Origin of the sequence: Fictibacillus phosphorivorans (assembly GCF_007673525.1) — a bacterium.
In the GTDB taxonomy this organism is placed as follows: domain Bacteria; phylum Bacillota; class Bacilli; order Bacillales; family Fictibacillaceae; genus Fictibacillus; species Fictibacillus phosphorivorans_C.
The window spans coordinates 2,487,726-2,544,647 of sequence record NZ_VDZU01000001.1; the positions used below are offsets into that span (position 1 = coordinate 2,487,726).

The following is a 56,922-nucleotide window of genomic DNA, read 5'->3' on the forward strand; positions in this document are numbered from 1 at the left end:
TTCTGCGAAAAGGTACTGCCATTTGTATCCACCTCCTTAAAGGTTCTAGAAAGAATCATTATAACCTATTCTTTCACTTTTTGTCTTCGTCAAAAAATTTAGCCAGACCTTCCAAACGCGGATCAATCCGGTTTTTCATGTCTTCATCCGTAACCCTCTTCCATCCTTTACCTTCTTTAGGAGCGGGACTGTCTGTCACATCAGCAGCCGTAATTTTCAACGGTTTTTCAAGCAAAATATGCTCTTCGATGACAGGGAGAAGGTCAACGTAATGTCCTTCGACTTTGTGAAGGCTCTCTTCATCTTCGTATTCCGTATAGTTCGGATCGAAAATAAAAATTTCCGTCGTTTTTACCGAGAATGGAAATTCCACATCTACCAAAGTGTTGGCACATGGCAACACCATTTTTCCTTTTATGTTTAAGTAAAAAGTGGCTTTTTGCTGAGTTACATCTGCATGTCCTTCTATGTGAACAGGATCTACGCTTCTGATCTCCGGGTCTTTTTCCATCACTCCGCTCGCATCAACATTTTGTTCAAACGTCAACGGTTTACGGTAAAAATTTTTAATTTCTTGTAGTGACCATTTCATGTCTTTATCACCTCAAGGCAACAGTAGTAATTATATCGGTCATCAAATAAAATGTCAATATTTTATCTTTACACTGATACTTTTGATTCTAAACTCTTTTTAGTACAATGTAAACAAGTATAATCGAACGTTTAAAAGGAAGTGGAACAGTTGAAAGCAACTGGTGTTGTTGTAGAATATAATCCGTTTCACAATGGACATTATTATCATTTACAAGAAACGAAAAAAGCTACAGGTGCTGATTGTATTATCGCCGTGATGAGCGGTAATTTCCTGCAACGAGGAGAACCTGCTCTTTTGTCAAAATGGAAAAGGACTAAGATGGCTCTATTAGGTGGAGCCGACCTTGTTATTGAACTTCCATATTCCTTTGCCACTAGCCATGCACCTCGTTTTGCATTTGGAAGCATCTTTTTGCTGCAATCTCTTGGTGCAGAGTCTTTTTGTTTTGGTAGCGAATCTGGGGATGCTGAACTTTTTAATAAGACTCATGACTCTGTGAACGCTCAAAAGGAAATCTACCAGGATCTTGTTCGGTCATTTATGAGCAAAGGTCTATCATATCCCTCAGCTGCTTCACGAGCATACGAATCACTTGATATTCCGTTGACTCTCGATCTCAGTAAACCAAATAATATTTTAGGTTTTGAATATGTAAGAGCTAGCCGTGAGTTAGGTTCTCATATCCGACCTGTTACGATAAAGAGGAAAAATGCTGATTACCATGATGTCATGCTAGGCAAAGGTAATATTGCTAGTGCAACTGCCATTAGAGAAGCTATTTTTAAAGGTGATGAAAAACAAGCTGCAGCCTATATGCCTCATTACACACTTGAGATGTTAGCTGAAGAACAAGTTGAAAAAGGTACTCTTATGAACTGGGAACGCTTCTTTCCTTTTCTTCGTTATCAACTATTATCTACAAGTCCCCATGAAATAAACCGTTATTACGAGGTTGAAGAGGGTTTAGAATATAGAATGATCGAAGCGATGAAGAAATCTGACTCTTTTGAAACTTTTATGAAACACTTAAAGACAAAACGATACACATGGACAAGGCTTCAACGCGCGTGTTTACACGTTCTAAATAAGGCGAAAAAAGAAGAGATGTTGGCCATTCTAGACTCACCTCCTTCATACATTCGCGTATTAGGGATGACTGGTAATGGCAGAGATTATTTAAGTACTGTCAAAAAATCGTTAGACTTGCCTCTTGTTACGACTGTGTCTAAGCATGATTTTGCTGGATTGAGGATGGAAGCAAGAACTTCTTTAGTTTATGCCCAAGGTGCAGCTCGGAATCTTCTTCAAGCTGAAAAAGAAGAATTTAACACGCCTCCAATAATGGTGAATTGATGTAGTTATGCGCTTATATTGGATGGCGCTCGTCGGAGCGTGCTTAACGGCGGCTCCGACGAGCTAAAAAAGGATGCAGAAGCTCCATATGGCTTCTGCATCCTTTTTCTCTACAATTTTTTCAAATAATCCAGTGCATCGTTCAGCGTTTTAACCGGAACGATCTTCATTTTGGAGCCTATATCTTTTTGAGCTTTCACTGCATCACTATAGTTATCTCCATCAACAGGGGCAAAGAAAATCTCTGCACCTGCTTCATCAGCTGCAACGATCTTTTGCTGTATACCGCCGATTGGTCCTACATTCTTTTGAAGGTCCATCGTACCGGTTCCTGCAATCTTCTTTCCATGTGTAAGATCATCTGGTGTTAATTGATCCATAATTTCTAACGTGAACATCAACCCAGCGGAGGGTCCTCCGATTTGTGAGGTATCAATCTTCACTTTCGGATCTGTTACGATGGATACATCTGCTACAGGAGAAGTGATGCCAAGACCCGCTTTCGGTCCTTGATCTTGAATATATTTCTTTGGAAACTCTTCAATATTTAAATTCACATTCATTTTTTTATCGCCGCGTAAAATAGTTAAGTCTACTTCATCTCCTGCTTTCTTAGGAGCGAGCGTATCAAGAAGTTTCTTTGTTTCCATAACTGGATTACGGTCAACAGCAATAATCTTATCTCCAACTTTTAATTTCTTTTCTGCCGGCATCCCCGACATGATTCCCGTAACATAAACACCATGGTATTCAATGTCTACTTTTTTTCCTGCCTCTTGATAAGCTACTATCGTAGCAGCATGCTGTGAATCTTCCATCATCTGAAGTTGTCTTTGGTTGTATTCTTCATCCGTCTCATCTTCTCCTCGGATCTGATCAGCAGGGATTACTTCACGATAATCACTCAGCTTTGCCCATATGTATTGCGGAATGTTTGCTGTACCTACCGAAACGGTTGTCAGCATGAACACTCCCTTATCGTCATCTCCTCCCTCTACGCTAATGATGGGGTCTAATACTCTGGCATCCCCGGGGGAGGTAATGTAGTAAGGAAGTGGATAGAATGCTATAAAAGCAAACACCAGCAAAAAAAGGATGATAAATTTATTTTGCGAGAAAAAGTTTCTTCGTTTTGTTGTTTTTTCAGTGGTCATGCATAGACTCCTTCCAGTTGTTGATCTTCTCTAAAATTTTTGGTATCTGTTTTCTTCCTGCTTCTTCTCCTATAGCGATTATATCATTTACATCCTTAAATGCTGTAGAACTGAACTGCTCAACCATTGGACGGATCATAATATCTGCTGAAATCTCGTGCCAGCGCACCATTTCACGCTGCATGATATCAATGCTTTGGATGATAACATCAAAAATGGATGAAACCTGAAGTTCGGCTTTGAAATGGGAGATATCTACTGCGATCACTAGGTCTGCTCCCATCTCTCTTGCCACAGAAACAGGTACACGGTCGATGACTCCACCGTCCACTAAAAGTTTTCCGTCTATTTTTTCAGGGACTAATATGCCAGGAATCGAGATGCTAGCACGAACTGCATCTGCGATAGGACCTGTTCTAAAAACCACTTTTTCACCTAGCAGTAGATCAGTTGCCACGATCGCTAACGGAATATCCGTTTGTTCAATATGTTTTTGTTTTGTAAGAAGCCTTACGAGTTCTTTGATTTTCTTCCCTGTGATAAACCCCATCTTAGGAACGGTGTAATCCATATAATATTTACGCTTAAAGAGCGTTGCCATACGGTAAAGATTTTCATCGCTATGACCCATACTTACCATCGCACCGACCAAAGCTCCCATGCTGCTTCCAGCTACCATGTCTATAGGAATCCCAGCATCTCTTATTGCTTTAACAACACCAAGATGAGCAAATCCTCTAGCACCACCAGATCCTAGAGCAAGTCCGATTTTCGGTTCTTTCATCCTTTGCTCCTCCTTTAGAAGCACCGTCTTTTTTTAACATATGGTCTAAAGAGTAAGGCTATACGTATAAATAAGGATGAGGACAAGTAAGTATAGTGTAATTTCGCGAGAGGAGCACTCCCCTTATGAACAAAGCCTACTTCAAAACACTTCTATTGTCAGCATCTGCTATTATCATAGCAATATCCATAATCATATACCCAAAAGAAACATATATGGCATCCGTCAACGGTTTGAAGATGTGGTGGGACGTTGTTTTCCCGTCCTTGATGCCCTTTTTTATACTATCAGAGGTATTAATGGGGTTTGGTGTCGTACATCTGATAGGTGTATTATTCGAACCTCTTATGAGACCGCTCTTCCGTGTGCCTGGTGCAGGAGGTTTCGTTTGGGCGATGGGTATTTCTTCAGGATTCCCAGCTGGGGCAAAGCTAACAGCACGATTATGGCACCAAAAGCAGATCACGACCCTAGAAGCTGAACGCCTCGTATCGTTTACAAATTGTTCAAATCCATTGTTCATGTTCAGCGCAATTGCAGTAGGGTTTTTTCATAACGCAGCTCTTGGCATCGTTCTCACAGTAAGTCACTATTTGGGCAATTTTTTCGTTGGGCTGATCATGAGGTTCCACGGTTGGAAAAAAGAACCTGTTGAAAAGGAAGTACGCTATAGAGGAAAAGGACTGACCAACGCGTTTAAACACATGCATGAAGCTAGATTAGCAGACAATCGCCCCATCGGGCAGCTTCTTGGAGATGCCGTGCAGCAATCTACAAAAACACTTCTTATGATCGGCGGGTTCATTATTCTCTTCTCTGTACTAAGTAAGATGATGGATCTTCTTCACGTAGCAGAACTGCTTTCAAGCTTGATTAATTATTTTTTTGTCGCGCTTTCGCTATCTGAACAATTAAGTCTTCCTCTCATTAAAGGAATCTTTGAGATCACGTTAGGCAGCAACTTAACGAGTCTCGCTCAATCGTCCATCCTACAACAAGCCGTGATCGTAAGTTTCATATTAGCTTTTAGCGGTTTTTCCGTACAAGCACAAGTAGCTAGTATCCTTGCAGACACTGATATTAAGTTCAAGCCATTCTTTTTTGCAAGAATACTTCATGGGTTTTTATCAGCTATCATTTGTCTTTTAGTATTCCCTTATTTGTATCACGTTAAAAGTACTACTGCTCCAGCATTTGCATTTCTTACTGAGAAAACCGTCCATATTAGTGAGGTTGGTATGTACGCACTCATGCATAGCCATTATGTAACACTTGGATTCTTAATCCTTTCCATTCTAATATGGAACAGAAACCTTATGAAAAAAAACAGCCTCCGCACTTAACGGGGGCTGTTATATTTTTCTTTTAATGCTTCTTCTACAACTTCAGGAACAAGATCTGAAACGTTCGCATGATACTTTGCTGCTTCTTTAACGATGCTCGAGCTAAGGAAAGAATATTGATTGTTTGTCATCATAAAGAATGTTTCAACTTCATCATCTAGTTTTTTGTTTATAGAAGCGATTTTCATCTCGTATTCAAAATCTGATACTGCACGAAGTCCCCTAAGAATAACATTTGCTCCGATATTCTTTACATAATCAATCAATAGACCGTTAAACGAGTCTACTTTTACGTTGGGAAATTGTTTCGTAACTTCCTTTAAGAGTACGATTCTCTCATCAACTGTAAACAAAGGGTCTTTACTTTGATTATTTGCTACTACTACAATTACTTCATCAAATACTGTTGCTCCACGTTTAATAATGTCCAGATGACCACGAGTTACGGGATCAAAGCTACCAGGACAGACTGCAGTTGTTGGCATTTTTTTCACCTCATACTTTATGTTAATCACGTTTGTAGATCGTTATTGTAGTTGTTTTTCCGTATGTTTCCTGTCTGACCTGATAAAAGTTTCCGATCTCCTCAGGTAGTGTTACATCTGTACCATGTTCAGTTACTATACTTCCTTCTGGAGATAGAAGTTCAAGTTTATCAATCTCCTCCATATCCTTTAACAACATCTGCTTCGCATAAGGAGGATCAAGGAATATCATATCAAATTGCATCTCTCTTTTGTGAAGCGCTTTCAATGCTCTTTTCGCATCATTACGAAAGACTTCTGTTTTGTCTTCGTAGTTGCATTGTTTAATATTCTCTTTGATCGTATGTATCGCTTTTTGATCCTTGTCAATGAAAATAAAATGCTCCATGCCTCGGCTTAATGCTTCTAAACCTAAGCCACCACTTCCTCCATATAAATCAAGACCCTTACCTCCATCAAAGAAAGGACCGATCATGTTAAAGATGGATTCTTTGATCTTATCAGTTGTTGGTCTTGTGTTCGTACCTGGTACTGCTTTAAGTGGTCTTCCCTTACATTCTCCAGCTATTACTCTCACGTTCTTCACTCAATTCTTTATCCGTTTTCCCTTACTTATCCTATCACAAGTATTCCTGTAATCAAACATCAAATCTTTTTCCTTATAAGTATAAGGCAAATTAAATGCGGTCATACTATTTATAACAACATCAACGAACGATGTTGTTGCCAACCGCGGAGAAGACTTACTCCCCATAAGTTCTTCATCCGGTTTCTCCTCTCCCATCGCCTTTGAACAGAAGTGATTTTGTTTTAAAGGCAACCTGCAGTTTTTGCTGCAGGTTTTTTTTCATGCTTAAAAAGCCTTTCAGCAGATAGATGATTGTGCTACATTGTTCTATAGAAAGGGGATTGAATGATGATTCAACGATTTATTGAGCTTGGAGAAGGGTATTCAGATCTTTATGAACTCCTTGAGATTATGGAAACGAACAAAGAGCGGATCTCGCAGTTATTGTGCCTAAAAGTTAAAAAAGAAGATAAAATGTACGCGTCACTAGTTGCCGTACTTCATCCTGCTTCTGAAGGAAAATTTCAGCCACTATACATTTGTCGAGAAGGGGTACCCTATCCTTCGAAACGAATTGATCTATTTGAGGCGAAAGCGGCTGAATTAAATAAAGAAGTGATAACATTTGATGTAAAACCATCAACAGATTTTGCTGAAACTGAACTCTTTTTTCACTATTTAACAGGGATTCTTCGTTTAAACTATCTGATACCGCCTTTATTATAAAATGAATTTTTTGCCAAATAGGTGAAGACTTATAAATTTTTTTGAGGACTTATAAAAATATTTGAAGACTTATAAAATTTCTTCAAGACTTATAAATTCTTTTGAAGACTTATAAATGGAATTACTGACAAAAAACAAACATAAAGAAAACAGGCAGCTATTTTTATTAGCAGCCTGTCTTTTAAATCCCCATCTTATAATCATATTCTTTTGCTTTATCAACAATCTTACTTTCATATTCTGTCTTGATCTCTTGTTTATGAGACCTTTTTACTTCTTTAACAAAATGTAAGGATTCCAGCTTTGATGCTATTTCGTCTATTTTGTTTCCATCACAGTACAGAACAGCATACTTTAACCTTCTAGAGACATAATGTACATTTCCATAGCGCCTTAACTGTTTTGAAAACTTTAATGAATGAAGAAAAACAGATAGCCCACGTCGATTACCTATCATAATTAAAGCCCCTTTTATATGCTTAAATTGAACAAATTAATGAATACTCCTTAATAGGAAGTGATGTAGATTGGACTTAAACAACATTTGGGAACAGTTTCTAGATCGTATGAAACAAGATCCTACGATCAATCATGTTGAAAGAAAAATGATGGCCGGTATCCCTTTCATATATGTAACGGTTTCTCCACAGTTTTCAATCGATCACACAACTGATTCTGTAAAAAAACATGCCGTAAAAGCTATGAAAGGGAAACGGCTAACATTGAACCTTACATTTGTAAGATCAGAAGAAACTCTTCATGTGTACCGAATGCGTTTTTTAGTTCCGCAAGAAAAAATGTTCTGCTGTGGTAATTTGTGCTTTGATTGCATTCGGTTTAAAGACTGAGTTTAAGCACAGCCGCAAGATCCACCAGAACCGCATCCACCACTGCAAGAGCTCTCATCAAAGAAAGGATTGCCTGTTGGAACTTTAATCTGCTCGGATACACTGTATGCAATGATTTTGCTGCACTCCATCAATAAATTCTCAAGTTCTTTTTCTGCTTTCTTAAATTGAGCAATATTTTCATGGAAATCAAGCTCTCGTTTAAGTGTACGAACTTGTGTTGAAACGGTATGAAAATCAGGATGATATTTACCAAAACGCTGTACTTCTTCATACTGTTCTTTCATCTTGGCGAAACGAGCAATCATTTTCTGTGCTTCTACATCTTGCTCTAGGTTATATTTTGACTCTCTATATGCTATTGCAACACTGGAATCGGCAACCATCTCTGCTAATGCTAGAGATTCTTCCAGCAATACACTTTGGTCTAAACTCATACGTCACACCTCCCTTTAGGTATGAGGTTTCTAATCTATTATAGCGGATATTAACTGGACTTAAAAGCATAGCCGTCTTTATAAAAAAATAAAACTCTTCTAATATCGAAGAGTTATCGAACTTGAACGACTATGTTTTTCTTAATTCCGTAATCAGATCCATCCTTTTTCTTCAGCTGCAAAGTAATTCTGTGTTTACCAGGATTCATATTTTTTAAGATGAACATAGATTGATTAGCATTCATCTTCCACTTATTGTTTACAAAAACGGCAATATATCCGTCCTTATTACCAGGTGTGTTCGTTAGACCTCCTTGAAATGAGAACCTTGAAATAATATTTTCAAAATAGATGCGCTGTTTTTTTACGTGATAGTTAACCGCCCAGTCTTTATCCATTATGGGATACGAAGCAGATACCTCAACAGCTTTTGATTCTTGAAGTTTTGTCTCGGAGAAACCTTCAAAAAATTTGGTTATCATAAACAGCGTGAGCACTATGATCACTAAAAGACCGCCTGTATAGATCCGTCTGTTTCTTATTCTCATAAAAAAACCACTCCTTATAGAAGTAGTTTTTTCCTTTTTTCTTTTTATTATCCCTCAAGATGCCTTAACCGTTATTAAGAGAGTCTGGCATCGGCTGAAAATCATTCGGCACAGGAGCACCACTTCCTTTTACTTCGTCACCCATTACAGAGATTAATTCCATTAACAGTCCAAAATTTTGTACCTGTTGATGAAAGCGATCTACTCTCTGCCCGAAAGTACGTCCGTAAAACACTTTCGCACCCTCTTCCAGCTCAGATACTGAAAAAGGGTTTCTGCTTAATTTTCTATACCACTCTGGTTTTTCTCTTATATAATATTTCAAGTCAGGTCTTGTATTCAAGTACTCTAGGATTTCTCTTCGCACGCCGCACACATCCTTTTAGTCCCTGTATGAAGGATAATCATTCATTCTCTTTTCGGGCAGCTGGTTCGGTCTGTCAGACTGATTGTTAAATTGCTGTAATAGTTCTTGAACCGCATCCATCAGACTGCCAAATTGAGATAAATATTTTTGTACATCGTTGATTTGAAGCTTACTTAAACCAGCAACTATATCCCCAACTGTAAGTTCTGTTCTTGTCTTATCAGACTTAGAGCGTTCGTCTTGTTTTTTTTCTTTGTCCTTTGCATACTGATTCCAGCTTTCATGTTCTTCACCCAAAACAATCCAATCCTGATAAACCTCTTTCCAAGGCCTCTTATTCTTCTTCACTTCCTTAATCAAATCGGGATGTTTATGAACAAACTCCTTGAAACTTTCTATATCAGTCTTTACCACAGAATCCACCCCCAGCCATCCACTGACGAATGATGTTTACTACATGATACATAAGTGCCCATAAATTGGTGCGCCCATTTTTTAGATTGCGTGCAAAGTTGATTCTGTTTACTTTATTCTCATCCGCCCAAAAAGGTACAATAAAAATAAAAAAAGATTGAGGGAGAAAATATTGGATATTAAGGACGAGTGGAAAGATTTCTTTGAAACCAGTACTGAGCAAGAGCAACAGGTCATGAAAGTTTTTTTGGACAGTTTAAAATTAAAAAGAGAAAAGGACCATTTAGCACATATTGCTTCTTTATTAGATTTTAAAACGACTAGAATCAACGACCACACACTAGAAATGGAGATGCCTAATTCGCCTTTACTTGATAATTCAATTGGAATATTACATGGCGGTCTCACTGCAACCCTTTTAGATACAGCAATGGGCACAATGGCCAGTCTAGTTCCAGGTAATAAAAGAGGAGCTGTAACTGTAGAACTAAAAGTGGACTACTTAACACCAGGTGTTGGAGAGTTGTTTATATGCCGTGCTGAAGTCGTTCATAATGGCAGACAATTAGTACGCATGGATGGAAAGGTACGTAACGAAACTGGCACGTTGATCGCATCGGCTTCGGGAACCTTCTTTAAACTTGCTGACTAAAATAAAATAATTTAAAAAAGGCTGAACCTATTAAGGTTCAGCCTTACACGATCTATTTACTCCATAGGCACTAAAAAATTTTGGGTGTAATACTTATTATCTACACCTACTCCAAGATGAGTATATTCATTGTTTAACAATGTGTTTCTATGGCCTTCACTGTTCATCCAGCCTTCAACAGCTGCAATGCCGTCCGTATAGTTTGCTGCTATGTTCTCACCTGCTTGCAGAAACTTTACATCTTTTTGTTGCAGCCTGTCAGAAAGCGTTCTTCCATCCTTACTCTCATGGGAAAAATATTGCTGATCCAACATATCTTTTGAATGGAGATAAGCTACCTCAGATGTCTTTTCATCCCATTTCAACGGATTCTTTTCATATTTTAGACGGATAATGTTCGTTAACTCAAAAACTTGTTGTTCTTCAGATTGATCTACTTTATTCTGTTCATCATCGTTCAATTGTCCAAGCGGTGGCAGATCACCTCGATATACAATAGAATAAGGTCTCTGTTTTAACAATACATCGGATGTAGTATACCGTACACTTGAAAGCTGATTCGTAAACTTATCAAAATAAAGCTGTACCCAAACATTATCTTTCAACTTTATAAGCGGACGCAGCATAACTTCTTGCTCAGATAATTCAAATCTAAAAAAATCTTCTCCATCATTAATGGTAATATCACTCTCGATCGGAAACTTCTGAATGATCGTGTTTGAATTCTCTCCGATTGTAAAGGGTGAGGTATTTACATCAGATCCAATAACAAACAGCGTAACTACTTTACCGTTTTCAACACCTGCTTGAAGATAACCTTTTGGACTCTTGTTTCCATAGATATACCATTCATAGCCATAACTTGATGGATCGATTCTCTCAGGTTCTCCCCATTGCTTCTTAAATGCTGCTATATCTTTACCTACCCAGTTTGAAACAGCATCTTCAGGAATCTTGAGTGTTTCTTCTATGTACTCTACTTTTGTATCAGGCTTTTCTTTCTCGACCGTAAATTCTGGCAGAACATCATAAAAAAACAAACCGATTAAAATAAAAACGGATAGGAAAAAAGTAACCAATCCTCGCATAATGGTTCCCCCTATAACTTTCTTCTCTTCTTAGTTTAGCATAGAGGGTATGTGTTTGGATGAACCGTTTCAAAAATAAAACAGCTCCAATTTAAATGGAACCGTTTTATACCATCGATATAACTTATTGAATTTGATCCCGTTGCTCTGAAACTTGTGTAAGGGTATGTCCCGCAGCAGAGTCGCTCTCATTAGCTAGTGATAGATCTCCTAAAGAAATAATTCCTACAAGTTTATTGTTCTCCACGATTGGGAGCCTTCTGATTTGTTTCTCTGCCATAAGATCTGCAGCTTCTTCTGCCGTCATATCTATAGAACCTGTATACAGCTTTTCACTCATAACGTCTGTTACTTTTGTAGAGCCTGGGCGTTTTTCAGCAACTCCTCGAACGACAATATCTCGGTCTGTGATGACACCTATAATCTGATCATTCTCACAAACTGGAATCACACCTACATCATCCTTCTTCATTTTTACCGCTACTTCATAAACATTGTCCAATGGTGTAACAAAATCTACATTTCTCGTCATGATCTCACTTACCTTTTTCAAATCCTTACCTCCTCTAAAATGGAAATCTGTTCTTCTTTATGCTTTACGAAAGAAAAACAAATATGCGCACTTTTGACAATGATTGCATCTTTAGCGCTTTCATAATATCATTAAGAAGTGATTATTATTTTTTTATTGAATTCCTAGGAGGTTTCACAATGAAATTTGAAGAAAGCGGCTTAAACGGGAAGGTTGTTGAGTTTTCACTTTTAGAACATGTGATGGAAAACCATGGCATGATCCGTGCTGGCCAATGGGATTATGAACGTATTACATATGATTACAAATTTGAAGACATGACGAACGGTGATGTTTATTATTTCCGATTCCCTTGTCATGTTATTGAGGCAGAAACTGAAACTCCACACGCTAAAGTTGAACTTGGAACACCTTATGTAGGGAAACATTATTATCCTCACGGTGTGGAATATGATGAAGTATTCCCAAAACACGTTGTTAATCAATGCAACAAATTAATTGAAGCACTTCATACTGAATTGCACGTTTAAAAAAACCCCTCGATGAGGGGTTTTTCTTATTCTGCAGCTCTTTCTGGTGATTGAGAGGAATACCCTTCAAATAGCCTGCCACCATATGGAGCGATTACTTCGTCAACAAATTCGATAACTTTTGATTTTATACGATTGGAATAATAATCATTAAATACTAAAGCAAATTGTTCTGCAAACGATTCATTGTATTCTTTCAAAGCACGAAGAATCCATTTTCCTTCTCCGATCCAGTGCCCATTAACACGTAATACAAATTCATGTGTTCGATCAGCGAGTTTCGAAACGATAAATAAATCTTCTAAAACATTCGTTGACCCTTCCAAATCGTTTAATAGATCTGTTAAGAAATATCGTGCTTGCTCGATCTCAATTGTTTTCCAAGGCGTTGGTCCTGCTTTTAATAGCTGTAAAGCTTCATTCTTTATTCGAGAAGCCTGGCCAGTATCTTGGAGAATAATGCCTTCAGCACACATTTGAGGAAGAGAGGGTCTTGCTCTGTCGATATTTTGTTTAAAGAAACGTTTGTAAGTAAACATGTTATGAACAAAAACCTCAATCGGCCAGTCATACTCTGTAAGTGATTCTCGATATGACTCACTAACAGAACTATCTATGATGATTATATCTAAATCAGAGCTCTCTGTTTCTTCTCCCCTAACAACACTGCCAGCCAGATAGGCTACATCACAGTTTGGATAATGAGACTCTATAAATTTTTTAGCGGCTTGTCTGGCACTGATTCTCATGATTTTTCTTTCCTTTCTACTCAGCTTTACTTTATATTTCGACACCAACGAGCAAATTCTTTTTTTTGTTGTGATTTTATTCATCTCTTTTAGGAAATTATTTTTGGGGAGCTTGAGATGAGATATTCTCTGAGAGCATGTGGTTTGCAAACATACAGATTCACACAAAAAAAATAACCCGCAAGATTTGCCGGTTACTTTAATTCAGGTTTCAATTGGTTATTCTGTCTTTTTATTAACTCTAGATCGGCTTTATCACGCAGACGTTCTTTTTTAACCCATCTCGTAAAAATCAATCCTAATACAAATGCATAGATAACTTCTTGGAATATTTTCATCGTGACTCCGCCTACGTGCTGATCTTCTTTAGGCGTCATCGTTTCAAACAATTGTGGAACGTTTCTGTACGTTTCATATAGCTGGAAATCCGCAAACATGATTAACGCACATGCTGGAGTCATTAAAACACCATTCGCAAACACGTATCCGATCTTCTTGATATCTGACAGCGTATCAAGCTCTTTAACCGGACAAAGAACCGGCCACCACATCGTATAAGCTGTAATTAACAACAAGGCATGATAACCATAATGAATGATAGGGTTTGAAACCGCGGCATCAAACACTAAAGGAATATGATACAAAGAAAATACAGCATTAAAGATTAGCAGCGCAAGCAACGGCTTCGTGAGGAACTGAAAAATACGTGTAAGAATTGTTTTCTTACTTAACCAATTTTTCCATTTCACTTCAGGAATCGCAAGTATCATTAGTGGTGCGATCATTAAATAAAGAACGGCCATCTGTACCATGTGAACACTGAATAAATAATTGTGTCCTAAAACCTGAACAGGCGTTCCTTTTATAATAATCATTAACAAAAGTGAAGCGATTATAGAAGTTTGCTGCCATTTCGTCGCTAGCTTCTTACCTTGTTTATCTCGTGCGACAAACCGAAAGTAAACGAACGCAAGAATGATGGCTAAAACATATATAGAAGGCGGAAAAAGCTCGTACCAGTTATAGTCACTCAAACTAGTATGATGAACATGGTGATTATGATGCATGAATGTCATCTCCTTTATAAAAGTACCCTTAAACACTATATCAATCATAGTTGGTACTTGTACGGAATAATAGTGACAATTCGTAATATTGTAACAAATAAAAAGGGCTGCATACGAGATGCAGCCCTTCCTTGATTACGATGTCCAAATAAGTCCCATTAAGGAAGCTACTGTAATAGCTGCAACCAATATACCACTTGCCATACCCCAGATTGGGAAGTCATGTCCTTTGTGGCTTAAGTGCATCCAAACATATAGCTGGAAGAATACTTGAACAACTGCCAATGTGAGGATAAACAAAACAGCAAATGAATCACTAATCTTGTCGCTCCAGATCGCAAAAAAAGCAACGATCGTTAAAAGAATCATCATGACAAAAGAAACGTTATGATGCTTACGCTCCTCTTTCAAGGCAAGCTTACGCTGAATCTCTTCGTGACGATGAACGGTAGTTTCAGGGTTTTGTGTGTGATTAGCCATGAGTTTAGCCTACCTTTCCCATTAGATAAACAACGGTAAAAATGAATACCCATACAACATCGACAAAGTGCCAATATAGAGCAAACAAATAATACTTTGGAGCATTAGATAATGTAATCCCTCTGTTCCAGTTTCTAGCTAACAACGTTGTGATCCATAGAATTCCAAACAATACGTGGGCTCCGTGGAAACCTACTAATGTATAGAAAGCTGAACCAAACGCAGAACTTGTAAACGTATGTCCTTCATGAACATAATGTATGAACTCATAAATCTCAAGACCTAAGAATCCAAGACCTAATAATAATGTTACGAGGAACCAGCCTTGTAATGAACGTACCTTGTTCTGCTTTAAAGAAAGTACTGCGTACACACTCGTAAGTGAGCTAGTTAGTAGCAGCATTGTAGCTAGGAATACTAATGGCAGTGAAAATAGTTCTGCCCCAGAAGGGCCGTCTAAATGCATATTTCTAAGACCAAGATATGTTCCGAAAAGTGTTGCAAACAAAACCGTTTCTCCACCAAGGAATAACCAGAATCCTAAAAATTTATTCTTACCTTCAAGGGTAGCTTTTTCAGGATGTGCAGGGAAATTCGCATCTGTTAAACGTTCTCCAGCATTCATTAAGCTCTACCCCCTTTAATGTCTGCTTCAACTTCTTCTTTATGAATATGATACCCATGATCATCAATAATAGAACGTAGGAACATGGTGATCAATACTAGCCCTAGTCCTGCTCCAGCTACGTACCAGTTTGAATAGATAAAACCAAAGCCTGAAATGAACATGCCTAGAGATAAAATGAAAGGAAGAATCGATCCATTTGGCATATGAATTTCTCCTACAGGTTCTGCAGGTGTCATTGCTCCGTTCCCAGCTGTTTTCTCAACATACAATGCATCAAGTCCACGAACAAGTGGTGTTTGAGCGAAGTTGTATTCTGGTGTTGGAACCGGCATAGACCATTCTAGTGTACGTCCATCCCATGGGTCTTTAGTTGTTGCATATTTAGATGATGCAGAGATGATGATGTTGATTAAAAGTACAACTGTTCCTGCACCCATAAGAATCGCGCCGATCGTACTTACAAAGTTTGCTCCGTCAAGTTCTTGGCCAGACATATATGTATAAACACGTCTAGGCATACCCATTAGTCCTAACCAGTGCTGAGGGAAGAACGTTAAATGGAAACCAATAAAGAACAACCAGAAGTTCCACTTTCCAAGTGTTTCATTCAATACGCGGTTAAACATTCTCGGGTACCAATAGTATAACCCTGAGAATAATCCTAAAATCAAACCACCAACGATAACATAGTGGAAGTGAGCTACTACGAAATAACTGTCATGATACTGATAGTCAGCAGCAGGTACAGAAAGCATAACGCCCGTTACTCCACCCATTACGAAAGTTGGTACGAATCCAACTGCAAAAAGCATAGCTGTCGAGAAACGAATCTGTCCGCCCCACATCGTGAAGATCCAGTTAAAGATCTTAACACCAGTCGGAATCGCGATCGCCATCGTTGCTACAGCGAAGATTGAGTTAGCTACAGGTCCTAAACCAACAGTAAACATGTGGTGAACCCAAACCATGAATCCTAAGAATCCGATCAGTACTGTCGCAAAAACCATTGCGCTATAACCGAACAAACGCTTATTTGAGAATGTAGAAATAACTTCAGAGATAATACCGAATGCTGGAAGAATTAAGATATATACTTCCGGGTGACCAAAGATCCAGAAAATATGTTCCCAGATTAATATGTTACCACCCATATCTGGATTAAAGAAATTAGCATCAAATACACGTTCGAACATTAGTAAGAAGAATCCTACTGTAAGTGCAGGGAATGCGAAAAGAATAAGTCCAGATGTAACAAATGAAGCCCATGTGAACAATGGCATACGCATGAATGTCATACCAGGTGCACGCATATTGATAATCGTTACAAGGAAGTTAATACCACCTGCAAGAGTACCTGCTCCGGCAATCTGAAGACCGAGTACATAGAAATCAACACCCGTATCCTCTGCAACTGTTGATAAAGGTGCATAAGCTGTCCATCCAGCTTCAGGAGCACCACCTAAGAACCAACTTAAGTTCAAAAGTACTCCCCCGAAGAAGAATAACCAGAATCCGACTGCGTTTACATAAGGAAACGCTACGTCACGAGCGCCTAACTGTAAAGGAACGATCGCATTCATGAAACCAAAGATGATCGGCATGGCTGCCAAGAAGATCATCGTTGTTCCATGCATTGTTAACAATTGATTATAAAGTTCACCAGTGAAAATCTTGCTGTCTGGTTCCATAAGTTGAATACGCATTAAAACTGCTTCAAGTCCTCCGATTAAGAAGAAGAAGCCACCAGCCAAAAGATACAGAATACCGATCTTTTTATGGTCAACGGTAGTGAGCCAATCCATTAACCCACTTCTCTTTTTGTGACTTTCGTGAGTTGCCACGGTGTAACCTCCTTTTTTGCAATGCTTAAGACTATTTCAATTTAAGACCTAACAAGTAATCTGAAACAGCATCAATTTCCTCATCAGAAAGATTTACTTTAGGCATGTTGTTGCCTGGTTTAACTTCTTGAGGGTCCTTGATCCACTTTTTCAGATTTTCTTTATCATGTTCTAAGATACCTGCTACACGGTCTTTATCCCCAAAACCAGTTAAGCTAGGCCCTGTGTTTCCGCCGTTTTGTCCAACAGCGTGACAAGATAAACAGTTCTTTTCAAAGACTTGTTGTCCATCAGCATTAGCAGAAGATTTGTCGTCAGCCGCTTTATAGCCCGCAACCCAGTTCTTGTAGTCTTCTTTAGAAACAACTCTTACTTTAAAGTCCATTAAAGCATGGGATGCACCACAAAGTTCAGCACATTTCCCTTTGTACACTACGTCTGTCTTACTTCCCGTATCAAACCACATGTAGTTCTTGTTTTTATCACCAGGGTTTGTATCGGTCTTACCTGCTAGTGAAGGAATCCAGAAAGAGTGAATAACATCAGCAGATGATAATTCAACATGCACTTTCGTATCTGCCGGAAGAACCAGTTCTTGAGAAGTGATTAATTCTTCTTTCGGATATTCAAACTCCCACCAATATTGGTGTCCAGTAACCTTAATGCTTAACTCGTTCTTTGAAGCAGGTTTCGCATCTGCAGAGAATTCAAACGTTCTCATTACAGTTGGTACAGCTAAGATGATAAGCAAAAGAATCGGAATAACTGTCCATAATAGTTCAAGCATGTGGTTACCTTCCACTTGCTTAGGTGTAGAATTGTCACCTTTTTTCTTTCTAAACTTTAATAATACGAATGCATAAAGAACGAAAACTACCACCAGAACCAGAATCATAATACTAATAGAGATCAGCATCAGCTGGAACTGTTTGTCAGCAACTTCACCTTGCGGAATTAAAGTTGATAGAGTCGGATCTCCGCACCCCATCAAAAGAAGAGCCAACATGGCAAATAAGGAAAGAAAACGCCCTTTTTGTAGCCATTTTTTCATCACTACATATACCCCACTTTCTCGTTGTAGTCTGTTTTGACTGAATGTTCTATCTATTCAATTCAAATAAATAGGTTATTTGAATGGAAATAGCAAAATTAAATCTTACGCATTAAAACCTTTGTTAATAAAACTAGGAGTTCACTCTTATGAGTGAATACAAACGATAAGCCTTCATCTATACTTTTTTATGAAAGCCCTTTTATGTAAAGGCGATTATAGGAACAGCACAATCGCGCTGTTCCAGTATAAAATCTATATGTTCACTAAGATCATAGCAACAAACATAATGGTCATATAATTCAACGAATATACGAACATCATACGAGCCCACTTCATGTCATCCTTAGTCTTTAGCCCTGATAATGCTAGGATCAGCCAACCTGTTCCCAACACAGCAGCAAGGATCAAGTAGACGATACCAAATTCGAACAGGTAAAGAGACACAGGAAGTAATGCGGCTACGTACCAGATCATCTGACGTTTCGTTAATGCGAAACCGGATACAACAGGAAGCATTGGAATACCAGCTTTTCTATAATCTTCACATCGTTTCATCGCAAGCGCTAAAAAGTGTGGAGGTTGCCATAAAAACATGATTAAGAATAAGATCCAAGCAACCCAATGAAGGTTTGCATCAACTGCTGCCCAACCGATTAAAGGTGGCACAGCCCCAGATATGCCTCCGACTACCGTATTAATAGAATGAGTTCGTTTAAGCCACATCGTGTAAACGACAACATATACAAACAGTCCGATCAATCCCATTACTGCTGCTGTTAAGGTTGTCATGGCAAGCATAACTGTTCCGATTGCGGATAGAATAATACCTACCCAAAGGACTTGATTCGCGCTGATCCTGCCCGTAACTGTCGGCCGTTCAATCGTACGTTCCATGAGCTGGTCTATATCTCTATCAATATAGTTATTCAAGCAGCAGCCACCTGCAATAACTAATGCAGCACCTAAAATACAAAGAACTAAATCGCCAATCTTGTCAGAAAATAAAAGATTGTTATATTTTAAAGCTAGAAAGAATCCAGCAAATGTCGTAATCAAGTTACTCATAACAATCCCGAGCTTCGCGATGGTCAAAAAATCTTTCCAGGTGCCTGTAGGATTCGCTTCAGATAGAGGTCCAGGTTCCATTACTTTGTTAGCGACTTCATATGCAGTTGGAGTTTTGCTCAACAGATACACCTCCTTTTAGAGTAAAATGTTCCAATTCTTGCTTTTGCTGTTATTTAAGCCCTCATTCATTCTATATGGGCTTGACTCTAAAATCAACGGTAAAAAAATGTCTTCATCTGTTCACAATATGTAAAGTAGAACGTTTTACCTATATGATAGGATAGTGGTATATAAAGATTATATAAAGAAAATGTCCTCTAACATTATAAAACAAATCAAGTGCTTTGTATACTTCGACTAATATAGACACTATCTTATCTTATTTGTACGATGGAAGTGTCTGGAATACTTGTTGAAATTATTACAAATTTGTGAACGGTTATTGGACAAAAAAAGCAGGTGAATGAATTGAAAAGATTTTATCAGATTTATTCTATTATTACTTCGTTAGGTATGTTGCTCGTGTTGCTGATGGGAGCTGTTGTAACAAAAACAGGCTCAGGTGATGGATGCGGTAACTCGTGGCCGCTCTGTTATGGAGAAATCTTGCCTACAGCACCTAAACTCGAAACGATTATTGAAGTGAGTCACCGTTTTGTATCAGCATGGCTCGGCCTTCTCGTTATCATACTCGCGATTTGGGCTTGGAGACGAGATCCACATAGAAAAGAGATAAAGATTTTGGCTGGATCAGCTGTATTCTTTATTATCCTTCAAGGCCTTCTTGGAGCCGCTGCCGTTATTTGGAGTCAATCTTCGGCTGTTCTTGCCTCCCATTTTGGCTTTTCGCTCGTTTCGTTCGCAAGTGTTCTTTTGATTGCGATTCTTTCTTTTGAAGATCCTAACCGTCCTTTTATCGCGAAAGTGTCGCCAGCATTTAAAAAGAACATCTATTGGTTATTCGCTTATCTGTATGCTGTTGTATACACAGGTGCACTCGTAAGACATACTGGCTCAAGCATGGGATGTGGTCCTGAGTTCCCTCTTTGCAATGGAACCATTTTCGCAACAATCGGATCTCAAGCAAGCATTCATCTATTGCATCGAATCGCTGCTATCGTCCTGTTTGTTTGGATCGTATACGCTTGGTATCACGCTCGAAAATACTATAGCGATCAAAAAGTAGTAACAAAAGGATTTCAGTTTGCTCTACTATTTGTCATTCTTCAGGGTGTATCAGGTGCACTGATCGTTTATTCCAACTTAAACTTATTCGTGGCCCTTGGTCATGGATTGATCATTTCCTTCTTGTTCGGAACGCTGAGTTACTTAGCGTTAATCGTATATCGAAAGTAAATCAAAAAAACCAAGGTGCAGTTTTGCACCTTGGTTTTTTATTTTTACTTAATCAATTCTATTAAAAGATCGCCAGCAGCGATTCCTTCCCCATTTTGAACAGAGATCTCTTTAACGGTTCCATCAAAAGGAGCTTGAACGGTAGTTTCCATCTTCATGGCCTCAGTAATCATCAGATGATCACCTTTTTTAACCTTTTCTCCTTTTTCAACTAAAACCTTGATCACCGTCCCTGGCATACTCGCACCAATTTGAGCAGGATTCGAAGGGTCTACTTTTTGTTTTGCTGATACGGTTACTTTTGCACTTTCATCGATTACTACGATTTCACGCGATTGACCATTTAGTTCAAAGTAAAGAACTCGTGACCCATCATTCTGTGCTTCACCGATTGAAACGAGCTTCACGATTAAAGTCTTACCTTGTTCGATCTCGACTTCAATCTCTTCACCAAGTTTCATTCCATAGAAGAACGTTGGGGTATCAAGAACAGAAATATCACCAAATTGTGAATACATCTTCTCCCGATCCAAGAATACTTTTGGATATAACGCATACGCCAAAACATCAAAACTTGTAACTTGGCGATTAATCTTATGGAATAACGTTTCTTTGATGTCATTAAAGTCAGCCGCTTCTAAAAGCTCTCCAGGCCTAACTGACAGAGGTTCTCTACCTTTTAATACGATGCGCTGCAGTTCCCTAGGAAAACCTTCATACGGCTGCCCTAGGTACCCTTGAAAGAATTCTACAACAGAGTCCGGGAAATCCAAGGATTCTCCTCGATCATATACATCATCTTCTGTTAAATTGTTCTGAACCATATAGAGAGCCATATCACCTACAACTTTTGATGATGGAGTAACTTTAACCACATCGCCAAACATATCATTCACCCTACGATACATCTGTTTCACTTCATCCCAGCGGTCTCCAAGACCTACTGCTTTGGCTTGCTGCTGAAGATTACTAAACTGCCCGCCTGGCATCTCATGCTCATATACTTCCGGGTCTGGTGCAGCCGAATTACTTTCAAAACCTGAGTAGTATTTTCTGATATCTTCCCAATAAGAAGATAAGTCTTTAACATGATCAATGTTCAAATCTGGTTGTCTTTCATTCCCTGCTAATGCGTAATATAGTGAATTTGCACTCGGCTGAGATGTCTGGCCGGCCATTGAACTTACAGCAACATCTACGATATCAACACCTGCTTCAGCAGCTTTAGCGTAAGTATAGATACCGTTTCCGCTCGTATCATGCGTATGAAGATGGATCGGAATATCAACCGCTTCTTTTAGCGCTGATACAAGGTCATAGGCAGCTTGAGGTTTTAAAAGCCCAGCCATATCTTTAATAGCTAGAATATGTGCCCCTTCTGCTTCAAGCTCTTTTGCTAGATTCACATAATATTTCAAATCATACTTCGTGCGGTTCGGATCTAAAATATCTCCTGTATAGCAGATTGCAGCTTCCGCGATCTTTCCTGTCTCTCGAACAGCCCTGATCGCAACTTTCATGCCTTCTACCCAGTTTAAGCTATCAAAGATTCGGAACACATCGATTCCTGCCATTGCTGACTTTTTAACAAACTCCTCAACAACATTATCTGGATAGTTTTTGTATCCTACCGCATTCGATGCTCTAAGTAACATTTGGAACAATACATTTGGAGCCTTTTCTCTCAGCTTAATTAAGCGATCCCATGGATCTTCATTTAAGAAACGATAAGAAACATCAAATGTTGCTCCACCCCACATCTCGAGGGAGAACATCTCTGGCCATAATCTTGCAGTCGGCTCAGCAATATGAAGAAGGTCATTCGTACGAACACGAGTAGCCAACAAGGATTGGTGACCGTCACGGAACGTAGTATCCGTAAGTAATAGTTTCTTTTGATCCTTTATCCAGCGAGCCACTGCCTCTGGCCCTTCAGCGTCTAACAATTGCTTCGTTCCATTAGGAATCGATTCTGTTTGCTTTATTTTTGGAATACGAGGTTTAGCAAAATTAGGTTTCTCCTGCTTGGCAAGTCCCGGAAATCCATTGATGGTAGTCGCACCAATATAAGAAAGCATCTTCGTTCCTCTATCTTTACGCTTTGGAAAAACAAAGAGCTCACTGCTTGTATCAATGAATGAAGTATCATAATCACCTGACAAAAACTTTTGGTGTGTGACTACATTCTCAAGGAAAGCTATGTTTGTTTTGATACCACGGATACGAAACTCTTTTAAGTTTCTTAACATTTTAGACGCGGCTTGCTCATACGATAATGCCCACGTAGACACTTTCACGAGTAAAGAATCATAATAAGGCGTGATAATGGCGCCTTGGAATCCATTTCCAGCATCTAATCGAACACCAAATCCTCCACCAGAACGATAAGCCATGATCTTACCCGTATCAGGCATGAATTGATTAGAAGGATCTTCTGTTGTTACACGTGATTGGATCGCGTAACCATGGCAATAAATATCTTCTTGCTTTGGAATACCAATTTCTTTTCCGTGTAAGGGATATCCTTCAGCGATTAAAATTTGCGATTGAACGATATCGATCCCAGTGACCATCTCCGTAATCGTGTGTTCAACCTGAACGCGCGGATTTACTTCTATGAAATAAAATTTGCCGTCTGGCGTTACTAGATACTCAACGGTACCTGCATTGATATACCCTACATGCTCCATCAAAGATACAGCAGATTCGCAAATATCATGACGAAGCTCATCAGATAGCGAAACACTTGGTGCTACTTCAACGACCTTCTGATGTCTTCTTTGTACAGAACAGTCACGCTCATATAGATGCACTAAATTGCCTTCTTGATCTCCAAGGATCTGTACTTCAATATGTTTTGGGTTCTCTACGAATTTTTCAACATATACTTCATCTTTGCCGAACGCGGCTTTTGCTTCTGATTTGGCACGATCGTAACTTTCTGCCAAAGAGTTTTCACTTCTGACGATACGCATTCCGCGTCCACCGCCACCCATAGAAGCTTTGATGATGATCGGAAAACCATTGCTCAGAGCAAAGTCTCTCACTTCTGAAAGGCTATTAACAGGTCCATCACTGCCTGGAATTACAGGGATGTTAGCATCAATAGCCGTTTGTCTAGCTTTGACTTTATCGCCGAAAACATCGAGGTGTTTTTGATTTGGACCAATAAAAATGATTCCTTCTTCATGACAACGTTCTGCAAATTCTTTGTTTTCCGACAAAAAACCGTATCCTGGATGAACTGCGTCAACACCATTCGTTTTAGCGATTTCAATAATGCCTTCGATATCAAGATAAGCATCGATCGGTTTCTTACCTTCACCTACAAGATAAGCTTCATCTGCTTTATAGCGATGATAAGATCCCGTATCTTCTTTTGAATAAATAGCTACTGTTCGTATATCTAGTTCGGTACAAGCTCTGAAAATTCGGATTGCAATTTCTCCTCGGTTTGCTACTAAGACTTTGCTGATTTTTCTACTCATACAAGTTCCTCTCCTTTTACCGTTACATGATAGCTTTTATCTTTCTGTTTACTTCGGGCTTTCTATCAGGCACTTTTTTGTTCAGATTTACTTTTGCAGAAATATTTATGAGAATCCCCATCGATGTTAGAAACAACAGAAGGGATGAGCCCCCGTACGAAATAAATGGCAACGGAACACCAGTAATAGGTAATAACCCAACTGCCGCACCTAGATTGACCACTGTTTGAATACCTATCATTCCAGCGATACCAAAAGCTAATAAACTTGAATATGTATCATTACTCTGCATGCCAATATAAAATCCTTTTAAAACGATATACCCTAACAAAGCGATGATCGAAAATACTCCGATAAATCCAAGCTCTTCTGCGATGATGGCAATAATAAAATCAGTATGCGGTTCTGGGAGGAATCCATATTTCTGAATGCTTTCACCTAGACCTGATCCTGTCATTCCACCCGCAGCGATTGAGATATATCCATTCACAAGCTGATATCCGTCGCCAGCAGGATCTTTAAATGGCGCAAAAGCTGCATCAAAACGGGAAAGCTGCTCTGGTGTTAAACGAAGGAATATTCCTAATCCTACGATACCCGCTAGAGCCGCCATTGAAAAAATATGTTTGAATTTTATTCCGGAGCAAAACAGAATAACTCCAGCAACACCCGAAACGATTATGCCTGTCCCTAAGTCTGGCTGCCTTAAAATCAATAGAAACATGATGGCGAAAATTGTTAGTGGCGGGATGACTCCTTTTTTGAAATCTTGCATCTTTCCTTGTTTCTTTGAATAGATCGCAGCCAAATAGATAGCTAGGGTCAGCTTAATAAATTCAGCAGGCTGAATACCGATCGGACCTATGTATAACCAGCTTTTTGCGTTGTTTACTTCTCGTCCGAACAATAATACAAATATCAATATAAGTATAGAAAATACGACGATAGGCATCATTAGTTTTTTATAGATTTGAACATTGAATCTCATTGTAAAATACATGAGTCCTATCCCAACTAGCAGAAAGACTAGTTGTCTTGTAAAGAAAAAGCTGCTGCTATAATCGTATTTATTGATCGTTACCCCTATACTCGCGCTGTAGATCATGACTAAACCAGCACTGCACAATAATAGTACGGCTACTATCAAAGAATAGTCATAGGGTCTTACTGCTTTTTTCACGTTGTTCACCTTTCTCCTCTCTTACGAAATCTTGAAACTGCATCTTTATAATTATTAGATATTGTAACACATAAACCTTTTTTATTTATGAAACAACACTACAGCTTCAGCTTCTTATACTATTTCGAAGGATGTGTCGGCTTTTTGATGAACATCCTCTCATAAATGAAAATGACCTCCTGTAAAGCCGGCACTTGTTAAAAAGAGTAACTACTCACAAGAAAATGCAAGGAAATGTATGTATATAAAAAAATCCAGTCCAATTTACATTCTCGGACTGGGTGTCGTTCATTTTTTCATTGAGGCATCGTGTAAAGCAGTTAACTGCTTTTCAAGTGATTCTAATAACTTCTTACCTGTCTCTTCTTCGACCAGGTTTAAACGGACTGCAAAATCTATTTCACGGGATAAACCAAACATTTGCGTATCCAATACTTCCTCATAGAGGGGACATTGTGGCATTGTTAAGTTTTCCATTTGAACTTCAATTAGTTTCAGGATTTTGTCTGCATCTGCTTTTAATAGTTCAAATGCCCTTTCCCGATGTCCAGTTGCCATCTCAGCTGACAATGATCATCCCTCCGTTCAACACGATTTCTACCTTTAAATATAAAGGTTTGCATAAAAAAAATCAACATATTACAGTATTCTTATAATCGTGCTATGCTTTTCATAGCGTTTTCAAATTCAAGGAGGTTTATATGGAATTCATCGTTGCATTAAACGGAAAAGTAAACTATCCCCTTACATTAGATCCAGGTGTATGGATTTTTGATGATAGAAAAGAGGATTTACACACATTGTTCGATTTAGAAAAATCGAAGGAAAACGAGCAAGAAAAATACTTAAGAGAAGTATCTGCACACTGGGATCGCGAATTACAGGAAGGCGCTGTTCCCCCTTCAGAACAAAAGAAGCAAAGCTCAAAGAGCACTTTGAAAGAAACACTGTTAACAAGTTCATTCGTCATTTCTTTATCTTATTTTATCTATAATGCACAACCGCACCCTGACGCTGAAAAAGTTATGATAGAGTCAGGGGACGGTAGCCTTGTAATCACACTTGAAGAAGCTCAAAACGGCTATTTCGCCTTTTCTAATAATGGAAAACCGCTCAAAGAAGACGGCCCTGTTCATTTTTATTTTGGTGATGGGCGTAACAAAGAAAATCCGATCAAACACATTACAGCCGTAACTATTCTTTAATTGAAAATACAGACAGCTCATATATGGGCTGTCTTTTTTTTACTCATCATTCACATTATCTATAATAGGTCAGCTGCTATTTGAGCTAGAGATGAACGTTCACCTTTTTCTAAACGAACATGACCACTCAGCGCTTGATCTTTAAACTTCTCTACTACATACGTTAATCCATTCGTAAACTCATCAAGATAAGGGTGATCAATCTGTTGAGGATCTCCTAAAAGAACGATCTTACTGCCTTCTCCTACCCGCGTTAAGATGGTCTTCACTTCATGTTTTGTTAAATTTTGTGCTTCATCAATAATGATAAATTGGTCTGGCAGACTTCGTCCTCGGATATAAGTCAGGGCTTCAACATGAATAGAACCAATTCCAGCCAGGATCTTTTCGAGTTCTCCAGATTTTTTAGTATTAAATAAATATTCTAAGTTGTCATAGACCGGCTGCATCCACGGTTTCAATTTTTCTTCCTTTTCACCAGGCAAGTATCCAATATCTTTCCCGACCGGAACGATCGGACGAGCGATAAAGAGTTTTATATAATCCTTTAAATCTTCTGTTTGAAGCAGTGCTGCTGCGAGAGTAATCAGTGTTTTCCCTGTTCCAGCTTTACCGATCAGCGTCACGAGGGGTAAATCTTTTCTGAGAAGTAACTCAAAGGCCATCTTTTGCTGAACATTTCTTGCCCGAATTCCCCATATTTGTTCTGAATCATATCTAAGCGGCTTCAACGTCTTACCGTTTTCATCGACTTTTCCAAGAGCAGAAACCGATGATCTGAACACATCTTTTAAGATTACAAATTGATGAGGATGGAAAGAGTGACCTGTCAACTCGATCAGTTGAAGTTCATTTTTTTCGTAAAATTTATTTAATAGATCACCTTGTACATATATTTCTTTGTAACCTGTGTACGTTTGATCATTCTTGTCTATAACTCGATCGCTCAGAAAATCTTCAGCTTCAATTCCAAGTGCGTCTGCTTTTACACGAACGAGCACATCTTTTGAGACAAGTATCACTTTGATGCCGCTTTTCTTTTCTTCTTCTTCCTGTTTAAGGTTTAGAGTTACAGCGAGTATTCGATTATCGTTCGTTTGTTCAACAAAGGTTTCCTGAAGTCTTTTGAAGGATTTATGATTGAGTTCTACACGAAGGGTACCCCCATTTTCAAGCGGAACTCCTTTATGAAGCTGTCCTTTTTGTCTGACTCTATCGATCAGACGAGAAACCTCACGTGCATTTCTTCCAATTTCGTCCATATAACGTTTTTTTGAATCCACTTCTTCTAACACGACTGCAGGAATGATTACTTCACTATCTCCAAAAGATTGTATGGAATACGGATCCTGCAACAGTACGTTCGTATCTAGGACGTATCGTTTATTCAACATTCAGCCTCCTGACTTAATGTGTTCTAGAGATCGTTATTTAAGCATGTTTATGGACTGCCTATTAAAAATGTATGTACAAAGGAATAAAGTTAGAAGAATGTACAAAAAATAACGAAAATGAACTGGAAGGATGAATGTCATTGAAAATATTTCGAATCGTAGCCGTTCTTAGTGCAATATTCGTACTTTTTGGCTGCATGAACAATAATAATGATAATGCTCAAAATGACCAGAACACTCCTAGGCTTACAAAAGTTAACCAAACCGCAAACAGCAAAAAGCCTCACCAACCAAAAGGCTCTCAAGAGATATCGAGGCACCTAGTAGGATTAGCTACTGGAATTCCCGGTGTAAAGGATGCTACAGCTGTTGTATTAGGTCCTTATGCCGTAGTAGGGATTGATGTAGATCGAAAGCTTGATAATTCTAAAGTTGGATCGATCAAGTATTCAGTTGCTGAATCATTGAAAAATGATCCTAACGGAAAGAATGCTCTCGTTACAGCTGATCCTGATACAGTAGAAAGACTTCGTCAGATGGGTAAGCAAATCCGTCAAGGTCATCCGATCGGCGGAATTATGAAAGAGCTAGCAGGTATTGTTGGAAGATTAATGCCACAAGTACCTCATAGCATACAGACGAAAAAGCCGTCTCCAACGGAAACAAATGATAGCCAATTATCAAAAAGAGAACAACAAGAGCTTAAAAACCAACAACAAAAACAAGAAAAATCAGATAAAAATCAGCCTCAAAGATTGAATGAAACGTGATTTTTGAGAAATAGAAAGACTCATGACGCCTAGCTCATGAGTCTTTTTTACTCGTTAACTATGGGGTTTTGTCGAAAATCGGATAAAAAATTTTATACTCGTAATTAATTCGAATTACCTCGTAATTATGTCAGCTTTCTTCGGATAAAATACACATTACCTCGTTTAAAACGATGTGTGTTCGCTAATGAATGACACTCCGCTAATTTTGTTCACCTGAGAATTACGAATACTACTTTTTCTTAAAAAATCTCTTTTACATTACTCTCTACTCGCATACCAAGCATCGTTCATTTAATTTTCCAATTTCTTTATGGTATACTGTTTGAAAGAGGTGAAATACGATGCGTGTAAAATGCGTATTATGCGATACGATCGAAGTTATTGAAAATGAATGCTCCCTAGCAAAAAAACTAAGAAACCGTCCTATACACACGTTTATGTGCGAATCTTGCAGAGAACGCATAACGCGAAAAACCGCGGAGCGTGAAGCTACCGGTAATTTCACATTATATCGAAGCCCGGATACAAACAATGATTGGTAATAACATAAGGATTATTCCATGGATTTTATTTGGTAGCATCGCCGGCATTCTGCTGGCTTGTTTTTTTTACATTCCAGAAGTACTTTTTGGAATAAATCTTTACACATTTCTATTAAATATTGATTTCCTGCCTCTTCCCGATTCCGTTCTCTATAATGAGCCTTTTCAGTTTGTCCTTCATATCATCATTGCGATCTTCCTTATCGCTTTTGTAGATGTTATTTGCAAAGTTTATAACCATCCTTATCAGATCTCTTTGATCATTAACGGAATCATGTCTTTCACGTTTTTCCCTCTTTACCACTTAGCTGTTGAAAAACCATTTTCAGCCCCACTAACGTTACCTTTTCTCATTTGGCTGATCGGCCATATACTCTTTGCGATCATCATTGCTTTTTTCGTTAAACGATTGAACAAAAAAAGGAGTACTGATTAATCAGTACTCCTCGTTAAATCTTGGTTCACTTTGAATTCCTTCGTATAAAGCATCGATGCTGTCGATAAAAAACTTTTCAGTGTTTTCTTTACCGTTCACATCATACATTACGATGTAAAACGGACCTGAAGTCGTTACTGCAGAAATGTTCACATGATGATCTTCTGTAAGAATCTCAGTGAAAAATTCAAAAGTCTCCTTAGCTGCTAGATCATGGGGTCTTTCTTCATGTACTTTTTTAATGCTCAACCAATTAGATAGAGCGTCAACAAGCTGCATAACGAACCCCCTATCAGCTTTTTTCTTTCTTGCTCTGATGAAGCCGGACCTTATAGATGATTAAAATGAGTGCGGCTACCATTAATCCTTCAGCGACCGGCAAACCGATACCGAAAAATGCTAGTGGCAAACATCCGATAATCAAAAACAAATAAATCACTACCGCTTTTAACGGCGGTAGTTTTTTTGCAAATCCTAACTTAAAAACAATGATGCTTAACACTGTTATGATGAGATATAACAGCAGAAAAGCTCTGACAGGGTCATTCTCAATCCCTAGCAGCAATGCCATGGAGGACGAATCTTCCCCTGTCGCTTTCATGATTTCTTGTTCCTCCACGATTCCCACTCCCGATCGTTTTGTTAAGAAATATGTTTAGCCTTGAGCAAGTTTCTTTTTCTTTTCTACTCTTTCACGCTCGTTCTTATCAAGTACTTTCTTACGAAGACGGATGCTTTCAGGTGTTACTTCGCAATACTCGTCATCGTTCAAGTATTCTAATGCTTCTTCTAGTGACATGATACGAGGCTTCTTCATGCTTACTGTTTGGTCTTTGTTCGCAGAACGCATGTTAGTCATCTGCTTTACTTTTACGATGTTAACTGTAATGTCATTCTCACGAGTATGTTCCCCAACGATCATACCCATGTATACTTCTGTTCCTGGCTCAATAAAGATCGTACCACGGTCTTCAACACCCATGATTCCGTATTGAGAAGCTTTCCCGTTTTCCATTGAAACGAGTACACCTTGACGACGTCCACCAACGTTTCCAGCAAACATTGGCTGATAGCTATCGAACGTGTGGTTTAAGATTCCGTAACCGCGTGTTTGTGTTAAGAACTCAGTTGTGTAACCGATCAAACCACGAGCAGGTACCATGAATTCAAGACGCACTTGCCCAGAACCATTGTTCACCATGTTCTTCATTTCACCTTTACGGTCTCCTAAAGATTCCATGATCGCACCTGTGTACTCTTCAGGAATGTCAATTTGTACATGTTCAACTGGCTCACATTTTACGCCATCGATTTCACGAACGATTACTTCAGGTTTTGATACTTGAAGTTCGAATCCTTCACGGCGAAGATTTTCAATCAAGATTGAAAGGTGAAGCTCACCACGACCAGAAACTGTCCAAACATCCGGAGAATCCGTGTTTTCAACACGAAGACTTACGTCTGTTTCAAGCTCTGACATCAAGCGCTCTTCAATTTTACGGCTCGTTACATATTTACCTTCACGACCAGCGAAAGGTGAGTTGTTAACTAAGAAAGTCATCTTCAAAGTTGGCTCATCGATACGAAGAACAGGAAGCGCTTCTTCTTGACCTTCAGGACATACTGTTTCCCCAACATTGATTTCTTCCATTCCAGAAACGGCGATCAAGTCTCCCGCTTTTGCTTCGTTGATCTCGATACGCTTTAATCCTAAGAAACCAAACAGCTTTGTAACACGGAACTTTTTAACTGATCCATCAAGTTTCATTAATGAAACGGCTTGACCTACTTTGATCGTTCCACGGAATACACGGCCAATACCAATACGTCCAAGGTAGTCGTTATAATCAAGCATCGTAACTTGGAACTGAAGTGGCTCACCACTGTTATCTTCTGGTGCAGGAATCGTGTCAATAATCGTATCAAGAAGAGCTGTCATATCTTCATCTTGCTTGCTTGGGTCCATTGAAGCAGTCCCTTTAAGTGCAGATGCATAAACAACAGGGAATTCTAATTGATCTTCTTCAGCACCTAGTTCAATGAATAGATCGATTACTTCATCTACTACTTCTTCAGGGCGTGCAAAGTCACGGTCAATTTTGTTTACAACTACGATTGGCGTTAACTTTTGCTCAAGCGCTTTTTTCAAAACGAAACGCGTTTGCGGCATACAACCTTCATATGCATCTACAACAAGTAGAACACCATCAACCATTTTCATGATACGTTCTACTTCACCACCGAAATCAGCATGTCCTGGCGTGTCCATGATGTTAATGCGTTTCTCGTTATAGTTAATCGCTGTATTTTTAGCTAGAATTGTAATTCCGCGCTCACGTTCTAGAGCATTGGAATCCATAGCACGTTCATTAACTTGTTCATTGTCACGGAAAGTTCCTGACTGATGTAGCAATTTGTCCACCAATGTCGTTTTACCATGGTCAACGTGGGCAATAATTGCTATATTGCGTAAATCATCTCTTCTATTCAAATGTATTCTCTCCTTATATCCTATCTCTTTTTCTTATCATTTTTTGTTCAACTCGACTATTATATCACAAATTTACAGAAAGGCTTTTTCTTTTTATGTAAATTCGGTACACTTAATACAGTATAGACAAGTTTTTGGCTTTGGAGGTCATCATGAATATTATTTTCTTTTTTATAGCTCTATTGACGGCATTTGCAATTTGCGGCATCGGAGTAGCTATTGGTGAAAAAAACTGGCTGATCTTTCTTATATCGATCGTTTCTGTATTTTTACTTATGGGATATGGTTTTACTCTTAAAAAGAAGCAAAGAGAACGTTCATAATCGAACGCTCTCTTTTTTAAGACTCGTTTTATATTAAATGATCTAATATTTCTTTATGCAATCCAGGCTTTGCAGCCAGAATACTATTTTGTTCGAGAAGCTGAACTGGTTCACCGTCCGTTCGGCTTACAATTCCACCAACCTCATTCAAAAGGATCAAACCCGCCGCAAAGTCCCACGGTGATAGTCGAAGTGTCATATATGCATCTAGTCTACCGGATGCAACATAAGCAAGTTCGATCGCTGCAGATCCGTATGAGCGAGTCCCTCTAGATTTTCTGATGATCTGTTGTACGTGCTCATGATTGATGCGTCTGTTCGGACTAACCCAAGTTGCATTAACACCAACAACAGATTCTGATAAAGTTACTTCTTCTAACTTCGGTAATTTCTTATCATTTAAATAAGCACCTTCACCCTCTTTAGCAAAATAAAGGTTACTTCCTTCCACATCGTAAATGAGTCCTAATTTCCCTATACCATCTTCATATATGCCTATAGAGATCGCAAAATTAGCTTGTTGATGAATAAAGTTTGTCGTTCCATCGATCGGATCGATAATCCAAATAACACCTTTGGAGTTCCCTTTTATTTCATCGCCATATCCTTCTTCCCCAAGTACTCTATGATCAGGAAAGGTTTGTTGAATCTTAGTGATGAAAAATTTCTCAATACTCTTATCCATATCTGTTACAAGATCAGCGATATGTGATTTATATGTAATCGTTAATGTGTTCTGAAAAGAATCTTTTAAGAGCTGTGCGGCTTCAAGTGTCCATGTCTTCAAGTGTTTCTCTACCGTTATCATTTCTTCGTTCGTCATGTTTTCACTCCTTACCTTTCTTCTAGTATAAGTCAATTTCATTCTCTTCACAAAAAAACGAACCATCCGTTCATGATGGATTCGTTTTTGTTATCCGCTATCAGCTTGGATCATGCTTCTAATCTCACGAGCTCCAGCCTTAATCGTTCGAGCTTACGCTTCGATTCGTTGATCTGTTTTTGATCTTTCGCTTTTAAAGCATCAAACAAAGTAGCTAGTTCATAATCAATCTCAAGTTTTAATACAGGAATTCTTCTTTCTGCATCCGTTCTTTTCAAAGTGTTCATTACTTGTTTCATTTCACCGGCACATCCTTTCTTTTCTCGTTATCTTCTTTTCTTCATTTTATGAAGCAGCCATGTATATGGAAACGGCACTTTGCGGAATCTAATGCAAACATTTTTTTATAAAGCTTTTCATATGTTAAAATTCTTTGTAGCACTTGACGACCAGGAGGATTTTCAAATGACATTTAACGGATTCAATGATTCAGACTTTAAGGTTTTCCAAACTGAAGGACTTGATGAGCGTATGGAAGAAATCATCAACCAGATTCGGCCAAAACTAGAGGCCTTAGGGAATAAATATGCAGAAGAACTTACTGCTCTGACTGGAGAAGAGATGTTCTTTCACGTTGCTAAACATGCAAGAAGAACGGTAAATCCTCCAAAGGATACATGGGTAGCCTTCGCACCTAACAAAAGAGGCTATAAAATGTTGCCACATTTTCAGATTGGACTTTGGGAAACACATGTATTTCTATGGTTCGCACTCATTTACGAAGCACCAATCAAGGATGCATTCGGACAAATAATCCGAAAGAACTTAAACAAGATTAAGAAGAATATACCTAACGATTTTGTATGGTCTGATGATCATATGAAACCTGATAGCTTTCCACATCGTGAGGTAAAAAAGGAACGTCTTGAAGAAATGGCAACCCGTCTTAGCACTGTAAAAAAAGCAGAACTACTTTGTGGCGTTCGTATTGATAGGGATGAGGCTGTAACCATGACTGAGAATGATTGGTACGAACGAATTGATGAAACGTTTAAAACACTGATACCTCTATATGAGCTAAAGAACAAGCTGTAGATAAAAAATAGTGGCAGGAAGCAGAATATTCACTGCTTCTTACCACTAGTATATTGCCGTACAACAGAAATGTATGGGTAAGTATCCTCATTGTTAGAAAAGTGTTAGAAAAGGTTGTTTAATTTTTGTTTAATGGTTTCAGCTTCCGCATTCATCCTGGTGAACAACTCTTCTACCGAAGGTACATCGTGGATCCTTCCAATAATTTGTCCAGCCCAACCATAACCTTCTTTATTTTTCCCTTCATAAATTAGTTTTTTGTTCGCTTCTCCACTAATGTAATCTTTTAAGTGTTGATATGTACCACTCTTATTTTCTTCTTCTAAAATTTTTAATGTAAAATCTGTCCGTAGCGTTCTGCCTGGTGCACCTAGTGTCCTCTTGATAACCACTGTATCTAATTCTGAGCTTTCAACAACAAGTTGTTTATATAGGGGATGTGCGTGAACACATTCTTCTGTTGCTATAAACCTTGTACCCATCTCAACCCCTTCCGCCCCCAGAGCAAGCGCAGCCATCAATCCTTTGCCATCACCTATACCTCCTGAGGCGATTACTGGAATCGAAACATTCTCAACAACTCTAGGAACTAAGACAAATGTTCCCGTGTCATCCTTCCCGATATGGCCACCACCTTCTTGACCTACTGCCATCACAGCATCAGCTCCTAATTGTTCTGCTTTCACAGCTTGTCTGACGCTTGATACAAGTACTAATGTTTTAATACCTGTATCTCTTAAACGCTCTAATACAGGCGCAGGATTACCTCCTGTTACACTGATAACCTCAACCCCTTCTTCGATTGCCGCCTCCAGCATCTCTTCATACGGTCTTCCATGTTGTCCGATCGCAAAGTTAACTCCAAAAGGATTTGATGTTAATCTTTTTGTTCTTTGAATTTCAGTTTTCAACGCTTTTGAGTCTTGTAATGACATAGCTGTAATCTGACCTAGACCACCCGCGTTAGAAACAGCAGAAGCAAGTTCAGAATACGCCAGGTATGCGAGCCCACCTTGTATAATCGGAAATTTAATATGTAAAAGTTCAGTAAGTCTAGTATTCATTTATTTCCTCCTTGAAAATTAAATCATTTACTTACATCTTCATGCATTTTCTGTTATACTTCTTTTGTTTTATAAAAAGATGAAATTCATTATAAGTTAACAATAGATGAGGTGTAGAATACATTGTCTCAACACGAAACTCCTTTATTTACTGGTTTGCGTGAACATGCAAACAAGAACCCATTGCAGTTTCACATTCCGGGTCACAAAAAAGGACAAGGAATGGATGAAGAATTTAAAGATTTTATTGGACCGAATGCACTATCAATTGACCTGATTAACATTACTCCATTAGATGATCTGCATCATCCAAAAGGAATGATAAAAAAAGCACAAGCACTTGCGGCACAAGCTTTTGGCGCAGATCACACTTTCTTTTCCGTACAAGGAACAAGCGGTGCCATCATGACGATGATCATGTCTGTCGTGTCACCAGGAGATAAGATTCTTGTACCTCGAAACGTGCATAAGTCGATCATGACAGCAATCGTTTTTTCAGGTGCAACACCGATTTTTATTCACCCTGAAATCGATCCTGAGCTTGGTATCTCACACGGTATCACGCCAGACAGCGTAGAGAAAGCTTTAAATCAGCACCCTGACGCAAAAGCAGTACTGGTCATCAACCCGACATATTTTGGTTTTGCAGCTGACCTCAAGGGAATTGTTGATATTGCTCATCGGTTTGAAGTACCTGTTCTTGTAGATGAGGCACACGGTGTTTTGATCCACTTTCATGATCACATGCCATTATCTGCGATGCAAGCTGGAGCAGACATGGCAGCAACGAGTGTTCATAAGCTCGGTGGGTCACTGACAGGAAGTTCTATTCTTAATGTAAGAGAAGGACTTGTATCACCAGAACGTGTGCAAACCATTCTTAGTATGATGACTACGACATCTACATCCTATATCCTTCTTGCTTCATTGGATGCAGCTCGTCGCCGCCTTGCAACTGAAGGGTACACACTTATTGAAAAAACGATACGACTAGCCAACGAAACACGAGCTAAGATCAATGATATTCCTAATCTATATTGTGTTGGTGAAGAAAAGCTTGGCACATCCGCTACATTTGATTATGACCCATCTAAGCTTTTAATCTCAGTAAAAGATCTTGGCATTACAGGGTATGAAGCTGAAACATGGCTTCGTCAAAACTTTAACATTGAGGTAGAATTATCTGATCTGTACAACATATTATGTTTGATCACAACGGCTGATCATGAAAAAGATACGATGGTCCTCGTTCAAGCGTTATCTCAACTTTCTGATGAATTAAGTCATTCAAAGAATGAAGAGATAAAATCGATACCTGTACATGTTCCAAATATACCAGTGCTCGCACTATCGCCTCGTGATGCATTTTACGCAAATACAGAGAGTGTACCTTTCGAAGAATCTGCCGGTAGGATTATCGCAGAGTTCGTAATGGTCTATCCGCCAGGAATACCGATCTTCATCCCTGGTGAAATCATTACGAAAGAAAATTTGGATTATATTAAAGAAAACCTTGAAGCCGGTCTACCCGTCCAAGGCCCAGAAAATGCAGATTTAAAGTATCTGAAGGTTATTCAAGAACAAGTTGCTATTCGATAATTATCTAAAAAAGAAGACCCTTGGAGGTCTTCTTTTTTTCTTACTTATCTAAGTTCGTTTGCTCATGGCAATGCGGGCATGTGTTTGAATATAAAGTGGTCACTTTTTCCTCTTCAAAATGTTCAATTGTTGTTTCACAAGTTTGGCAAATGATTACTCCCATCCGTCCCATCTCCCTTCACATTTTGAAAGCGCTTACGTTTATATTCTTATAATATTATGTCACATTTGATTTGTCAACACATTTAGTATAACACATTAAAAAAATATGTTATTTAATCATATTGTTCTATCGTTTGAATGTTTGGTACAGCTTCTTCAAAGAAAAGCGCCAAATCCTCAGCTTCTTTAAGTGTTTTAATATGAAAGGCCTGCTTGATATATTCAAGATTCCCTATATCATTTGAATCTAATAGCGCTGACCTTCCTGTTTGCATACATACTACTAATGGTTTACCAAAAAACATATTCGTATAAACTATGCCAAAATCATACCTAACCGTATCTGTAGTAAAGCCTACAAACCGGACATTCACGGACTCACTCTCGTCATATAATTTTTCAAACCATTCCATATTACCCCTCCTCGTATGATTAGCTCGTTCATCGATCGGGTCGTTCATTACTGGAATTAAATAAGTTAAACTAATAAAAATGTCATTGAATGTAAGAGTAATTCCCTCATTTAAGAAGTTTTAAACTCAATTTGTCAAAATCTTCTTAAAATATGATATACTATTAGTATGTTAATATGACGATAAAAATTACAAATTGGAGTGGATCAGATGTCTCAAAGCGCCTATGTCAAACTTGTTCCCGCATCTTTAAAACAAGTGATCACTTTAGAGGAACTAAAAGACCTTCTGCTTTATTACCGTTCTATCACGACAAAAACAGGCGAACAATTATCATGGGGCTATGCAGACGCAGCTTTTCCTTACACGATTGAAGAAAAGGAAGAAGCTGAAGGAAGATGGTTTTACTTAAAAGGAATAGATCAAAGAAAAAATAAATATATTTTAGTTGGTATCGGAACAGATAAAAACAACGATCCTAACCTTGAACAATGTTACATACAATTTACTTTAACTGACATCTCCACTCATGGCGATAAGGGGAAGGCCAATGAATTTTGTAAGTTTATCGCTTCAAAACTTAAAGGTGAACTTCACCTCTTTAACGGAAGAGTGATGTATTATTATCCCAAAAAGTAAAGAGAATCAAGGTTTTTTTCTATAGGAAGTCCAATCATATGATTGGACTTCCTATTTTATTTTTACTACAATGTAAACTTTCGGGCCCTTAGGGGAAAATAAAATGAATACATATCATGAAAGGATGTGAAGAAATGAAAAAACAACCGAATATTGTTTTTATCGTTTCACTAATAATTTCTGTCGTTTTTGTTATCATAGGAAGTTTATTTCCTACCGAATTCCAAGCTAAGGCTACCGTTATTCAAAATTTCTTACAAGAGAAATTTGGATGGTTCTACCTGCTTTCAGCTACAAGCTTTTTAATCTTTGTATTATATCTAGCTTTTAGTAAGTACGGAAAAATTAAACTTGGAGAGCCGGATGACAAGCCCGAGTACTCAACAATCACTTGGTTTGCTATGCTGTTTAGTGCTGGTATGGGTATAGGACTGGTCTTTTGGGGTGTAGCTGAACCAATCAGCCACTTTTATACACCACCATCCGGAGAAGGAGGAAATGCCGCCTCTGCTCAAGCTGCGCTTCGATACAGCTTCTTTCATTGGGGATTACACCCTTGGGGAATATACACGTTAATCGGATTGTCACTTGCTTATTTTAAATTTAGAAAAGGTGCACCCGGATTGATCAGTGCAATATTCACTCCATTGTTAGGAGACAGAGTTAATGGACCGATTGGTAAAACGATAGATATTGTTGCAGTTTTTGCCACGATCTTTGGAGTTGCAACTTCTTTAGGACTTGGTGCCGTACAAATAAGTGGTGGTGTTTCTTATTTAACGAACATCTCAAATAACTTCACTACACAATTGATTATTATCGCCATCGTTACAGTTTTATTTACTCTTTCAGCTCAAACAGGGTTAAACAAAGGAATAAAATATCTAAGTAACTTGAACATTATGATAGCTGTTCTTTTAATGGCGTTCTTGCTTTTCGCTTCATCAACAAACTTTATCATGGATGTATTCGTACAATCTCTTGGTAACTATCTACAGTATCTTCCTAGTATGAGTTTAAAACTCAGTCCGTTCAGACCTAGTGAAGCCGGCTGGATACAAGGGTGGACAGTCTTCTATTGGGCTTGGTGGATCGCATGGGCACCGTTTGTTGGAACATTTATCGCTCGAGTATCAAAAGGAAGAACAATTCGCGAATTTATAATGGGGGTTTTGCTTGTCCCGACCGTTTTTGGAGCACTTTGGTTCTCGATTTTCGGCGGTGCTGCCCTACATTTAGAAATCTTTAATAATGTTGGTCTAAATAAGATCATTACTGACAAAGGTACAGAGATTGCTCTCTTTGCACTCTTCGAACATCTTCCGTTCGGAACGCTCATGTCCATATTAGCAATTTTCCTGATCAGTACATTCTTCATTACATCTGCTGATTCAGCTACCTTCGTCCTAGGAATGCAAACAAGTGACGGTCGATTGAATCCTTCTTCTATGACAAAATTCATTTGGGGTATTGTAATAGCAGCGGCAGCATCCATCTTATTGTATACAGGAGGATTAGAAGGGTTACAAACAGCATCAATCATCGCAGCTTTCCCATTTGCATTTGTATTGATCTTTATGATGATTTCTCTTAAAAAGGCTCTTTCTGAAGAGACAAAATTAAAATAAGGCTGTTTATGATGTTCCTTGTTGCTTCCCTGAAGTAGTTTCTATGTGCCGTATAGTGGTGCCTTTTGCGCCATTTAAGAGTCTCACCGCATTGCTTAGGAAGCATCAACGATTATCCAATCATCATTTTACCTGTGACATAAATAAGTGTTAGTGATATCGTCATGTTTAAAGCTACTGATTTGTTTATGTTTAAACGCTGGGCTACCAGAAAATTAAAATACCCGAACATCAACATTAATATTGTTTCAAAAAAATTATGGTCGTGATGTGAGAGAAACAGTACGATTGAATAACCGCACCACATTACAATCTGAATGAAAGTGCATAATAAAACTCTCATCGCTTCCTCCATTTTAACTATATTAATTTATTTGATAGGGCTTAATCAAATTAGAAAAACCCACTGTCTAAGTCCTTCTTTTAGACAAGTGCTTCTAAATAAAGATTATGACGCGTTTACTTATATATGATTGAACAGAAAAAACCCCTTGTGAGCTGTAAGACAGTCACAAGGGGTTTTCATTTGTTTATTTATTTTACGATGTGTACAGGAAGTCCAATTGCAACTTCAGCTGCTTCCATAGAAATTTCTCCGAAAGTCGGATGAGCGTGGATAGTCATAGCGATGTCTTCAGCAGTCATACCTGCTTCGATTGCTAATCCTAGTTCCGCGATCATATCAGATGCATTTCCACCAGCAATTTGAGCTCCTAATACAAGTCCATCTTCTTTACGAGTGATAAGTTTCATGAAACCATCTGTCTCGTTCATAGATAGAGCACGACCGTTAGCTGCGAACGGGAATTTAGATGCTTTCACATCAAATCCTGCTTCTTTAGCAGATTTCTCATCGTAACCAACTGTTGCAAGTTCAGGATCTGTAAACACTACAGCAGGGATAGCCATGTAATCGATCTCTGCAGCATGTCCAGAGATTACTTCCGCTGCTACCTTACCTTCATAAGAAGCTTTGTGAGCAAGCGCTGGCCCTTCAACTACATCACCGATTGCATAAATACCGCTAACGTTTGTTTGAGCTTTTTTATTGATTTTGATCAGACCGCGTTCAGTCATTTCAACACCAACTTGCTCAAGACCAAGTTCTTCAGTATTTGGACGACGACCAACCGTTACGAGAACATAGTCAGCTTCAAAAGTCTTAGACTCACCTTTGATCTCAGCTGTTACAGTAACACCGTCTTTAGTTTCTTCAACGCCTTTAGCCATAGCTTCTGTAAATACTTCTACATTGCCTTTTTTCTTTAAGCGTTTTGAAACAACTTGGCTCATTTGCTTTTCAAAACCAGGAAGGATTTGTTTGCTACCTTCTAGGATTGTTACTTCTGTACCGAAGTTCGCATATGCTGTTCCAAGCTCCATACCGATATAACCGCCACCGATAACTACCATCTTCTTAGGGATCTCTTTAAGAGCAAGAGCTCCTGTAGAAGAGATAATACGGTCACTCCATTTGAAACCTGGGATTTCAATAGGACGTGAACCAGTAGCGATGATCGCATTTTTGAACGTGTATGTTTGAGAGTTCTTCTCATCCATGATACGTACAGTGTTTTCATTTACGAAATAAGCTTCACCACGAATGATTTCCACTTTATTTCCTTTTAAAAGTCCTTCAACTCCGCCAGTAAGCTTCTTAACGATGCCTGCTTTCCAGTCTTGAACTTTGCTGAAATCAACTGTTACGTTATCAACAGTAATCCCCATATCTTCAGAGTGATTAGCATGTTCTACACGGTGACCTGCATTAATCAAAGCTTTTGATGGAATACAACCAACGTTCAAACAAACGCCGCCCATTTCTGCCTTTTCCGCAATAGCCACTTTTTGTCCTAATTGTGCTGCACGAATTGCTGCAACATATCCCCCAGGACCTGAACCTATGACAAGTGTGTCTAACTCAATTGGAAAATCTCCTACTACCATCGAATTACGCCTCCATTACTAATAGTTGTGGATCGTTCAATAAACGCTTAATGTGATTCAATGCATTTTGAGCTGTTGCACCATCGATCAGACGGTGGTCAAAGCTAAGAGATAAAGCTAAAACAGGAGCTACTACTACTTCTCCATCTTTAACAACTGCTTTTTCAGCAATACGGCCGATACCTAAGATCGCTACTTCTGGGTGGTTGATTACTGGTGTGAACCATTGACCGCCTGCAGAACCGATATTCGTAATCGTACAAGATCCGCCCTTCATCTCTTCACCAGAAAGCTTACCATCACGTGCTTTAGTAGCTAGTTCATTGATTTCAGAAGAGATTTTGAAGATGGATTTACGATCAGCATCTTTAACAACTGGTACCATTAGTCCGTTATCTGTATCTGCCGCAATACCGATGTTGTAATAGTGCTTGTATACGATTTCTTCGTTTGCATCGTCGATAGATGCATTAAGCACAGGGTATTCACGCAATGCAGAAGTTAATGCTTTTACCACGTATGGAAGATAAGTAAGCTTGATGCCTTTATCTGCAGCAACTTGCTTAAATTTCTTACGGTGTGCAACAAGATCAGTAACGTCCACTTCATCCATTAGTGTAACATGAGGAGCTGTATGTTTGGAGTTAACCATCGCTTTTGAGATCGCTTTTCTAATTCCTTTGATCTTTTCACGAGTTTCCATTTCGCCAGCAGGAATTGCTTTAGGCGCTTCTTTCTTCGCTTCAGCTTTTGGAGCTGCTTCAGTTTCAGTCGCTTGTGGTGCTGCTTCAGCTGCTCCGCCGCCACTTACGAATTTGTCGATGTCTTCTTTAAGTACACGTCCGTTATCTCCAGAACCTTGTACTTTACGAATATCAACTTCTTTTTCACGAGCATATTTACGAACAGAAGGCATTGCGATCACACGCTTAGATTCGTCTGCTGGTTCTTCTTTCGCTGTATCTTCCGTTTTATCTGTTTTAGCTTCTGATTTGTCAGCTTCTTTAGCTTGATCAGCAGTAACATTCTTTTCTTCTTCAGCTTTAGGCTGTTCTGGAGCTTCATGACCACCGCCATGAGCATCAGCAGGAATTTCACCTTCTGCTTCAATTGTTACTAGAACATCACCAACTACAGATACTGTTCCTTCGTCTACTTTAAGTTCAAGAATTTTACCGTCTACAGGAGATGGAATTTCAACTACAGCTTTGTCGTTTTGTACTTCAAGCAGGATATCGTCTTCTTTTACTTCGTCCCCTGCTTTTACAAACCACTTTACAATTTCACCTTCGTGAATTCCTTCTCCAATATCGGGAAGCTTAAATTCAAATGCCACGATTAACGCCTCCTATTTTATAACAATCTTTTTCGTCACTGATGTGAAAGAGCTGAAAGAAAAAGTCAAGAACTGACGTCTCTTTCAGCTAACATTCATTTTTTCTTAGAAGTTGTAGACTTTCTTTGCTTTATCTACAATATCACGATGATCTGGAATCCAAACATCTTCGGCAGAAGCATACGGGAACACTGTATCTGGTGCAGTCACACGCAATACAGGTGCTTCTAAGTGAAGGATTGCACGGTCGTTGATTTCAGCTACAACGAACGCCCCAATACCAGCTTGTTTTTGTGCTTCTTGCACGACAATTGCTCGACCTGTTTTTTCAACAGACGCCATAATCGTTTCGATATCAAGCGGGCTAATCGTACGAAGGTCGATCACTTCAGCAGAGATGCCTTCTTTTTCCAATTCTTCAGCAGCTTTTAATGAAGCGTGAACCATAGCACCGTAAGTAATGATAGAAACATCCTTACCTTCACGTTTCACATCTGCTTTACCAAGTTCGATCGTGTATTCTTCCTCTGGTACTTCGCCACGGAAAGAACGGTATAGTTTCATATGCTCTAGATAAACTACTGGATCGTTATCACGAATCGCAGAGATTAATAGACCTTTTGCGTCATATGGAGTTGAAGGAATAACAACTTTGATACCAGGAGTTTGGTACATTAAACCTTCAAGGCTGTCTGCATGAAGCTCAGGTGTTTTAACGCCTCCACCAAATGGTGAACGAATCGTTACTGGAGAAGTATAAACTCCGCCTGAACGGTATCTCATACGACCCATTTGTGCAGCAACTGAATCAAATACTTCAAATACGAAACCAAAGAATTGAATCTCCATTACTGGACGGAAACCTGTAAGCCCTAGACCTATTGCAAGTCCCCCAATTCCAGACTCAGCTAGCGGAGTATCAAAAACGCGATCTTCTCCAAATTCTTTTTGAAGTCCTTCAGTAGCACGGAATACTCCACCGTTTTGGCCTACATCTTCACCGAAAACAAGAACTTGTTCATTGCTTTTTAATTCATTACGCATAGCGTCTGTAATTGCTTGAATCATAGTCATTTGAGCCATATTATTTCGACTCCTTTGCTGTGTATTCTTCTAACTGCTCACGAAGGTTGAACGGAAGGTCTTCGAACATGAAGCCGATAAGGTCAGTAACCTTTTGCTTAGGCGCTCCGTCTGCTTTCTTGATCGCAGCTTTAATATCTTCTTTTGCTTCTTCTACAACTTTGTTTTCTTGCTCTTCAGACCAAAGGTTCTTCTTCTCTAAGAACTTACGGAAACGAACAAGTGGATCTTTCTTTTCCCATTCATTATCAAGATCTTTTGTACGGTAACGAGTAGGATCATCTCCTGCCATCGTATGTGGCCCGTAACGATAAGTAAGAGTTTCAATCAATGTAGGACCTTCACCAGAAACTGCACGCTCGCGAGCTTGTTGAGTCGCTGCATAAACGGCAAGAACATCCATTCCATCAACTTGAATTCCTTCAATACCAGCTGCAACTGCTTTTTGAGCGATCGTTTTTGCTGCAGATTGCTTTTCAACTGGAACTGAGATCGCAAAACGGTTGTTTTGAACAACAAAGATCGTATTAGCTCGGTATGCTCCTGCAAAGTTTAATCCTTCGTAGAAGTCACCTTGTGATGCTCCACCGTCACCAGTGTAAGTGATACATACGTTCTTTTTGCCTTGTTTCTTAAGTCCAAAACCAACACCAGCCGCTTGAATGATTTGAGCGCCGATGATGATTTGAGGCATCAATACGTTTACACCTTCAGGAATCTGTCCACCTTGGAAGTGTCCGCGAGACCATAAGAATGCTTGTGTTAATGGGAAGCCGTGGAAAACCATTTGAGGGATATCACGGTATCCTGGAAGAATCCAGTCTTCTTTATCTAAAGCATAGTGAGTTCCAAGCATAGAAGCTTCTTGTCCTGCTACTGGAGCATAGAATCCAAGACGCCCTTGTCTGTTTAAAGAGATAGCACGCTGATCCCAAATTCGAGTGTAAACCATGCGGCGCATTAGTTCTTGCAGATCTTCATCAGACAAATTCGGCATTGCCGATTCGTTAACAACTTCTCCGTCTTCAGAAAGAATCTGGAACGTTTCAAATTGATCTTGAACTGCATCAATTGTTTTCGTCATGAAAAGTCACCTCTTCCTTTCTTTTACCCTGTCAATTTTCCCTAATCTTAAAAACATGCACATATTTAACAGGTTGCCCAAAGTGAAACATTTTTAAGACAGGTTTATATTATTAAAAGGCTTTTAGGTATGCCTTTGTGTACCCACCTGAAGTTTTCCCTTGTAATCAAGAGCTAAACCATCTTGCGGCATCCTAACTGTATTACTATTCAACATATCTAGAGTAACACAACAATCCTTTTCACGTAAATTAGTTTACACCACTGCTCATACACAGTCAATCTATAGGTTGCATATAGTTATCACATATTTACGAGCCTGTTCATCAATCGTTTATCCAGTCTCATTAACCTAACTGTTTCATATTAATTTTTCCGCTGTATTAGTCGTTTTCAGCTTATATTTCATAACTGTAGACTACCTTACAATAAAAGATTGAACTATAATATTGCCTAAAATATTTTATTTCCGTTCTTTTTTATTAAAAATCCTCTATGTTATGATAAGAGGAAATTAAATTAACTTAAAAGTATATCGGCACGGAGGTTTTGCTTGTGTTAACAATGAAAGATGTAATAAGAGAAGGTCACCCAACACTTAGGGAAAAAGCGGTCGAAGTACCTTATCCATTCTCAGATGAAGACATTAAAACAGCGAATCAACTTCTTGAATTTGTAAAGAACAGCCAAGATCCAGAGATTGCAGCAAAATATAATTTAAGACCCGGTATCGGAATTGCTGCTCCTCAAATTGGAATCTCAAAACGAATCTTTGCTTTTCATGTTTCTGATGAAAATGGGAATTTATACAGTTATGCACTGTTAAATCCAAAAATCATTAGTCATTCAGTTCAGATGACTTATTTAGACGGAGGAGAAGGGTGCTTATCTGTAGACAGAGAAGTACCTGGACTTGTACCTCGATATGCTAAAGTTACGGTAAAAGGATTCACACCTGACGGTTCAGAAGTGAATTTGAAATTAAAAGGACTTCCTGGTATATGTTTTCAACATGAACTCGATCATTTAGACGGCATCATGTTCTTTGACCGAATCAATGAAAAACAGCCCTTTGAACCTCCTGCAAACTCTGTTGTAATAAGATAACGATCAACAAAAAACTCACTAATCTGTTCTTCCAGCTTAGTGAGTTTTTTTTATTCTTTGACGCACGTTTTTCTATTTAATTGTACGATTTTATCTAAGGAACCTCATTTAAGCTACATCGCGATCATCATCAACGAGCATTGCTTCTTCGTCGCTTGGTTTACTTCGCACGAACAAGAAAGTTGCTATTACAGTTGTTATTGCTGCAATCGTATAAGCTATTCCGTTTGAGAGACCGAGACCGATTGGAGCGTTACAAATGTAAGTAACAGTCACCATCGTCATAAAAATAGCGGGCAACGTAGCGATCCAATGATTCTTTTTCGATCTTTTTAAATACATAGCTCCTACCCAAAGAGCTAGCATAGCCGTTGATTGGTTAGCCCATGAAAAATAACGCCATAGTAATGTAAAGTCAATCTTCGTTAATAAAAATGAAATAACGAACATAGGTATAGCAATCCAAAGTCTAGAAGATAGTTTCTTTTGCCCGATGTTGAAGTAATCAGCTAGTATCATTCTGGCACTTCGGAATGAAGTATCTCCTGAAGTGATTGGTAGAATGATGACACCAATTACCGCAAGCGTTCCTCCAATTGCTCCAAGCATCGTTACTGACACTTCACTAACAACTGCAGCAGGTCCACCTTCTGCAATAATGCCTGATAATGATTTTCCATCGAATAAACTCATTGCAGCTGCTGCCCAGATCATAGCAATAACAGCTTCTGCTATCATCATGCCATAGAAAATTTTTCTTCCTTCTTTTTCATTTTTAGTCGTTCGTGAAATAATAGGCGATTGTGTAGCGTGAAATCCTGAAAGTGCTCCACATGAAATGGTCAAGAATAAGAGTGGGAAAATGGGTACGTTATCGGGATGCATATTCTCAAATGAGAGTTCTGGAATCGGTGCGCCTGTAACTACTAATCCCCCACCTATTCCAATTGCACTAATTACGAGCAACGCACCAAAGACTGGATAGACTCTCCCAATAATCTTATCGATTGGTAAGAGCGTAGCAAGAATATAATAAACAAAGATTAATCCAATAATGAGACTTAAACTTACCCAATCTCCCGTAAGATCATGAATTAGCGCTGCTGGAGCACTAACAAAAACTGTTCCTACTAATAATAAAAGAAGAAGAGTAAAACCATTTACAACATGTCTCATCGCATTTCCTAAAAACTTACCCGCGAGTTGTGGTAAATGCGCCCCTCGATTTCGAATAGAAATCATTCCAGTTAAATAATCATGAACAGCACCTGCAAATATTGCTCCAAGTACGATCCAAAGAAACGCTACCGGACCATATAATGCACCCATGATAGGTCCAAAAATCGGACCTACTCCTGCAATATTCAATAACTGAATAAGAGAGTTCGTTTTTGTACCCATCGGGACATAATCAATTCCATCTTCTTGTGCATAAGCAGGTGTCTTTCTTTCCTGCTTTACTCCAAACACTCTTTCAACGTACTTTCCATACGTAAAATAACCAATGACTAATAATACAATTGAAACTAAGAATGTAATCAACCAGATTCCCCCTCGCGTTGTATACGCTTACATTCTACACGAAACAAAAAAAACACTCAATTTTAAATTGAATGTTTTTAAGCTGTTCTATCACGTTCCAGGTGTAAAACGTCCTTTTTCTTCTTTTTCTTCCCTGTTAGATAGACACCTATAAAAATAAGCAGCAAACCCCAGAATGCACTTGAGTGTATTTGTTCATCTAACAAGACGCTACCCCACATTACGGCAGATACAGGCACTAGGTAAGTGACTAGTGTAGCAAACTCGGCTGAACCAGCAGAGATCATATAATAATATAGCAAGTATGCAATTCCTGAACCAAAAACTCCGAGACCGATAAGGGATGATAATATAGTGTAATTAATAGGATTTTCAGGCATTGTCCAACTCTCCGTCAATAACATCATGAGAGCACTTAGAAGCATACCTGCAAATAATGTGGAAGAAGCCGTGATCCAAACCGTTGTATTCTGAAGATGTTTTTTTGCGTATTGTGAACTATATCCATAGCAACACGTAGCTACGAGCATCAAAACAATCCCTAAGCCCAACTGATTCTTAGTCAACCCAGGAGCATCAATGTCCATTAACAATAAAATACCCATAAAACCGACGAGTACCCCAGCCCATTGTTTCCATTGCAATGATATGGAGAAAAAGAAAACACCCATCATTGATGTCCAGATCGGAGTAGTAGCATTTAATATAGCCGTATACCCGCTATCTAAAAAAGTTTCGCTCCAAGCAATCAGTCCCCAAGGTAGACCAGCATTCAAAAAACCTACAAGAAGCAACTTTTTTACGGGAAGTGCTTTCCAGTGAACTGCTTGCTTGCTAATCATAAACAAAGGAACGATTGTCAATATTCCTAGCAAACAACGAATAAATACAATCTGCCATGGATCAAAAATACCAAGTAAAACTTTTATAAATAAGAAAGACATTCCCCATATCAAACTTAAAACAAAGAGGGCAGAATATAATTTCATTGGTTAACCCCTTCTCATATAAAATATAAAAAATGTAACAATTTCCCTCTAAAAATATCGATTCAACTACACATACTAGTAATAAAAAGAGCCGTGGAGGGTAATAAATGAAGATGAGAACGCGCTTATTAAAAAAGTTAAGGAAATGGGTAAAACAACAAAATAATAACGGAAAACTAATTCTTAACTAAGTTAAGTTTTTCGATTAACTAACGTCATTATATAGGATAAACCCTAGAGCTTAACAGTTATTATTTTTATATTTTTGTGGTTTTCCAACGATGCATTATGAAAAAACATGAAAAACATGTCACTTTCCTTTATAATAGGACGAAGAAACTCAAAAACTACAGACCGGTAAGGAGACATGAAATATGATTTTCAAAGTATTTTTTCAAACTAGCTTAACAGAGGTTCCTGTTCGTGAACACACTCAAACAGTATACGTAGAAGCTGAAACGATTAACGACGTACGTAAAAAGCTTGCTGACCGCAAATACAACATTGAATACATACAAGAAATTAACGGTAAATTTCTAGAGTATGAAAAAGACACGAATTCATTGGAATTGGAGAATGTATAATTTATGAAATTTGTAAAAAATCATCAAGCCGCCGTATTTGCGCTAGGCGGTCTAGGAGAAATCGGTAAAAATACGTATGCCGTTCAATTTCAAGATGAGATCATCCTTATTGATGCAGGAATTAAATTTCCTGAAGATGAACTTTTAGGGATTGATTACGTAATTCCAGATTATACGTATCTTGTGAAAAACGAAGAAAAGATCAAAGGTTTATTTATTACTCATGGACATGAGGATCACATTGGAGGTATTCCTTATCTTCTAAGACAAGTGAACATTCCAATCTATGGAGGTAAACTTGCACTTGCTCTGATCAAGAACAAATTAGAAGAACACGGTTTGCTGCGACGTGCACAGTTACATGAAATCACTGAGGATGATGTGATCAAATTCCGTAAAACATCTGTAAGCTTCTTTAGAACTACTCACAGTATTCCAGATTCTTATGGACTTGTAGTGAAAACGCCACCAGGAAACATCGTTCACACTGGTGACTTTAAATTTGATTTCACGCCTGTTGGTGAACCTGCGAACTTAACAAAGATGGCAGAGATCGGAAAAGAAGGTGTACTCTGCTTACTTTCTGATTCAACAAATAGTGAGGTTCCTGGGTTTACACTTTCAGAAAGACGTGTCGGAGAAAGCATTCAAGACATTTTCAGAAAAATGGAAGGCCGAGTGATCTTCGCTACATTTGCTTCAAACATTCATAGATTGCAGCAAGTCGTTGAAGCTTCTGTAGCAAACAATAGAAAAATTGCTGTGTTTGGCCGCAGTATGGATTCTGCCATTACAGTTGGACAAGAGCTCGGCTTTATTAAAGCACCTAAGAATACGTTTGTTGATGCAAATCAGATCAACCGTCTGCCTGATAACCAAGTTACGATTCTATGTACAGGAAGCCAAGGTGAACCAATGGCCGCTCTCTCAAGAATCGCTAACGGAACACATAGACAGATTCAAATCATTCCTGGAGATACAGTTGTCTTCTCATCCTCACCTATTCCAGGTAACGCATTAAGCGTTAGTAAGACGATCAATCAGTTGTTCCGTGCAGGTGCAGAAGTGATTCATGGTTCATTAAATGATATCCATACATCGGGTCATGGTGGGCAGCAAGAACAAAAGCTTATGTTACGTCTTATGAAGCCTAAGTTCTTTATGCCGATTCATGGTGAATATCGAATGCTTAAGATGCACACGAAACTTGCTTCTGATTGCGATGTTCCTTCTCAGAATTCATTTGTAATGGATAATGGCGAAGTTTTAGCTCTTTCTCATAACGAGGCGATGGTAGCAGGAAAGATTCCTTCCGGTTCTGTCTATGTCGATGGAAGTGGAATTGGTGATATCGGAAACATAGTTCTTCGAGATCGTAAAATTCTTTCAGAAGAAGGTCTAGTAGTCGTTGTCGTAAGTATGGACATGAAAGAATTTAGAATTGAAGCAGGACCTGATATTATTTCAAGAGGGTTTGTTTATATGCGTGAGTCTGGAGACTTAATTCACGATGCTCAAAGTCTTCTTAGCAAACATTTAGAAACGATTATGAACGAGAAAAGAACCACACAGTGGTCTGAGATCAAGAATGAAATAACAGATACATTAGCACCTTTCTTATATGAAAAAACGAAGAGACGCCCAATGATTCTTCCAATCATCATGGAGATTTAGTTTCATAATAAAAACCGTTCCCTGTTCAAGGGTAACGGTTTTTTTATTCTTCATTTGCCATTTGTTTTTCTAAGCGATTGATGTCTTTATCTCCACCGATTACGATCAATACATCTCCTTGATGAATGTTCTGGTCAGCCTGTGGAGAAACGAATATGTCTTTTCCTCGTTTAACTGCCACAACGTTACAACCATACTTAGCCCGTATATCTAACTCGATCAAGGACTTATTGTTCATCTTTTTAGTTGCGACCAATTCAACGATGCTATGTTCATCGGATAGTTCTAAATAATCAAGAACGTTGTTCGAGACGATTTGATGAGCAATTCTAACACCCATATCACGCTCTGGATGAATGATTTTATCTGCTCCGATCTTTCTTAAGACCTTTTCATGATAATCATTTTGTGCTTTAACCGTAATCTTTTCTACACCCATCTCTTTTAGAATCAGTGTTGTAAGAATAGACGATTGCAGGTTGTCACCAATCGCCACCACAACATGCTGAAAGTTTCTGATTCCAAGACTTTTCAATACACCTTCATCTGTAGAATCGGCAATTACAGCGTGCGTAACAACGTTGGAAAACTCATTTACTCGATCTTCATCGATATCGATCGCTAGGACTTCCATTCCTTGATCGGCCAATGCTTTACACATACTACCGCCGAAACGACCTAGTCCGATTACAGCATATTGCTTTTTCAAAGTCCATCACTCCAATCTTTCGCGGCATAGCCTTATTTTACCACATTATTTGAAAATCAATATCTAACTAATACCTCTTATGTAAAATTCACAGAATATGTTCGCGTTTTCATTAGTAATTACAAAAATAACCCAAGAACAACGTCTTGGGTTATAAAATGTACGCTATTTGACGATTAAAGAGTCTTTTGACCAGGCTTCCAGTTTGCTGGGCAAAGTCCACCTGTTTGAAGTGCTTGAAGAACACGTAATGTTTCATCAACATCACGGCCAATGTTGTTATGGTTAACAACAGAGTACATTAATTCACCCTCAGGAGAGATGATGAATAAACCGCGAAGAGCAATACCCTCTTCTTCGATTAGTACACCGTAATCACGAGCTACAGTGTGGTTAGTATCAGCTGCTAGAGAATATTTTAACTCACCTAGACCATTCATGTCACGTGGCGTGTTGATCCAAGCTTTGTGAGTGTGGATTGTATCTGTAGAAACACCAATTACATCAGCATCTAAATCTTCGAACTCGTCAAAACGGTCGCTAAGTGATGTGATTTCTGTAGGACAAACGAAAGTGAAGTCCATTGGATAGAAGAAAAGAACAGTCCACTTGTCATTCTTCATGTTTTCTTCTAAGCTAACTTTTCCAAATTCTTTGTTTGGTAATACTGCATCCATTTCAAATCTAGGTGCTTGTTTTGCTACCATACGTTCTGCCATAGGTGAAAATCCCTCCAAAAAAAACTGTTTTATTTACATGGGTAATTATAGTACAGTCCTTATTTTTAGTCAATGTTAAATAATAATTAATTTAAATAAGGAAAGCTGTTCCCACGTCTTAATTTCTCCTTAATCATAGCAACTTAAACTAAAAATGTGAAATTATCCGCTCATTTCAGATTCTATGCATTCTCAATAAAGAGTTTATATTGAGGATTTCACGGGAACTCTTAGTTCTATAGGAGGGATTCATATGCCGTATAATTCACTTAAAGATCTGCCTGAGGGGGTAAGAGATCACCTTCCTCATCACGGTCAGGAAATATATAAAGAAGCTTTCAATTCTGCACTTGAAGAATACAAAGAAGAAGAGACAGCTCATAAGGTAGCATGGAGCGCAGTAAAACATAAATATGAAAAAACAGAAAATGGACAATGGAAAAGTAAAGACTCCTAAACGATGTTCAGGAGTCTTTATTCGTATCGACATTATTTTCTTCTGATATCTTTTCAATTCCGATTTTTTTAATCTGTCTGCCATCTAGCTCTAAAATCGTAAATCGATAACTTTCGTAATTAAACGAATGGTTTGATTCTAAATCAACAGACCTTGTTAGAACCCACCCACCGATTGTATCGATTTCACTGTTATCAATATCGAGTGCAAATAATTCATTGATCTGTGAGATGAGCACTTTACCATCCACTACGGTTTGATTTTGATCGATTTGTTGAATTTCAGGTTCTTCATCAATATCAAATTCATCTCTGATCTCCCCAACGATTTCTTCTAAGATGTCTTCAACCGTAACAATTCCTGCAGTTCCTCCGTACTCGTCTACGAGCACAGCCATATGTGTCTGATCTTTTTGCATTTTGACTAATAGTTTTTGAATCGGTATAGATTCATGGACGGTAATAATGGGACGTATATAATCATTTAAGTCAAAATTTTCTTTGCTGAAATTTTCGTTAAAGAATTCTTTAATGTTTACAATCCCTACAATATGATCTTTATCATCATGCCCAACAGGATATCTCGTGAACTTTTCTTCACGCATGATCGCCATGTTTTGTTCACACGTATTTTCTAGGAATAAACAGACCATCTCTGTTCGAGGAATCATGATTTCCTTCGCTACACGGTCATCAAATTCAAAAATTCTGTTCACATAACGGTATTCTGATTGGTTGATCTCTCCACCCTGTAAACTTTCAGAAAGAATAAGACGCAACTCTTCTTCTGTATGTACTACTTCATGTTCACTAGCTGGACTTATGCCAAACACACGTGTCAAAAGGTTCGCTGATCCATTTAGTAAGAAAATAAAAGGGTACATGACCTTATAAAACAGGATAATTGGTTTTGCTGTAGCTAACGAGACCATCTCAGCTTTTTGAATCGCAACTGTTTTCGGTGCCAATTCACCTAGTACCACGTGTAAGAATGTAATTAAGAAAAAGGCGATTGAAAACGAGAGCGTGTGAGTGAGCCCTTCACTCAAACCAGCGTTTTCAAACAATGGCCTTAAAAAGATCTCAACAGTCGGTTCGCCCAACCACCCAAGTCCTAATGCTGTAATCGTTATTCCTAACTGACAGGCTGACAAATAACCGTCAAGATTTCCGATAACTTTTTGTGCAGCGATCGCTTTACTATTTCCCTCGGAAGCTAAATGGTCGATTCGCGTTCTTCGTACTTTTACGATCGCAAATTCAGTGACTACAAAAAATGCGGTTAATACGATAAGTAAAATAATCATGAGTACATTTACGATTGGCATATGGACCTCCCCATCTGCTGCTAAACAACATATATTTTTGTGATTGGTCAATTAATTCCCTGTTAAAACGTGCGTTAAACAGAAATAAAGGGGCAGCATGGCTGTCCCCAGGAGTGTTATGATTGTAATCTGCTTTCAACAGCCTGACATACTTCATCAGCTGACATGCCATGAGCATTTAATACAGAACCTTGTGTTGCTGCATTTTGAATGCCCATAACGTTCTGATCCTGTCCGGAAATTACACAGCAATCACAGCCGTTCGCGTCTTGTTCTTGACGAAGTTCTACAACATCATATCCCTTTGATCGCAAAGCATCTGATACATTTGATAACGATTGTTCTACACCAATTCTAGCCATATTCCCACCTCCTTACTTTTCTTAATGTTTCCAACTCATATTGGGAATATGTAATGAACAATGAAGTGTTGCTGTTGAGACCGTATGTCCATATATGGCGTCACGTGTCAACTCGTGGATAAATCATAAAAACTTTTGGATTGAGCACCAAAATTTGTGGATTGCGTATTAAAACTTTTGGATTGACGGTTAAAATTTATGGATTGGAGGTTAACATTCGTGGATTGAGTATCATTAGGAGACTGAAACTAGAGAAAAGAGCAAAAAAAAAACGGCCGAAGTAGCCGCTTTTCTATTTTCTATTCCCTTTGAAGATAAAATATTGAACTAACAGATCTACCGCATGTTGAATCGCTTCTTCTTGCGGCTTTAATTTTGAATGATGGAGACCGTACGGAGTATCAACTCCTAGCCAGAACATGAACCCCGGAATTTTCTCTAAGAAATATCCGTAGTCTTCCCCTGTCATAGCTTCTTTGCATTCGTATACATTCACAGTTTTTTGCTGCTTAGCGAATTCCATGAATTCTCTAGTTAAGACCGGTTCGTTATCCACTTGGCGATAATTCGAACCATAATCAATCACTGTTTCACATTCAAATCCGCGCGAAATACCTTCAACTAAAGCTTCGATCCGCTTTTTCACTTTTTCCATAGCTTCTGGTGATAAAGTTCGAATCGTGCCTTCTAACCTTGCTTTTTCAGCGATAATATTTTGTTTCGTTCCACCCGTTATCTTGCCGATCGTAACAACTGCAGAATCCAGTGGATCAATATTACGCGCAACGATCGACTGCATCTGTGTTACCAGATGGCTTGCTGCAACTACCATATCATTGCTTAAATGAGGATAAGCAGCATGGCCGCCTTTTCCGATCATATCGATGAAAAGTTCAGATGTATTCGCAAATAATAATCCTTCTTTTACAGCAATCGTGCCGACCGGATATTCCGGAGCAATGTGGAGTGCTGTGATCATGTCAGGTTGCAGCTGTTGAAACAGCTCACTCTCTCGCATCGGGAGAGCTCCACCTGGTCCTTCTTCAGCAGGCTGAAAAATAAATAACAGATGGTCATCTAAAGGGTTCTGTGCAAAATGGGACAATAAACCGATCGCAATCGTCATATGAATATCGTGTCCACAGGCATGCATCATTCCTTCATGAAGAGAAGAAAATTCATAACCTGTTTCTTCAACAATAGGCAGTCCATCCATATCTGTTCGATAAGCTATCGTTTTTGATGGATTTCTTCCGATCACTTTTACATATATGCCCGTTTCCCACGTGTGAACTTCAAGATGATTCTGAGGAAAAGTGGAGATGAGATCAAGGATATATCTCTGAGTTTTAAACTCTAAGAATCCTGGCTCCGGTATACGGTGCAAGTCTTTTCTTATCTCAAGCAACGATTTCATCTTCTCTCATCCCCTACGCTATAATTAGTCGTTTAACTGACGAAGCTCTTGTCTAATTTCTGTTTTTGATTTTGTTTTTTCATCGATTTTCTTTAGTACACGAGCAGGAGTTCCACCAACTACTGTGTATGGTTCTACGTCTTCGATCACAATGGCACCTGCAGCTACGACAGCACCTTTACCAACTGTAACACCTTCGAGAACAACTGCATTCGCTCCAATGACTACATCATCTTCTACAACAACTGGCTTTGCTGAAGGTGGTTCAATAACACCTGCTAGTACAGTTCCTGCACCGATGTGGCAGTTCTTTCCTACAGTAGCTCGTCCACCAAGTACGACGTTCATGTCGATCATCGTTCCTTCACCGATAACTGCTCCAATGTTAATAGAAGCACCCATCATGATTACGGCATTGTCACCGATCTCAACTTGGTCACGAATGATTGCACCTGGTTCAATACGAGCTTTGATGTTCTTCATATCTAACAATGGAATCGCTGAGTTGCGACGGTCATTCTCGATCACGAAGTCTTCAATGTTGCTTTCATTTGCTTTTAGAGCAGCTTCAATATCTTTCCACTCACCGAATAGGACAGCCGTGTTGCCTGAAGGGAACACTTTCGTTTCTTGGCCAAAATCGATATTTTCAAGATTTCCTTTT

The 56,922-nt window shown here is 38.7% G+C and carries 64 protein-coding genes (2 of these 64 running past the window's edge); 20 read left to right on the plus strand and 44 right to left on the minus strand.

The features are described from left to right. Both rpmF and FS458_RS12375 read right to left on the minus strand, forming a co-directional pair. Positions 1-22, minus strand: the start of a protein-coding gene (gene rpmF, locus FS458_RS12370) for a 50S ribosomal protein L32 (RefSeq protein ID WP_066240492.1). Its footprint begins 152 nt before the window's first position; only the first 22 of its 174 coding nucleotides appear in the window; it begins with the start codon at positions 20-22; the stop codon falls past the left edge of the window. A 51-nt stretch (positions 23-73) separates the two neighbouring features. Beyond that, positions 74-592 carry a YceD family protein gene (locus tag FS458_RS12375; protein WP_144700956.1) on the minus strand — a complete coding sequence of 173 codons (519 nt, stop codon included), beginning with the start codon at positions 590-592 and terminating at the stop codon, positions 74-76. Positions 593-742: 150 nt separating this feature from the next. Here FS458_RS12375 and FS458_RS12380 point away from each other — a divergent pair, with 150 nt between their 5' ends. Beyond that, positions 743-1,948: a nucleotidyltransferase gene (locus FS458_RS12380; RefSeq protein ID WP_144700958.1), complete on the plus strand. Its 1,206-nt coding sequence runs from the start codon at positions 743-745 to the stop codon at positions 1,946-1,948. 110 nt (positions 1,949-2,058) lie between these two features. Here the strand turns inward: FS458_RS12380 and FS458_RS12385 are convergent, their stop codons facing one another. Continuing rightward, a complete protein-coding gene (locus FS458_RS12385; protein WP_144700960.1) occupies positions 2,059-3,102 on the minus strand; it encodes a SepM family pheromone-processing serine protease in 1,044 nt (347 codons plus the stop codon). Beyond that, positions 3,092-3,886, minus strand: a complete 795-nt coding sequence (locus tag FS458_RS12390) for a patatin-like phospholipase family protein (protein ID WP_144700962.1) — start codon at positions 3,884-3,886, stop codon at positions 3,092-3,094. Before FS458_RS12390 ends, FS458_RS12385 begins: the two co-directional genes overlap by 11 nt. Before the next feature lie 125 nt (positions 3,887-4,011). Here FS458_RS12390 and ylbJ point away from each other — a divergent pair, with 125 nt between their 5' ends. Further along, positions 4,012-5,229, plus strand: a complete 1,218-nt coding sequence (ylbJ, locus tag FS458_RS12395) for a sporulation integral membrane protein YlbJ (protein WP_144700964.1) — start codon at positions 4,012-4,014, stop codon at positions 5,227-5,229. Here ylbJ and coaD read toward each other — a convergent pair. Both coaD and rsmD read right to left on the minus strand, forming a co-directional pair. Beyond that, on the minus strand, positions 5,226-5,714 hold the full coding sequence (coaD, locus tag FS458_RS12400) for a pantetheine-phosphate adenylyltransferase (RefSeq protein WP_066393400.1): 489 nt from the start codon (positions 5,712-5,714) through the stop codon (positions 5,226-5,228). The two genes, ylbJ and coaD, sit on opposite strands and share 4 nt — an antisense overlap. A gap of 22 nt (positions 5,715-5,736) precedes the next feature. Then, positions 5,737-6,291, minus strand: a complete 555-nt coding sequence (gene rsmD, locus FS458_RS12405) for a 16S rRNA (guanine(966)-N(2))-methyltransferase RsmD (protein WP_144703550.1) — start codon at positions 6,289-6,291, stop codon at positions 5,737-5,739. Between the two features lie 339 nt (positions 6,292-6,630). Between rsmD and FS458_RS12415 the strand changes: the two genes are divergently transcribed. Further along, positions 6,631-7,008, plus strand: coding sequence for a DUF7147 family protein (locus FS458_RS12415; RefSeq protein ID WP_144703553.1), 378 nt, complete (start codon positions 6,631-6,633; stop codon positions 7,006-7,008). A gap of 181 nt (positions 7,009-7,189) precedes the next feature. On the opposite strand, the gene FS458_RS12420 is transcribed toward FS458_RS12415, so the two are convergent. After that, positions 7,190-7,465 (minus strand): YlbG family protein, encoded by a 276-nt coding sequence (locus tag FS458_RS12420; RefSeq protein WP_144700968.1) that lies wholly within the window; start codon positions 7,463-7,465, stop codon positions 7,190-7,192. Positions 7,466-7,535: 70 nt separating this feature from the next. Between FS458_RS12420 and FS458_RS12425 the strand changes: the two genes are divergently transcribed. Then, positions 7,536-7,856 carry a hypothetical protein gene (locus FS458_RS12425; RefSeq protein ID WP_260858600.1) on the plus strand — a complete coding sequence of 107 codons (321 nt, stop codon included), beginning with the start codon at positions 7,536-7,538 and terminating at the stop codon, positions 7,854-7,856. A 2-nt stretch (positions 7,857-7,858) separates the two neighbouring features. Here the strand turns inward: FS458_RS12425 and FS458_RS12430 are convergent, their stop codons facing one another. The 4 genes from FS458_RS12430 to ylbD form a co-directional block, all read right to left on the minus strand. Then, positions 7,859-8,293 (minus strand): YlbF family regulator, encoded by a 435-nt coding sequence (locus tag FS458_RS12430; RefSeq protein WP_144700970.1) that lies wholly within the window; start codon positions 8,291-8,293, stop codon positions 7,859-7,861. 113 nt (positions 8,294-8,406) lie between these two features. Continuing rightward, complete coding sequence (locus tag FS458_RS12435) at positions 8,407-8,841, minus strand: hypothetical protein (RefSeq protein WP_144700972.1); 435 nt, start codon at positions 8,839-8,841, stop codon at positions 8,407-8,409. A 64-nt stretch (positions 8,842-8,905) separates the two neighbouring features. Then, complete coding sequence (locus FS458_RS12440) at positions 8,906-9,208, minus strand: YlbE-like family protein (protein WP_144700974.1); 303 nt, start codon at positions 9,206-9,208, stop codon at positions 8,906-8,908. A 15-nt stretch (positions 9,209-9,223) separates the two neighbouring features. After that, positions 9,224-9,622, minus strand: coding sequence for a YlbD family protein (gene ylbD / locus FS458_RS12445; RefSeq protein ID WP_186320535.1), 399 nt, complete (start codon positions 9,620-9,622; stop codon positions 9,224-9,226). Positions 9,623-9,857: 235 nt separating this feature from the next. Between ylbD and FS458_RS12450 the strand changes: the two genes are divergently transcribed. Then, positions 9,858-10,274, plus strand: a complete 417-nt coding sequence (locus tag FS458_RS12450; RefSeq protein ID WP_260858601.1) for a PaaI family thioesterase — start codon at positions 9,858-9,860, stop codon at positions 10,272-10,274. 56 nt (positions 10,275-10,330) lie between these two features. Here FS458_RS12450 and FS458_RS12455 read toward each other — a convergent pair whose 3' ends face one another. Together FS458_RS12455 and FS458_RS12460 are read right to left on the minus strand one after the other, a co-directional pair. Next, a complete protein-coding gene (locus FS458_RS12455; RefSeq protein WP_144700980.1) occupies positions 10,331-11,362 on the minus strand; it encodes a CAP domain-containing protein in 1,032 nt (343 codons plus the stop codon). A gap of 124 nt (positions 11,363-11,486) precedes the next feature. Next, on the minus strand, positions 11,487-11,915 hold the full coding sequence (locus FS458_RS12460) for a CBS domain-containing protein (protein WP_144700982.1): 429 nt from the start codon (positions 11,913-11,915) through the stop codon (positions 11,487-11,489). A gap of 158 nt (positions 11,916-12,073) precedes the next feature. Between FS458_RS12460 and FS458_RS12465 the strand changes: the two genes are divergently transcribed. Then, the gene (locus tag FS458_RS12465; RefSeq protein ID WP_144700984.1) at positions 12,074-12,424 is read left to right on the plus strand and encodes a YugN family protein; all 351 of its coding nucleotides are present in this window, start codon (positions 12,074-12,076) and stop codon (positions 12,422-12,424) included. Between the two features lie 26 nt (positions 12,425-12,450). Here the strand turns inward: FS458_RS12465 and FS458_RS12470 are convergent, their stop codons facing one another. The 7 genes from FS458_RS12470 to cyoE all read right to left on the minus strand — a co-directional run bounded on the left by FS458_RS12470 (position 12,451) and on the right by cyoE (position 19,389). After that, positions 12,451-13,167: a nucleotidyltransferase domain-containing protein gene (locus tag FS458_RS12470; RefSeq protein ID WP_144703559.1), complete on the minus strand. Its 717-nt coding sequence runs from the start codon at positions 13,165-13,167 to the stop codon at positions 12,451-12,453. A 200-nt stretch (positions 13,168-13,367) separates the two neighbouring features. After that, a complete protein-coding gene (locus FS458_RS12475; protein WP_186320536.1) occupies positions 13,368-14,240 on the minus strand; it encodes a cytochrome c oxidase assembly protein in 873 nt (290 codons plus the stop codon). A gap of 135 nt (positions 14,241-14,375) precedes the next feature. Further along, positions 14,376-14,720 carry a cytochrome C oxidase subunit IV family protein gene (locus FS458_RS12480; protein WP_066393364.1) on the minus strand — a complete coding sequence of 115 codons (345 nt, stop codon included), beginning with the start codon at positions 14,718-14,720 and terminating at the stop codon, positions 14,376-14,378. A gap of 4 nt (positions 14,721-14,724) precedes the next feature. Continuing rightward, positions 14,725-15,345 (minus strand): cytochrome c oxidase subunit 3, encoded by a 621-nt coding sequence (locus tag FS458_RS12485; RefSeq protein WP_144700988.1) that lies wholly within the window; start codon positions 15,343-15,345, stop codon positions 14,725-14,727. Beyond that, entirely contained in the window at positions 15,345-17,189 is a 1,845-nt protein-coding gene (ctaD, locus tag FS458_RS12490) for a cytochrome c oxidase subunit I (RefSeq protein WP_260858602.1), read from the minus strand. The genes FS458_RS12485 and ctaD overlap by 1 nt, the downstream gene beginning before the upstream one ends. A 31-nt stretch (positions 17,190-17,220) precedes the next feature. Further along, positions 17,221-18,240 carry a cytochrome c oxidase subunit II gene (coxB, locus tag FS458_RS12495; protein WP_144700990.1) on the minus strand — a complete coding sequence of 340 codons (1,020 nt, stop codon included), beginning with the start codon at positions 18,238-18,240 and terminating at the stop codon, positions 17,221-17,223. A 255-nt stretch (positions 18,241-18,495) separates the two neighbouring features. Further along, positions 18,496-19,389 carry a heme o synthase gene (cyoE, locus tag FS458_RS12500; protein ID WP_066399927.1) on the minus strand — a complete coding sequence of 298 codons (894 nt, stop codon included), beginning with the start codon at positions 19,387-19,389 and terminating at the stop codon, positions 18,496-18,498. A 390-nt stretch (positions 19,390-19,779) separates the two neighbouring features. On the opposite strand from cyoE, the gene FS458_RS12505 reads away from it, so the two are divergent. Further along, positions 19,780-20,667 carry a COX15/CtaA family protein gene (locus FS458_RS12505; protein ID WP_260858603.1) on the plus strand — a complete coding sequence of 296 codons (888 nt, stop codon included), beginning with the start codon at positions 19,780-19,782 and terminating at the stop codon, positions 20,665-20,667. A gap of 44 nt (positions 20,668-20,711) precedes the next feature. Here the strand turns inward: FS458_RS12505 and pyc are convergent, their stop codons facing one another. From pyc to FS458_RS12520, 3 genes are all read right to left on the minus strand, one after another. After that, a complete protein-coding gene (gene pyc / locus FS458_RS12510; RefSeq protein WP_144700992.1) occupies positions 20,712-24,155 on the minus strand; it encodes a pyruvate carboxylase in 3,444 nt (1,147 codons plus the stop codon). Between the two features lie 22 nt (positions 24,156-24,177). Next, positions 24,178-25,344, minus strand: a complete 1,167-nt coding sequence (gene ftsW / locus FS458_RS12515) for a putative lipid II flippase FtsW (RefSeq protein WP_144700994.1) — start codon at positions 25,342-25,344, stop codon at positions 24,178-24,180. A 279-nt stretch (positions 25,345-25,623) separates the two neighbouring features. Further along, positions 25,624-25,893 carry a YlaN family protein gene (locus tag FS458_RS12520; protein ID WP_370630111.1) on the minus strand — a complete coding sequence of 90 codons (270 nt, stop codon included), beginning with the start codon at positions 25,891-25,893 and terminating at the stop codon, positions 25,624-25,626. A gap of 143 nt (positions 25,894-26,036) precedes the next feature. Here FS458_RS12520 and FS458_RS12525 point away from each other — a divergent pair, with 143 nt between their 5' ends. Then, positions 26,037-26,540: a peptidyl-prolyl cis-trans isomerase gene (locus tag FS458_RS12525; protein ID WP_144700996.1), complete on the plus strand. Its 504-nt coding sequence runs from the start codon at positions 26,037-26,039 to the stop codon at positions 26,538-26,540. Between the two features lie 59 nt (positions 26,541-26,599). Here the strand turns inward: FS458_RS12525 and FS458_RS12530 are convergent, their stop codons facing one another. Further along, positions 26,600-27,934: a PhoH family protein gene (locus FS458_RS12530; RefSeq protein WP_144700998.1), complete on the minus strand. Its 1,335-nt coding sequence runs from the start codon at positions 27,932-27,934 to the stop codon at positions 26,600-26,602. Between the two features lie 134 nt (positions 27,935-28,068). Between FS458_RS12530 and FS458_RS12535 the strand changes: the two genes are divergently transcribed. The 3 genes from FS458_RS12535 to FS458_RS12545 all read left to right on the plus strand — a co-directional run bounded on the left by FS458_RS12535 (position 28,069) and on the right by FS458_RS12545 (position 29,685). Then, a complete protein-coding gene (locus FS458_RS12535) occupies positions 28,069-28,704 on the plus strand; it encodes a YhcN/YlaJ family sporulation lipoprotein (protein WP_186320537.1) in 636 nt (211 codons plus the stop codon). Between the two features lie 344 nt (positions 28,705-29,048). Then, a complete protein-coding gene (locus FS458_RS12540) occupies positions 29,049-29,249 on the plus strand; it encodes a YlaI family protein (protein WP_144701002.1) in 201 nt (66 codons plus the stop codon). Next, the gene (locus tag FS458_RS12545) at positions 29,239-29,685 is read left to right on the plus strand and encodes a hypothetical protein (protein WP_144701004.1); all 447 of its coding nucleotides are present in this window, start codon (positions 29,239-29,241) and stop codon (positions 29,683-29,685) included. The genes FS458_RS12540 and FS458_RS12545 overlap by 11 nt, the downstream gene beginning before the upstream one ends. On the opposite strand, the gene FS458_RS12550 is transcribed toward FS458_RS12545, so the two are convergent. The 3 genes from FS458_RS12550 to typA all read right to left on the minus strand — a co-directional run bounded on the left by FS458_RS12550 (position 29,686) and on the right by typA (position 32,176). Beyond that, positions 29,686-29,964, minus strand: coding sequence for a hypothetical protein (locus tag FS458_RS12550; RefSeq protein ID WP_144701006.1), 279 nt, complete (start codon positions 29,962-29,964; stop codon positions 29,686-29,688). Between the two features lie 13 nt (positions 29,965-29,977). Then, on the minus strand, positions 29,978-30,256 hold the full coding sequence (locus tag FS458_RS12555) for a YlaH-like family protein (protein WP_231607497.1): 279 nt from the start codon (positions 30,254-30,256) through the stop codon (positions 29,978-29,980). Between the two features lie 84 nt (positions 30,257-30,340). Further along, positions 30,341-32,176, minus strand: coding sequence for a translational GTPase TypA (gene typA, locus FS458_RS12560; RefSeq protein ID WP_144701008.1), 1,836 nt, complete (start codon positions 32,174-32,176; stop codon positions 30,341-30,343). Between the two features lie 152 nt (positions 32,177-32,328). On the opposite strand from typA, the gene FS458_RS20730 reads away from it, so the two are divergent. Continuing rightward, entirely contained in the window at positions 32,329-32,499 is a 171-nt protein-coding gene (locus FS458_RS20730) for a DUF5325 family protein (protein WP_186320538.1), read from the plus strand. 28 nt (positions 32,500-32,527) lie between these two features. Here FS458_RS20730 and FS458_RS12565 read toward each other — a convergent pair whose 3' ends face one another. Continuing rightward, positions 32,528-33,322, minus strand: coding sequence for an inositol monophosphatase family protein (locus FS458_RS12565; protein ID WP_144701010.1), 795 nt, complete (start codon positions 33,320-33,322; stop codon positions 32,528-32,530). Between the two features lie 110 nt (positions 33,323-33,432). Beyond that, the gene (locus FS458_RS12570) at positions 33,433-33,621 is read right to left on the minus strand and encodes a hypothetical protein (RefSeq protein WP_066393326.1); all 189 of its coding nucleotides are present in this window, start codon (positions 33,619-33,621) and stop codon (positions 33,433-33,435) included. 166 nt (positions 33,622-33,787) lie between these two features. Here FS458_RS12570 and FS458_RS12575 point away from each other — a divergent pair, with 166 nt between their 5' ends. Beyond that, complete coding sequence (locus tag FS458_RS12575; RefSeq protein ID WP_144701012.1) at positions 33,788-34,417, plus strand: YktB family protein; 630 nt, start codon at positions 33,788-33,790, stop codon at positions 34,415-34,417. Positions 34,418-34,521: 104 nt separating this feature from the next. Here the strand turns inward: FS458_RS12575 and FS458_RS12580 are convergent, their stop codons facing one another. Beyond that, on the minus strand, positions 34,522-35,481 hold the full coding sequence (locus tag FS458_RS12580; protein WP_144701014.1) for an NAD(P)H-dependent flavin oxidoreductase: 960 nt from the start codon (positions 35,479-35,481) through the stop codon (positions 34,522-34,524). A 123-nt stretch (positions 35,482-35,604) separates the two neighbouring features. On the opposite strand from FS458_RS12580, the gene FS458_RS12585 reads away from it, so the two are divergent. Beyond that, positions 35,605-37,080 carry an aminotransferase class I/II-fold pyridoxal phosphate-dependent enzyme gene (locus FS458_RS12585; protein WP_144701016.1) on the plus strand — a complete coding sequence of 492 codons (1,476 nt, stop codon included), beginning with the start codon at positions 35,605-35,607 and terminating at the stop codon, positions 37,078-37,080. Positions 37,081-37,120: 40 nt separating this feature from the next. Here the strand turns inward: FS458_RS12585 and FS458_RS12590 are convergent, their stop codons facing one another. Further along, on the minus strand, positions 37,121-37,252 hold the full coding sequence (locus FS458_RS12590; RefSeq protein WP_391503398.1) for a GapA-binding peptide SR1P: 132 nt from the start codon (positions 37,250-37,252) through the stop codon (positions 37,121-37,123). 103 nt (positions 37,253-37,355) lie between these two features. Continuing rightward, the gene (locus FS458_RS12595; RefSeq protein WP_137789786.1) at positions 37,356-37,655 is read right to left on the minus strand and encodes a DUF3055 domain-containing protein; all 300 of its coding nucleotides are present in this window, start codon (positions 37,653-37,655) and stop codon (positions 37,356-37,358) included. 210 nt (positions 37,656-37,865) lie between these two features. Here FS458_RS12595 and FS458_RS12600 point away from each other — a divergent pair, with 210 nt between their 5' ends. Together FS458_RS12600 and FS458_RS12605 are read left to right on the plus strand one after the other, a co-directional pair. Then, positions 37,866-38,294, plus strand: a complete 429-nt coding sequence (locus FS458_RS12600; protein ID WP_144701018.1) for a DUF1885 family protein — start codon at positions 37,866-37,868, stop codon at positions 38,292-38,294. Between the two features lie 134 nt (positions 38,295-38,428). After that, positions 38,429-39,922 carry a glycine betaine uptake BCCT transporter gene (locus FS458_RS12605; RefSeq protein WP_144701020.1) on the plus strand — a complete coding sequence of 498 codons (1,494 nt, stop codon included), beginning with the start codon at positions 38,429-38,431 and terminating at the stop codon, positions 39,920-39,922. Between the two features lie 534 nt (positions 39,923-40,456). Here the strand turns inward: FS458_RS12605 and lpdA are convergent. The 4 genes from lpdA to pdhA form a co-directional block, all read right to left on the minus strand. Next, positions 40,457-41,869 carry a dihydrolipoyl dehydrogenase gene (lpdA, locus tag FS458_RS12610; RefSeq protein WP_137789788.1) on the minus strand — a complete coding sequence of 471 codons (1,413 nt, stop codon included), beginning with the start codon at positions 41,867-41,869 and terminating at the stop codon, positions 40,457-40,459. 4 nt (positions 41,870-41,873) lie between these two features. After that, positions 41,874-43,205 carry a dihydrolipoamide acetyltransferase family protein gene (locus FS458_RS12615; protein WP_144701022.1) on the minus strand — a complete coding sequence of 444 codons (1,332 nt, stop codon included), beginning with the start codon at positions 43,203-43,205 and terminating at the stop codon, positions 41,874-41,876. A 105-nt stretch (positions 43,206-43,310) separates the two neighbouring features. Next, a complete protein-coding gene (locus tag FS458_RS12620; protein ID WP_144701024.1) occupies positions 43,311-44,288 on the minus strand; it encodes an alpha-ketoacid dehydrogenase subunit beta in 978 nt (325 codons plus the stop codon). A 1-nt stretch (position 44,289) separates the two neighbouring features. Continuing rightward, a complete protein-coding gene (gene pdhA / locus FS458_RS12625; RefSeq protein WP_066393280.1) occupies positions 44,290-45,372 on the minus strand; it encodes a pyruvate dehydrogenase (acetyl-transferring) E1 component subunit alpha in 1,083 nt (360 codons plus the stop codon). A 554-nt stretch (positions 45,373-45,926) separates the two neighbouring features. On the opposite strand from pdhA, the gene def reads away from it, so the two are divergent. After that, complete coding sequence (def, locus tag FS458_RS12630; protein ID WP_144701026.1) at positions 45,927-46,478, plus strand: peptide deformylase; 552 nt, start codon at positions 45,927-45,929, stop codon at positions 46,476-46,478. Between the two features lie 108 nt (positions 46,479-46,586). Here the strand turns inward: def and FS458_RS12635 are convergent, their stop codons facing one another. Further along, positions 46,587-48,020 carry a carbon starvation CstA family protein gene (locus FS458_RS12635; protein ID WP_144701028.1) on the minus strand — a complete coding sequence of 478 codons (1,434 nt, stop codon included), beginning with the start codon at positions 48,018-48,020 and terminating at the stop codon, positions 46,587-46,589. 77 nt (positions 48,021-48,097) lie between these two features. Beyond that, entirely contained in the window at positions 48,098-49,009 is a 912-nt protein-coding gene (locus tag FS458_RS12640; protein ID WP_144701029.1) for a DMT family transporter, read from the minus strand. Between the two features lie 374 nt (positions 49,010-49,383). Here FS458_RS12640 and FS458_RS12645 point away from each other — a divergent pair, with 374 nt between their 5' ends. Both FS458_RS12645 and rnjA read left to right on the plus strand, forming a co-directional pair. Beyond that, a complete protein-coding gene (locus tag FS458_RS12645) occupies positions 49,384-49,593 on the plus strand; it encodes a DNA-dependent RNA polymerase subunit epsilon (protein ID WP_144701031.1) in 210 nt (69 codons plus the stop codon). Between the two features lie 3 nt (positions 49,594-49,596). Continuing rightward, positions 49,597-51,267, plus strand: a complete 1,671-nt coding sequence (rnjA, locus tag FS458_RS12650; RefSeq protein WP_137789794.1) for a ribonuclease J1 — start codon at positions 49,597-49,599, stop codon at positions 51,265-51,267. 43 nt (positions 51,268-51,310) lie between these two features. Here rnjA and FS458_RS12655 read toward each other — a convergent pair whose 3' ends face one another. Together FS458_RS12655 and FS458_RS12660 are read right to left on the minus strand one after the other, a co-directional pair. Next, positions 51,311-51,976 (minus strand): potassium channel family protein, encoded by a 666-nt coding sequence (locus FS458_RS12655; protein ID WP_137789795.1) that lies wholly within the window; start codon positions 51,974-51,976, stop codon positions 51,311-51,313. Between the two features lie 176 nt (positions 51,977-52,152). Beyond that, positions 52,153-52,695, minus strand: a complete 543-nt coding sequence (locus FS458_RS12660) for a peroxiredoxin (protein WP_066393264.1) — start codon at positions 52,693-52,695, stop codon at positions 52,153-52,155. 253 nt (positions 52,696-52,948) lie between these two features. Here FS458_RS12660 and FS458_RS12665 point away from each other — a divergent pair, with 253 nt between their 5' ends. Continuing rightward, on the plus strand, positions 52,949-53,152 hold the full coding sequence (locus FS458_RS12665; protein WP_144701033.1) for a ChaB family protein: 204 nt from the start codon (positions 52,949-52,951) through the stop codon (positions 53,150-53,152). A 7-nt stretch (positions 53,153-53,159) separates the two neighbouring features. On the opposite strand, the gene FS458_RS12670 is transcribed toward FS458_RS12665, so the two are convergent. The 4 genes from FS458_RS12670 to dapD form a co-directional block, all read right to left on the minus strand. Further along, positions 53,160-54,479, minus strand: coding sequence for a hemolysin family protein (locus FS458_RS12670; RefSeq protein WP_144701035.1), 1,320 nt, complete (start codon positions 54,477-54,479; stop codon positions 53,160-53,162). A gap of 116 nt (positions 54,480-54,595) precedes the next feature. Continuing rightward, a complete protein-coding gene (locus FS458_RS12675; protein ID WP_137789798.1) occupies positions 54,596-54,841 on the minus strand; it encodes a YkuS family protein in 246 nt (81 codons plus the stop codon). Between the two features lie 292 nt (positions 54,842-55,133). Then, the gene (locus FS458_RS12680; RefSeq protein ID WP_144701037.1) at positions 55,134-56,258 is read right to left on the minus strand and encodes an N-acetyldiaminopimelate deacetylase; all 1,125 of its coding nucleotides are present in this window, start codon (positions 56,256-56,258) and stop codon (positions 55,134-55,136) included. Between the two features lie 24 nt (positions 56,259-56,282). Beyond that, a protein-coding gene (gene dapD, locus FS458_RS12685) for a 2,3,4,5-tetrahydropyridine-2,6-dicarboxylate N-acetyltransferase (RefSeq protein WP_144701039.1) crosses the window boundary here: on the minus strand, positions 56,283-56,922 show its 3' portion. 77 nt of this gene lie beyond the right edge of the window; the window shows 640 of its 717 coding nt (coding positions 78-717); the start codon falls outside the window, past its right edge; its stop codon occupies positions 56,283-56,285.

What these genes read in the sequence shown, in the direction of transcription:
- FS458_RS12415 (WP_144703553.1), top strand. Translation starts at nt 6,631, where the DNA reads ATGATTCAACGATTTATTGAGCTTGGAGAAGGGTATTCAGATCTTTAT.
- FS458_RS12375 (WP_144700956.1), bottom strand. Translation starts at nt 592, where the DNA reads ATGAAATGGTCACTACAAGAAATTAAAAATTTTTACCGTAAACCGTTG.
- FS458_RS12595 (WP_137789786.1), bottom strand. Translation starts at nt 37,655, where the DNA reads ATGGAATGGTTTGAAAAATTATATGACGAGAGTGAGTCCGTGAATGTC.
- coxB (WP_144700990.1), bottom strand. Translation starts at nt 18,240, where the DNA reads ATGAAAAAATGGCTACAAAAAGGGCGTTTTCTTTCCTTATTTGCCATG.
- cyoE (WP_066399927.1), bottom strand. Translation starts at nt 19,389, where the DNA reads ATGGAACCTGGACCTCTATCTGAAGCGAATCCTACAGGCACCTGGAAA.
- lpdA (WP_137789788.1), bottom strand. Translation starts at nt 41,869, where the DNA reads ATGGTAGTAGGAGATTTTCCAATTGAGTTAGACACACTTGTCATAGGT.
- FS458_RS12660 (WP_066393264.1), bottom strand. Translation starts at nt 52,695, where the DNA reads ATGGCAGAACGTATGGTAGCAAAACAAGCACCTAGATTTGAAATGGAT.
- FS458_RS12605 (WP_144701020.1), top strand. Translation starts at nt 38,429, where the DNA reads ATGAAAAAACAACCGAATATTGTTTTTATCGTTTCACTAATAATTTCT.
- FS458_RS12435 (WP_144700972.1), bottom strand. Translation starts at nt 8,841, where the DNA reads ATGAGAATAAGAAACAGACGGATCTATACAGGCGGTCTTTTAGTGATC.
- FS458_RS12385 (WP_144700960.1), bottom strand. Translation starts at nt 3,102, where the DNA reads ATGACCACTGAAAAAACAACAAAACGAAGAAACTTTTTCTCGCAAAAT.
- FS458_RS12485 (WP_144700988.1), bottom strand. Translation starts at nt 15,345, where the DNA reads ATGAATGCTGGAGAACGTTTAACAGATGCGAATTTCCCTGCACATCCT.
- FS458_RS12570 (WP_066393326.1), bottom strand. Translation starts at nt 33,621, where the DNA reads ATGAAACAAGTAATGAACACTTTGAAAAGAACGGATGCAGAAAGAAGA.
- FS458_RS12590 (WP_391503398.1), bottom strand. Translation starts at nt 37,252, where the DNA reads ATGGGACGGATGGGAGTAATCATTTGCCAAACTTGTGAAACAACAATT.
- FS458_RS12540 (WP_144701002.1), top strand. Translation starts at nt 29,049, where the DNA reads ATGCGTGTAAAATGCGTATTATGCGATACGATCGAAGTTATTGAAAAT.
- pyc (WP_144700992.1), bottom strand. Translation starts at nt 24,155, where the DNA reads ATGAGTAGAAAAATCAGCAAAGTCTTAGTAGCAAACCGAGGAGAAATT.
- FS458_RS12520 (WP_370630111.1), bottom strand. Translation starts at nt 25,893, where the DNA reads ATGGCAACTGGACATCGGGAAAGGGCATTTGAACTATTAAAAGCAGAT.
- coaD (WP_066393400.1), bottom strand. Translation starts at nt 5,714, where the DNA reads ATGCCAACAACTGCAGTCTGTCCTGGTAGCTTTGATCCCGTAACTCGT.
- FS458_RS12580 (WP_144701014.1), bottom strand. Translation starts at nt 35,481, where the DNA reads ATGAATACTAGACTTACTGAACTTTTACATATTAAATTTCCGATTATA.
- FS458_RS12680 (WP_144701037.1), bottom strand. Translation starts at nt 56,258, where the DNA reads ATGAAATCGTTGCTTGAGATAAGAAAAGACTTGCACCGTATACCGGAG.
- FS458_RS12450 (WP_260858601.1), top strand. Translation starts at nt 9,858, where the DNA reads ATGAAAGTTTTTTTGGACAGTTTAAAATTAAAAAGAGAAAAGGACCAT.
- FS458_RS12600 (WP_144701018.1), top strand. Translation starts at nt 37,866, where the DNA reads ATGTCTCAAAGCGCCTATGTCAAACTTGTTCCCGCATCTTTAAAACAA.
- FS458_RS12645 (WP_144701031.1), top strand. Translation starts at nt 49,384, where the DNA reads ATGATTTTCAAAGTATTTTTTCAAACTAGCTTAACAGAGGTTCCTGTT.
- FS458_RS12665 (WP_144701033.1), top strand. Translation starts at nt 52,949, where the DNA reads ATGCCGTATAATTCACTTAAAGATCTGCCTGAGGGGGTAAGAGATCAC.
- FS458_RS12620 (WP_144701024.1), bottom strand. Translation starts at nt 44,288, where the DNA reads ATGGCTCAAATGACTATGATTCAAGCAATTACAGACGCTATGCGTAAT.
- FS458_RS12390 (WP_144700962.1), bottom strand. Translation starts at nt 3,886, where the DNA reads ATGAAAGAACCGAAAATCGGACTTGCTCTAGGATCTGGTGGTGCTAGA.
- FS458_RS20730 (WP_186320538.1), top strand. Translation starts at nt 32,329, where the DNA reads ATGAATATTATTTTCTTTTTTATAGCTCTATTGACGGCATTTGCAATT.
- FS458_RS12640 (WP_144701029.1), bottom strand. Translation starts at nt 49,009, where the DNA reads ATGAAATTATATTCTGCCCTCTTTGTTTTAAGTTTGATATGGGGAATG.
- FS458_RS12480 (WP_066393364.1), bottom strand. Translation starts at nt 14,720, where the DNA reads ATGGCTAATCACACACAAAACCCTGAAACTACCGTTCATCGTCACGAA.
- FS458_RS12525 (WP_144700996.1), top strand. Translation starts at nt 26,037, where the DNA reads ATGGAATTCATCGTTGCATTAAACGGAAAAGTAAACTATCCCCTTACA.
- FS458_RS12545 (WP_144701004.1), top strand. Translation starts at nt 29,239, where the DNA reads ATGATTGGTAATAACATAAGGATTATTCCATGGATTTTATTTGGTAGC.
- FS458_RS12530 (WP_144700998.1), bottom strand. Translation starts at nt 27,934, where the DNA reads ATGTTGAATAAACGATACGTCCTAGATACGAACGTACTGTTGCAGGAT.
- FS458_RS12430 (WP_144700970.1), bottom strand. Translation starts at nt 8,293, where the DNA reads ATGAGTTTAGACCAAAGTGTATTGCTGGAAGAATCTCTAGCATTAGCA.
- FS458_RS12455 (WP_144700980.1), bottom strand. Translation starts at nt 11,362, where the DNA reads ATGCGAGGATTGGTTACTTTTTTCCTATCCGTTTTTATTTTAATCGGT.
- FS458_RS12675 (WP_137789798.1), bottom strand. Translation starts at nt 54,841, where the DNA reads ATGGCTAGAATTGGTGTAGAACAATCGTTATCAAATGTATCAGATGCT.
- FS458_RS12670 (WP_144701035.1), bottom strand. Translation starts at nt 54,479, where the DNA reads ATGCCAATCGTAAATGTACTCATGATTATTTTACTTATCGTATTAACC.
- FS458_RS12555 (WP_231607497.1), bottom strand. Translation starts at nt 30,256, where the DNA reads ATGGCATTGCTGCTAGGGATTGAGAATGACCCTGTCAGAGCTTTTCTG.
- FS458_RS12535 (WP_186320537.1), top strand. Translation starts at nt 28,069, where the DNA reads ATGTCATTGAAAATATTTCGAATCGTAGCCGTTCTTAGTGCAATATTC.
- FS458_RS12420 (WP_144700968.1), bottom strand. Translation starts at nt 7,465, where the DNA reads ATGATAGGTAATCGACGTGGGCTATCTGTTTTTCTTCATTCATTAAAG.
- FS458_RS12475 (WP_186320536.1), bottom strand. Translation starts at nt 14,240, where the DNA reads ATGCATCATAATCACCATGTTCATCATACTAGTTTGAGTGACTATAAC.
- FS458_RS12565 (WP_144701010.1), bottom strand. Translation starts at nt 33,322, where the DNA reads ATGACGAACGAAGAAATGATAACGGTAGAGAAACACTTGAAGACATGG.
- FS458_RS12465 (WP_144700984.1), top strand. Translation starts at nt 12,074, where the DNA reads ATGAAATTTGAAGAAAGCGGCTTAAACGGGAAGGTTGTTGAGTTTTCA.
- FS458_RS12575 (WP_144701012.1), top strand. Translation starts at nt 33,788, where the DNA reads ATGACATTTAACGGATTCAATGATTCAGACTTTAAGGTTTTCCAAACT.
- FS458_RS12550 (WP_144701006.1), bottom strand. Translation starts at nt 29,964, where the DNA reads ATGCAGCTTGTTGACGCTCTATCTAATTGGTTGAGCATTAAAAAAGTA.
- pdhA (WP_066393280.1), bottom strand. Translation starts at nt 45,372, where the DNA reads ATGACGAAAACAATTGATGCAGTTCAAGATCAATTTGAAACGTTCCAG.
- rnjA (WP_137789794.1), top strand. Translation starts at nt 49,597, where the DNA reads ATGAAATTTGTAAAAAATCATCAAGCCGCCGTATTTGCGCTAGGCGGT.
- ylbJ (WP_144700964.1), top strand. Translation starts at nt 4,012, where the DNA reads ATGAACAAAGCCTACTTCAAAACACTTCTATTGTCAGCATCTGCTATT.